Here is a 44532-nt window from a genome sequence, read left to right on the forward strand (position 1 = left end):
GAGAACTTCTTGATCTTGCGCTTCTGCACCCCGGCCAGGCCCACCAGCTCCAGGCACTCGTCAGCGCGGGACTGCGAGATCCCGGCCGCCTGCGCGATGGAGCGGATGTGCGCCCGGGCGGAGTGGCCGGGCATGTACCAGGTGGGTTCCAGCAGCGCGCCGGCGATGTGAGGGCGCTGGGCGCGGTAGGCGCTTAGGGGCTGGCCGTCGAAGGTGACCTCGCCCTTGCCTATCGTGTCCAGCCCCAGGATGCAGCGCATCGTTGAGGATTTGCCGGAACCGTTCGGCCCCAAGAAGCCTGTGACCTGCCCGTCGGGGACAGAAAAAGTGAGTCCATGGAGAACCTCCGTGGACCCATACTTTTTGGTTAGTTCTTTTACTGCGATCATGCTGCCAGTCTAACTAAAACCTATTTCACGTCTCGGGTCTTGTTGCTGTACAGCCCCAGCACCAGCAGGGCGACCATCCAGACGACCATCACAGCGAAGCCGAAGCCGGGGCTGACCATGTCGGTGTGGTCCGGGGCGTAGATCCAGGTTTGCATGTCCTGCACGCGGCTGCCCGGGGACAGGTGGTACAGGGTCTTCAGGAAGGGGATGCTGTCGCCAGCGCTGTACAGCAGCCCCTCGACCACCAGCATCCACACCAGCGGCAGCGCGATGGCACCCACTCGATTACGCAGCAGTGCGGCGATGCCGACGGCCATAACGGCGAAGGCGGGGGCGCCCACCGCGTATCCCCACAGCAGCAGCTGATCTTCGCCGGTGAAGTGCCCAGCCGGGAATACATTGAACACCGCCCAGCTGAGCGCCACGCCGAGGATGTAGTTCAGCTCCACGAACACCGCCGCCACCAGCGCGCGGGCCAGCAGCCAGGAACTCCGGTGCTTCTGAGTAAGGAAAGCGTGGGCCGTCATGTGGTTGCTGATGTCGCCGCCGGTCGTCGAGGCGCCGAAAATGATGGCGATCATCAGGAAGATCATTCCGCCGAAAAGCAGGTCGGGCCAGCCGCCATCCAATCGCGGGGAGTCATTGAAAAGCATGTAGAGCGTCGTCGGGCCGTAGATCGAACCCGTGAACAGGATCACGTAGATCCAGGTGCTGCGGAGGCTTAGCAGCTTCGTAACTTCGGAGGAGATTGCTTTGAGCATGGTTTGTCTCTTTTCTGTGCGGTGGGGGCTAGTTGCTGCGGTATTCCTGTTGGCCGGCGGTAGCGGCGAGGAAGCGCTGTTCCAGGTTGTCTGCGGTGGTTGCGAGCTTGGTCACCGCGAACTTTTCCTCCAGCGCCGTTGCCGCGATCGCCGCGCGCACCTCATGTTCTGGAATATCGTTGACGCCCACACGCAGCGTCCGCTCCCTATCCAGTTCGACCTGGAAGCCGCGGCTGCGCAGGCTGTCTGCCAGCAGAACCGCTTCCTTGCACTCGACCTCCACGTGGGCGCCGCCGGCGAGGAACTCTTCTAGGGTTTGCTCGCCGATGAGCTTGCCCTGGCCGATCAGTACCAGTCGGTCGGCGGTTTGCTGCATCTCGCTGAGCAGGTGGGAGCTAACCAACAGGCCGCGGCCGTCGTCGGCGAGTTGACGGATGATGCGGCGCATCCAGGACACACCCTCCGGGTCGAGGCCGTTGACCGGCTCGTCGAGGATCAGGTGCTGCGGGTTGCCAAGGAGGGCGGCGGCCAGGCCGAGGCGCTGCTTCATGCCCAGGGAGTAGCCGCCGACCTTCTTCTTGCCCGCGCTGGTGAGGCCCACCATGTCGAGGCATTCGTCCACGCGCTTGTCGGAGATGCCCGCACCCTTCGCGATGACGCGCAGGTGGTTGCGACCGCTGCGGGCAGGGGTGAACCAGGCGGCGTCCAGGACCGCGCCGGCGATGCTGGACTTGTTATCCAGGCCTGCGAAATCGCCGGCGTACCCCTTGCCGCTGAAGGTCACCTTGCCGGCGCTCGGCTTGTCGAGGCCGAGCATGCAGCGCATGGTGGTGGACTTGCCCGCGCCGTTGGGCCCGAGGAAGCCGGTCACCTGCCCGTCCGGGACGGTGAATGAAAGGTCGTTGACTACTGTTTTCTTGCCGTACCTCTTAGTGAGGTTTTCCACGATGATCATGGTTCCCATGCTGCCGCCCGGGGTGGTACTCCCACATCGGACGAGGGGTTGATCTTGCGTGTCCTACCTCAGTATGACGGCCCGCCCTCCTGCTCTTCGATCGCCTGGTGGTACTCGGCCAGCGCCTTGGTTTTGCGGACGTTGCGCTGGGCGAAGGTCTCGCGCCCCAGCGGCCCCTCGGCCTCGGTGATCACGCTGTGCCCGTCGCCGTGGGAGGTCCATACCTCGTGCCCGTCGGGGTGCAGGGCGACGTCCCAGCTGCCGGCGGTCTTGAGGTTGTGGTGCTTCGAGCAGAGTAGGTGCAGGTTCGCCGTGGAAGTCGGTCCACTGCCGTATCGCCTTACGTGGTCGTATTGGCACTTGTAGGCGGGAACCTCGCAGCCTGGGAAGCGACAGTGCAGGTCGCGCCCAGCGACGGCTGCCTTGATGCCCTCCGTCGGCGCATAGCCCTCGCACTCCGCGTAGCCCGGCGCAGACAGGTGCGTCACCCGCTGCAGCCAGGTCTTGGAAGCGGAGCGGTTCAGCCAGTGATCCTCCCCCAGCACCGCACCGTCGTTCGCCGGGTCGTGGTACAGGTTCAGAGTCACCGAAACCTCGGCCTTGTCGGTGATCAGCCGCAGCATCGCCTCCGGCTGCGAGCACTCGTACTTTTTGGCGGTGGCGCGCACGATCTTGTCGATCTCAATGCCCTCCATCCGCGGAACCCGCAGCGTGAAGATGGTGTACTCCGGGTCGCGGCAATCCACATTGAAGCTTGGCTCGGCCGCGGGTGCCTCATCCTTAGGTACGACGTTCCGATCGACCTCCCGCAAAATCTTCGAGATGCGGTTGTGGATAGTCCGCGGTGAGAACACGTGCTGGTCGGGACGTGAAGGCGTCAATTCGCAAAGTACCTTTTCCTCGACGGCCGAGCGATCGTCCGGCGCCACGGCGAAAAGATCCTGCGCCACCCGCAGCACGTGGCGGGCGGTGTAACACCCCTGGTCAAACAGCTCGACGAGGCGCGGATAGTCGCGCAAGACGAAAGCTGCCTCGGCCCAGGCCTCCGCGACCCCGGCGGAAACACCCAGACGCACGGCGAGGCGAGTGCAGAAATCGGGCACCAGATCCTCCCCGTCCGGGGCGCATGCCATTATCAGTTGGAATTGTTGTTGATTGAGCTGCCGCGCCGCGACGGTCAGCGGGTCCTGCGAACTGGCTATTCGAAACGATGGTGGTGAGGTAGTCACGGAGTTCCCCTAATCCAGCGGCGAGGTTGTGGTGCCCCCGCCAAACTTCCTACCCAAAGAATAGAACACACCATCAAACCAAGTCAATACCCCCGGCGAAACTTTTTTCCTTTTTATTGACGCCACCAGCCCTAACAGCGAAAACACCCGTAAAGCTAAGGTAGAGGTTCTAGAAAGTCTGTTCGAGTAAATCCTCGGAATTGACGAGGCGATACTTGAAGGCAAACAGCACCGCATGCACCCGATCGCGCGACTGGGTCTTCGTGAGCACCCGGCCGACGTGCGTCTTCACGGTGGGCAGCGAAATGTAGAGCTTGTCGGCGATCTCCTGGTTGCTGAAGCCCAGCGCGATGAGTTTCAGAATCTCCAGCTCGCGCGGGGTCAGCGGATCGGGAAGATCCAGCTCCACGGGCTCGCGACGCTGCGGGGTTTGCTCCATGCGGATGCTGCGCAACAGCCGTGCAGTGGCCTTCGGGCTGATCACGGCCGCCGAATCACCGACGGTGCGGACGGCGGAGATGAGGTCCTCGGGGTCAGTGTCCTTGAGCAGAAAGCCGCTGGCCCCGGCCTCCACTGCACCGAGGACGTAGTTGTCGTTATCGAAGGTAGTCAGCACGATCACGCGCGCACCGGAATCACCGGAAACCACCTGGCGGGTAGCCTCGATGCCATCCATGCGGGGCATCTGCACATCCATAAGGATGATGTCCACGGGCTGCGACTCTGCCAGCTCGCAGGCCTCCTGCCCGTCGGCGGCTTGCCACCGGACGGTGATATCGTCCTGCGAATCCAACACCAGGCCAAACCCTGCCCGTACCAGCTGCTGATCGTCGGCCAAACCTACGCTAATCACTTAATCCTCCTTCGCATAAGGCACCGTCGCGGTCACGTTCCACCCACCGGGGTACAACGCCGAGGCTCCCCACTTAGCCTCGCCACCGTGGATCGCCACGCGCTGGCGGATGCCAGTCAGGCCGCGGCCAGAGCCTTCGATCCGGTCATCACCCGGCGCGTTATCCACGCTAATGGTCACCTGGGCGGGCTCCCACTCCAGCCGCACCTGGGCCGGCACAGAACCAGCGTGCTTCAGCACGTTAGTCAGGGATTCCTGCACGATGCGGTACACACTGAGATCGCGGACCTCGTCCAACTGGCGCGGCTCGCCCGTGACGTGCAGCTCCACCTGCACCCCACTGCGCTTTGCATCCGCCACCAGGTCGGGCACGCCAGCCACCCCAGGGGTGACGGTGGTAGAACGCGGCGAGGGGGCGTCATCGTGAAGGACAGAGAGCAGCTCCCGCATCTGGGTCAAGGCCGAGCGACCGCGCGCGGCGATCGTGTCGAGGGCCTCGATGGCCTTGTCAGGATCCTTGCGACCTGCGTAGCGACCGCCGTCCGCCTGCGCGATGACGACAGTGAGGGAATGCGCAACGATGTCGTGCAGCTCCCGGGCGATGCGGTTGCGCTCGCTGACGGTGGCGAGCTCGGCGCGGGCGGCCAGCGCCTCCACTGCCTGGTCACGGCGCAACGAAAAGCGGCCAGCCAGCCACATCAGGGCGATGGTCACGGCGGTGAGCAGGGCGATTACTCCCCAGAACGTCCAGAACTCAGCGGTCCGAAAATCCTCACCGCCCCATGCAAAATCACCGTCTCTTCCCTTGCGCGCGTTGTAAATGGTCCCCCACGCCATCGCGTAGAAAGAGCCAAGCAACAGTAAAGTCAGCCACAGCTTGCGGCGCAGCATCAGCTTCGCGGAGATGAAATAAGCCTCATAGGCCACCACCAAGTAGCCAAGTGGCCACACTAGCAGCGCAGACGTCGCATAGGCATACATGCCAACTGCAGTGACTGCCACACCCCATTCAGGGCGAAAGCGTTGGAGGAGCAAGCCGATGAACCCCAAAACTAGACCTGTGCTGGCAACAACAACCTGCCAGGGGGCGATGTTCATGGCGGTGCCAAATGTGCTTCCGGCACCGAGAAAGAAGAACACCATGACCACAACAGCTACAAGCACCCACCAGGAGGCATCCCGCCACCACACCGGACGAGGAACTGCTTCATAAGACATGTATGAAGAGTCTAGTTACAGGCGCACCCTATCGCCGTAAACGAGCAGGCCATTAACGAAACGGGTGAGGAACGGCGGCGAGAAGTGGCTGGTTGCCTCCAGCAGCTTCGTCTTCCAACCGACCGGGAAATGCACCTTCGTGGGGCTGCGGCGCGGCGCGGTCACGGCCCTTACTACCTCTGCAGCCACGTCTTGTGGGGTTGTGGACGCCCCCAGCCGCCGCATGCCCGCCGTTTCCACATCGGCGATGAGCGCCGTCCGCGAGTACAGGGGCAAAACAGTGCGGACGCGAATGTTGTGCTTATCCCACTCGAAATCCAGCGCCTCGGAGATGCCACGGACGGCGAACTTGGTGGCAGAGTAGGTGGCCATATCCGGGGTGCCGTAGATGGAGGAGGCACTGCAGACGTTGACGACCACACCGTTGCCGGCGGCTTTGAGGTGTTCGAAGGCCGCCCGGCAGCCGTAGATCACGCCCTTGACGTTGACGTCAACGAGGGCGGAATCCTGCTGGAAGCTCCCGCGGTCGATGAAGTCGCCGCCGTAGAGAACGCCCGCGTTGTTGATGAGTGCATTGATTCCCCCGGCGCGGGCCGCGAAGTCGGTAACAGTGGCGGACCACTGGTCGGGGTCGGTGACGTCGAGGGTGCCGGGGATGATGTTGGGATGCTGAGCCCAGTCACGGACCTTGTCGCCGTCGAGGTCGTAGGCGCCGACGGTCCAGTCGGCCTCGGCGAAGGACTCAGCGATTGCGCGGCCGAAGCCTTGGGCCGCGCCAGTAACGAGTATTGATTTCACACCCCTAACTATTACAGTAGTTAGAGTACAGGAGGTAGATTATGGCTTATTTAATCATCGACCAATCCGGGAACCCATTAAGTCGCCCGAATGATGGAGATGTTGTATCCAATCCAGACACAGGGCAGGTCCTTACCGTCAGCTTCCTGAGGATAACCACGCCCAACGGGGACTATGAAGTTGATTTTCTTCCCGGAATTGTCGACCTCTACCAAGGAAGCAAGGATAGATCATCCTATTCCACAAATATTCAAGAGATAAGCGTCGAGAAAGGAACTCGACTTCACAAAATTGGCAGTATTGACCATATAGATGATGTAACCCTGACGCATTTAGGGGATAAATACCGAGTTCAGGCCGCGAAACTAGACGACACGAAACCAGATAGTTTAATCCTCTGCGAAGATGGTTTTATAAGAACTTTGCAAGATAGTTTTTCTGCTACCGACAGGCCTCAAGGAGTAATCCTCGTTCTCCACAAAGTAGACGAGTAGGCAGCCCCGACGCCCCCTACCCAGTTAGAACGCTTCACCCCATCAGCTTCTGCTGCAGGGCGCGATCCTTCTCCAGCACCGCGTCGCGCATGTTCTCCTGGTATTCGACCATTTTGTCCATCAGAGCCTTGTCAGCCACCGCAAGGGTGCGCACGGCCAGCAGTCCGGCGTTCTTCGCACCGTCGATGGAGACGGTGGCGGTCGGCACGCCGCCGGGCATCTGCACGATGGAGAGCAAGGAATCCAAGCCATCCAGATTGCCCAGGGCACGCGGGATGCCGATCACCGGCAGTGGGGTGGCCGCGGCGACCATGCCGGGCAGGTGGGCGGCACCGCCGGCGCAGGCGATGATCACCTTCACGCCGCGGGTGTGCGCGGTGCGGGCGTAGTCGAGCATGCGCTCCGGGGTGCGGTGCGCAGAGACCACTCCGACCTCGAAGGGGATGCCGAACTCGGCCAGCACCTCGGCGGCTGGCTCGACGGTGGGCCAGTCAGAGTCGGAGCCCATCACCAGGCCGACCAGCGGGGTGCGTGCGTTTTCAGTCATCAGTTAGTCCTCCCATTCGGCGGTTTCCAGGAACTTCGCAGCCAGGCGCGCCTGCTCGCGCGTGCGCGCCGGATCCTCCCCCAGCATATTGACGTGGCCGATCTTGCGGCGCGGGCGCCAATCCTTGCCGTACATGTGAATCTTTGCGTTCGGGAAGCGACGCCACACCACGTCCATGCGCTCGTGCATCGGCATCGCCGGATCCTCGGCCGCTCCCAGCACGTTTGCCATGACCACCACCGGCGCGGTCGGCTCGGTGGAGCCTAGCGGGCGGTCTAATACCGCGCGGACGTGTTGCTCGAACTGGCTGGTGGTGCAACCATCTTGAGTCCAGTGGCCGGTGTTGTGCGGGCGCATCGCCAGCTCGTTGACGATGATCTCCGGCTGGCCGTTCTCGTCGGTGGTCTCGAACAACTCCACCGCCAGCACACCCGTGACCCCCAGTTCGGTGGCGACGTCACGGGACAGCTGCTCGGCGGCAGCCAGGATCTCAGGCGTGGAGTTCGGGGCAGGTGCCACGGCCTCCACGCAGATTCCGTCCTCCTGCAGGGATTCCACTGCCGGCCACGCCTGCACCTCGCCGGACGGGGTGCGGGCCACCATGGCGGACAGCTCGCGCACCAGCGTGACCTTCTTCTCCGCCATCAGGGGGATCTCCTTGTCCAGCAGCTTCTCCACCAGCTCGCGGGCCTCGTCCACCGTGGCGGGGAACCACACGCCCTTGCCGTCGTAGCCACCGCGGCGGGCCTTTAGGCACACCTGGCCGCCCACGGCCTCGAAGAACCCGGCGATGTCCTCGGCGGACTCGATGGCGGCGAAGGCCGGCACGGGGGCACCCAGCTCGCGCAGCTTCTTGCGCATCACCAGCTTGTCCTGCGCGTGGATCAGCGCCGACGGCTGAGGCTGCACGTTCACACCCTCGTCGATGAGGGCATCCAGGAAGCGATTGGGCACGTGCTCGTGGTCGAAGGTCACCGCGTCGGAGTCGCGGGAGACCTCGCGGACGTGCTCCTCCAGCGCGTAGTCCCCCAGCACCACGTCGGCGGTCACCTGCGCGGCCGAGGAATCCGGCGCCCCGGCCAGCACGCGGCAGCTCAGACCCAGCTCGATCGCCGCCTGTTGTGTCATTCGCGCCAGCTGCCCGTCACCGATGATCGTCACCAGCGGCGCGCCCGGCGCGTGCGCGGTCTCGCGGGCTAATGACCAGTCGGCTGTGTTTTTCCCGTTGTTCTCACTCACGCCTTCTAACTATAGTTCCCCGGCCCGACACGCCTAAGCTGGCTCTTCAGCAGCCGCTCGAACTTGCGGGTATAGGGAACCGAGTACAGCACCAACGGCACCCGGGCGCCTGCCACGTACACCGCCACGTCTCCCCGGTGGGAGCGGCAATCCACCACGTTGGCCAGCGGGATCTGCCCGATCCGGCTGCGCAGGTGGCCGGTCGCGGTGATCAGCCGCCTGTCGGTCAGCAGCATGCGGGAGCGCGCGCGGAAGATCAGGTGGCGCACGCAGCGCCTCCAGCAGACCCACAGCCACGCAACCAGCAGGCCCCGGCGGAGCCAGAGGAAGGCTTCCACGGTGGGGGCGTCCAAAGCATTGGTGGCCAAGTACTGATCCAGAGCGCCGATGCCCATCCAGAACAAGCCCGTCCACAGCATCAGGCGCAGCACCGGGAAGAACATGGAGCGGCGCGCGGGGCTCAGCTCCGCTAAGACCTGCTCGCCGGGGTCGAAGGTGATTTTGCTCATGCGTAGCGCCCTCCGTAGTCGCCCGTGCCGTCGGCGCGCAGGTGCACGATCTCCCCGGCGCGGATCACGCGCGTGCCCTCGCTGGTACGGACCAGCAGCTCGCCGTCGTCGTCGATGTCGGTGGCCGCGCCCTCCACGACCTCGTCGCCGGGCAGGAAAGCGCGCACGGAGGTGCCGATGGTCGCGGAAGCCTGGCGGTAGCGCGGCAGTACGGTCTGGGCCGCCCCTCCTAGTCGACGCCACCTCTCCAGATTCGTCGCCAACTCCGCGAACACGGCCACCGCGACGTCCTCGCGGCTTGGGCAGGGCAGTCCCAAGCGGGCGCATTCCAGGTCGATGGAGCTGGCGTGGGCGACGGGCAGCTCGTCGGTCTGCAGGTCGTAATTGATGCCGAAGCCCAGGATGATCGCCGGGTGCGGATCCAGGTGCACGGCTTCCACCAAGATGCCCACCAGCTTGCGGCCGTCCAGCACACAGTCGTTGGGCCACTTCAGCTGGATGGGGATGTCCGCGGAGGCACGGATGCCCTCCACGATCGACAGGCCCGTCAGAAGTGGGAGCAGGCTGATACGGTCAACCGGCACGTCCGGCAGGCGCAGCAGTACGGAGCAGATCAGCTGGCTGCGGGCCGGGGCCTCGAAGGAGCGCCCCTTGCGGCCGCGCCCGGCGGTCTGTTCCTCGGCCATGAGTAGGGACATGTCGGGCAAGTCCTCCCCGCAGCGCACGCGGTCGGCCAAATCGGTGCTGGTGGAACCGGTGGTTTCCAGCACTTCGACGTGGCGGTAGCCCAGCGGAGCCAGGCGCTCGGCCAGGCGGCGGGGGTCTAGCGGCGTGCGCATGGGAGTACTGTCCTTTCTCTTCACATGCCTTCCCTCAGACACTCTAGCCCCACCAATCACGGCGCTGAAGTTTTTACACCGTATTATGGCGACCATGAGCTCTACCACCGACACTTCGACAACCGCCGGGAAGATCGCCGACCTCCGCGATCGACTGGCGGAGACCCACAAGCCGCAGGGGGACGAAATCCCGCGCGCTCGTCGCCGCGTGGACGCACTGCTGGATGCCGGTAGCTTCGTGGAGACCGACGCGCTGGCCCGCCACCGTTCTACCGCCTTTAAGGCCGACAAGTTCCGCCCCGCCACCGACGGCATCGTCGCCGGCTACGGCACCATCGACGGCCGCCCGGTGTGCGTTTTCTCGCAGGACGCCACCCTCTTCGACGGCCAGATCGGCGAGACCGCGGGCGAGAAGATCCTGAAGGTCATGGAGCTGGCCGTGAAGTCCGGCACCCCGCTGATCGGCATCTACGAGGGCGCCGGCGCCCGCCCGAACGAGGGCATCGCGGCCCTGGAGTTCTTCTCTCGCATCCACAACCTGCAGACGAAGCTGTCCGGCGTGGTTCCGCAGATCGCCCTGGTCGCCGGCCCCACCAGTGGCGCGCTGGTGCACTCGGTGGTTCTGTCCGACGTCGTCGTTGCGGTCAAGGGTGCCGGCGAACTGGTAGATGACGCCACAGACGGCACCGCCCACATCGTCGCCGAGGACGACGCCTCCGCACTGGGACTCGTCGCGGACATCCTGGGCTACCTTCCCAGCAACAACCGGGCACTCCCCCTGCCCGGGGAGGAGGCGGACGCCGAGGCGGAAACAGACGAGCTGGACAGCCTGATCCCCGACTCGGACGCGCAGGCCTACGACATGCACAAGGTGCTGGACCGCGTGGTGGACGCGGGCTCTGTACTGGAACTCCAGAAGCTCCATGCGCCGAACCTGATCACGGCACTGGTGCGCGTGGGCGGCCGGAGTGTGGGCGTCATCGCGAACCAGCCCGAACAACAAGCAGGGGCGATCGACGACGCGGCGGCTGAGAAGGCAGCGCGCTTCATCCGCTTCTGCGATGCCTTCAACATCCCACTGGTGACCTTCGTGGACTCGGCGGGCTACGCACCGGACGTGCTGTTCCGCCGCACCGCGAAGCTGATCGGAGTGACGGCAGCGGCGAGCGTCGGCAAGATCGCCGTGGTCACCCGCAAGGCCTTCGGCGACGCCTACCTTTCCCTGGGGGCGAAGCGCCTGGGCACCGACCTGGTGTACGCATGGCCGACCGCGCAGATCGCGCAGGACGACAGCTACCAGGCGGAGCCTTACTCCGCCGCGGAGCGAGGCCTGGTGGACGCGGTGATCCCGCCGCGCGAGACCCGCTCCCGCATCGTCGACGGCCTGCGCCTGGTGGAGCGCAAGGCCGAGGACGGCTACCCGCGCAAGCACGACAACCTGCCGTTCTAGGAGGAAGCGCGTGACTGACTTTCAAGTGATCAAGGGCAACCCGAACGAGGTAGAGACCCGGGCGCTGCAACTCATCATCGACGACCTAGCCAAGGAGGCCGAGGCGCTGCGCAACGCGAAGCCGGATACGCGCGGGCACTACGGCCGCGAGCTGCGTCACAACAGCCCGGGTGCGTTCCGCAACCCGCGGATGCCGCGGGGCTAGGGCATGCAGCTGACATTGGCCAGCACCTCGCCGGCGCGCGAGAAGGTGCTGAACGCCGCCGGGGTGTTCCCGCGCAAGGTCTCCCCTGGTGTGGACGAGGAAGCCGCCGTCGCGGAGCTGGTGAACCCCACCCCGGCGCAGTACGTGCAGCACCTGGCCACTGCGAAGGCGCGGGCGGTAGACGGCGAACTGGTGCTGGGCGGCGACAGCATGCTGCTGATCGACGGCGAGCTGCAGGGCAAGCCGCACACGCGCGAGGAGACGGTGCGGCGGTGGCGCCAGCAGCGCGGGAAGCGCGCAGAGCTAGTCACCGGGCATGCGCTTTTTGACGCCACCACGGGCCAGATCTACGAGGAAGCCGTGGCCACGCAGATCCAGTTCGCCGATGTCTCTGATCGGGCGATCGAGGCGTACGCCGCCACCGGCGAGCCGCTGAAATGTGCCGGCGCCTTCACCCTGGAAGCGCTCGGCGGCTGGTTCATCGAGAGCATCGACGGGCACCCGTCGGCCGTGATTGGCCTATCGCTCCCCGCCCTGCGGCGGGGGCTGGCCCACTTCGGCTACGACTTCTGCGACCTCTGGGGCTAGTTAGTCAGCCTTAACGGAGCGCTGCTCCGGGCCGACGTAGCTGGATAGCGGGCGGATCAGGGCGTTGTCCTCGTTTTGCTCCACGATGTGGGCGGTCCAGCCGACGACGCGGGCCATGACGAAGATCGGGGTGAAGAACGGGATGTCGATGCCCAGCATGTAGTAGGTCGGACCCGCCGGGAAATCCAGGTTCGGCTGGATGCCGGTGCGCTGGTCCATGGCCTTCTGCATGTTGTCGTACATCTCCACCCAGCGCTGGCCGTCGTGGTTGGCGGCGGTGCGGCGCATGGCGGCCTCCATGGTGGGCACGCGCGAGTCGCCCTTCTTGTACACGCGGTGACCGAAGCCCATGATCTTGTTCTTCGCGTCGCACTGGTCCAGCACCCACTGCTCGGCGGCTGCCGGGTCCTCGACGGCCAGGAAGTTGTGCATCACGGCCTCGTTCGCGCCACCGTGCAGCGGACCCTTGAGGGCGCCGATGGCGCCGGTGACTGCGGAGTAGACGTCGCTCATGGTGGAGCTGATCACGCGACCAGTGAAGGTGGAGGCGTTGAAGCCGTGCTCCGCGTACAGGGTGAGGGACTGGTCGAAGGCCTCGACGTCGTCGCGGTTGTTGGCGGGGCTGCCCTCCTCGTCGCCGAAGCACATGTAGAGGAAGTTCTCGGCGATGTCTCGGTCGCGGGACGGCGGGATGTAGTCCAGGTTCTTACGGCGGCGCAGGTCGTAGGCGATGATCGTCGGCAGCTTGGCCAGCAGCGTCAGCCCGGTGCGGCGCACCGCGTCGGGGCTGCGGTCATCCGCGTTGAGGTCCTCCGTGCCGAACACGCTCACCGCAGTGCGCAGCACGTCCATGGGGTGGGCGGTCTTCGGCAGGGAGTTGATGAGGTCCAGCATGCTGCGGTCGATGGGGCGCAGGGCGCGCTCGCGCTGGCGGAACTGCTCCAGCTCGCGGAAGTCCGGCAATTCGCCGTTCCAGAGCAGGTAGGCCACGTCCTCGAAGGTGCAGTGCTCGGCCAGCTCCTGGACGGGGTAGCCCCGGTAGGTCAGGGAGTTGGTCTCCGGGTTCACCTTCGAGACACCGGACGTGTCCACCACCACGCCGTTGAGGCCCTTGTTGATGTTCTTGTCGGTGCCGGTGACGTTGGAGGTCTTGCTGGACTGGGCGCGGGGCGTGGTGAAGTTGGTGCGTCCGCGGTCGAAGGGTGCGTTGGAAACCTTGATCGGCTTAGTCATGGTGAGTGGTCCTTTCGGGTTAGAAGATGCCGCCGGGGATCTGTGGTGCGCGTGCCAGCACGTCGTCGCTGACCACGAGGTTCAGCTGGCCGAGCTCGCCTGGGGCCAGGTCCGCGGTGGCCTCGGCGACGGCGAGGAATCGATCCTGTTCAGCCTCGTCCACCACGCCCTCGGCCAGGGTGCGGAACTTGTTGATGTAGTCGGCGCGGCCGAAGGGGCGGGCGCCCAGCGGGTGGGCGTCGGCCACGGCCAGCTCATCGACGATCTCGGTGCCGTCGCGCAGGGTGACTACTGCCTTGCAGCCGAAGGCCTTCTCGGCCGGGTCGGTGGAGTGGTAGCGGCGGGTCCACTCCGGATCCTCCACGGTGGAGATCTTGTGCCACAGCTCCACGGTCTCCGGGCGCTGGGCGCGCTCGGGGGCGTAGGAGCGCTCGTGGTGCCACTCGCCGTCTTCGAGGGCGACGGCGAAGATGTACATCACAGAGTGGTCCAGCGTCTCGCGCGAAGCCTTTGGATCGAACTTCTGCGGATCGTTCGAGCCGGTGCCGATCACATAGTGGGTGTGGTGGCTGGTGTGCAGCACAATGCTTTCCACCTGGCTGAGGTCCCCGATCTTGTCCCGCATGCGGCGGGCCAGGTCGATCGGCGCCTGGGACTGGTACTCCGCGGAGTGCTCCTTGGTGTAGGTATCCAGGATCGCCCGCTTGGGCTCTCCCGCCTCCGGCAGGGGTACGACGTAGTGGGCGTCCGGGCCGTCCAGCAGCCAGGCGATCACGCCGTCCTCGCCCTCCCAGATCGGGGCCGGGGCGCCCTCGCCGCGCATGGCGCGGTCCACGGCCTCCACCGCCATCTTCCCGGCGAAGGCGGGGGCATGGGCCTTCCAGGAGCTGATGAGCCCCTTGCGAGACTGGCGCGTGGCCGTGGTGGTGTGCAGCGCCTGGCCGACAGCCTGGTAGATCACCTGCGGGTCCAAGCGTAGCAGCGTGCCGATACCCGCGGCCGCGGACGGCCCCAGGTGTGCGACGTGGTCGATCTTGTGCTTGTGCAGGGAGATTCCCTTGACCAAGTCCACCTGGATCTCGTAGCCGGTGGCGATGCCGCGGATCAGGTCGCGCCCACCCAGCCCGCGCGCCTGCGCTACGGCCAGGATCGGCGGGATGTTGTCACCTGGGTGGGAGTACTCGGCGGCCAGGAAAGTGTCGTGAAAATCCAGCTCGCGCACCGCTACGCCGTTGGCCCAGGCGGCCCATTCGGGGGAGACGGTGGCGTCAGTACCAAAAACGGCGCTGGGCCCGGTGTGGCACAACGCCTGGGTGCGCGCCGAAGTTACTGGGCGGCGCAGGATGGAAGCGGCAGCGACGGCCGCGTTGTCGATAATGCGGTTGACCACCATGTCCGCGGTGTCTTGCGGCACCTCGACCGGGTCGGCGGCGACCTGCGCGACCTTCCATGCGAGGTGTTCTTCCTGCGGAAAGTCGTCGGCAGAGGGGTGGACGCGAACGTCGTGGTTAATCATCGCGGGGGTTAGATCCTTTCGGGAATTGAGTCTGTGATGCGCCTCACTCTAACGCCCCGCGACGGGTTATGTAGTTAAACAAATATTTTTTGACGCCAAAACGTCAGTGTTGCGCTGACGCGCTTAAGCGTGCTTTGCCTCCACGCGCTTGATGGCCTCCTCGGCAACCAGCTGCTGGATCCCCATGTCCAGCTCGGAGGTGAAGCCCACGCAGGAGCAGTTGATCTCACCCAGGACGTAGGTGTCCTCGCCGGTCTCGTCGTCATCGGCCAGCATGAAGTCGGCAGTCCAGATCAGCGGGATGTTGTCGCCACCCAGCTTCTCGGCGATGACCGGGCGGGCCGCGGCGAACATGTCCACCAGGTCCTGCCACTCCTCCGGCTTCTGGTAGGTGTACTTCGCACCGGAGAACAGGGTTGCGGAGAACGCATCGCCGCCCTCGGCCGGCTTCTTGTGAACCACGAACACCGGGTGCGGACCGACCAGCAGAATGCGGATCTCGCCCTCGACGATGCGCGGCATGAAGCGCATGTCCACCAGCATGCCGTTGTCGCCGACGATGTACTGGTCGCAGAAGTCCATGAACTCGCCCAGCTCGCGGACCTCCGTGTGGTTGTCGACTGCCTCGGTGCACTTCAGCTTCGTATCCAGGGGCAGAGCCGTGCCCGGCTCGATGGACTCGGCCAGCTGCTTGTCCTCCAGCTGCACGCGCCAGATGCCGGAGCCGGTGGAGCCGCGGTTCTGCTTCAGCACGCGCTCACCGTAGGACAGGGAGGTGGGGAAAGTCTTGTGGAAGGAGTCGACGTCGTAGTAGGCGGCGGTGTCGTCCGGCACCAGGTCGGTGTCGTTCAGCTTCACCAGCGCATCCTTCGCGCCGTAGGCCATCATCTCAGCCGGAGTGGACATGCCCACCAGGCCGGCCTCCTCGGTCAGCTTGGTCAGCATGTCGAAGTAGCCCTTTTCGCCGCCGGGGATGTGGCCCGGGTTGACGCGGGAGATGTAAGCGTCGTACTTAGCGGCAACGTCTTCGTAGATCTCGCTGGCCTTCTCCGGGTCGAAGTAGACAACCTCGCCGCCCCAGCCCTTCTCGCGGATGGCCTCGACGATGGGCATGGTGTCGCGGCGGTGGCCGTCCTCACCCTTGTCGTTTCCACCCTGAACCTCAAAGACAACAATGTTCTTGTGCACGGTTTCCCCTAGCTCTGGAAGTAAAAAATGCAGTGCGCGTGGCCACGTTTAGCCAACACCTTTAATTCTATGGCGAGCCAGCCCGGGCGGCAGTGTGAGAAAGGCTGGCAAGAAGGCGCTAGACTCTCAATCGATCGAAAGGCAGGTGTTTCATGGGAATCGAATTCGACCCCAGCCCTCAGCTCAAGCAGTACGCACAACCAAACAAGCTGGTCACGAACGCTTGGCTCGGCGCAAAACTGGGGACTCCCGGCCTCAAGGTCGTCGAGGTGGACGCAGATTCGCTTTTATACGATATTGGTCACATTCCCTCTGCCGTGCGCCTGAAGTGGTACGAAGACCTCTCGGATCCGGTGTGGCGCGACCTTATCGGACCAAAGGAGTTCGAGGAACTCATGGGGCGCCTGGGTATCTCCCGGGAGGACACGGTGGTGTTCTACGGCGATCACGCCAACCTGTGGGCCGTGTACGCGCTGTGGGTCTTCGAGCTTTTCGGCCACCCGGATGTGCGGATCCTGGACGGCGGGCGAGACGCCTGGATGCAAGAGGAACGCGAGATTTCCTATGCCGTCGACGAGGTTTCGCCGCGCCCCGTCTACTCAGTTCCCTCCCACCGAAACGACCACACCCACCGAATCTTCGTCGACGAGCTGCGCACGAAGTTCGACGGCACCCAGGTGATCGACCTGCGCAATGCCGAGGAGTACACCGGCGAAGTAACCCTGCCCGGCTACCCTATCCGCCGCAACGGGCACGTGCCGGGGGCCAAGAACCTGCGCGCCGACTCCTCGCTGCTGGCCAACTCGCGCTTCCGCCCCGCCGAGGCCATCGAGGCCATTCATGCCGAGCTGGAGCTGGACCCTCACCGTGAGACCGTTGTTTATTGCAACAACGGTGCCCGGGCCGCGCTCGAGTGGTTCGTGCTGCGCTTCCTCTTGGGGTGGGAAAATGTGCGGGTTTACGATGGCTCGTGGATCGAATGGGGAAACATGATGCGCGTGCCCATCGAACGCGCCTAACCGGGGCGTGTAGCCTCATTAACTAACCCCTAACTAATAACCCGAAAGGATTGTCCGTGACTTCCAGCACCGCCGCTGACTTGACGAAGGTACTGATCGCCAACCGTGGCGAGATCGCAGTGCGCGTCATCCGGGCTGCGCGCGACGAGGGCATCGCTACCGTCGCCGTGTACGCGGACCCGGATGCAGAGGCACCCTTCGTACGCATGGCCGACGAAGCGCTGGCTCTCGGCGGCCAGACCTCGGCGGAGACCTACCTGGACATCGAGAAGATCATCGGTGCTGCGCGCAAGTCCGGCGCCGACGCGATCCACCCGGGCTACGGCTTCCTGTCGGAGAACGCGGACTTCGCCCAGGCGGTCGTGGATGCGGGGCTGAACTGGATCGGCCCGCCGCCGGAGGCCATTCGCAAACTCGGCGATAAGGTCACTGCGCGAAACATTGCTCTTAGTGTTGACGCCCCTATGACTCCGGGCACTAAGGAACCTGTCGCGGATGCTGCAGAGGTCACCGCCTTTGCAGAGCGCCACGGACTTCCGATCGCCATCAAGGCCGCCTTCGGCGGTGGTGGGCGCGGCATGAAGGTCGCCTACACGATGGACGAGATCCCAGATCTCTTTGAGTCCGCAACCCGCGAGGCAATCACCGCCTTCGGCCGTGGCGAGTGCTTCGTGGAGCGCTACCTGGACCGCGCCCGCCACGTGGAGGCGCAGGTCGTGGCCGATAAGCACGGCAACGTCGTCGTCGCCTCCACCCGCGACTGCTCCGCCCAGCGGCGCTTCCAGAAGCTCATCGAGGAGGCCCCCGCGCCGTTCTTGAGCGACGAGCAGAACGAACGCATCTACTCCTCCGCCAAGGCCATCTGCCGCGAGGCCGGCTACTACGGTGCGGGCACTGTGGAGTACCTGGTGGGCTCCGACGGGCTGATCAGCTTCCTGGAGGTCAACACCCGCCTGCAGGTGGAGCACCCCGTCACCGAGCAGGTTACCGGCTGGGACCTGGTGCGCGAGCAGTTCCGCATCGCCCGCGGCGAAGAGCTATCCCGCACCGAGGATCCGGAAATTGTCGGCCACTCCATCGAGTTCCGCATCAACGGCGAGGACCCGACGAACAACTTCATGCCGGCCCCGGGCCGCATCCAGACCTACCGCGAGCCCGCCGGTCCCGGCGTGCGCATGGACTCCGGCATCGAAACCGGCGCGGTGGTCGGCGGCCAGTTCGACTCCATGCTGGCCAAGCTCATCGTCACCGGCGCCGACCGCACTGAGGCGATCCAACGTTCCCTGCGGGCACTGGAAGAGTACGAGGTCGAGGGCATCCCGACGGTTATCCCCTTCCACCAGGCCGCGCTAACCGACCCGGCCTTCGTCGCCGAAGACGGCAACTACCGCGTGTACACCCGGTGGATCGAAGAGGAATGGGACAACCAGCTGCCCGCCTACGAGGAGCCGCTCGCGGCCGCCGCCGAGGGCGAGCTGCCGAAGGAGAAGCTGGTCGTGGAGGTCGACGGGCGCCGCGTAGAGGTGCTGGTGCCGGGCGAGATCCTGGCGGGCCGCGGCTCGGTAAGCCGCGCAAAGAAGCGCCGCGCGAATGCCGCGGACATCGCCATCACCGGCGACACGGTGGCCGCCCCGATGCAGGGCACCGTGATCAAGGTGGAGGTCGCGGAAGGCGACGAAGTGGCCGAGGGCGACGTGCTGCTGGTGCTCGAGGCAATGAAGATGGAGAACGCCGTCAAGGCGCACAAGTCCGGTGTGGTGCAGTCCTTGAGCGTCGGAGGCGGCGATGGCGTCACAAAGAACCAGGCACTTATGGAGCTGAAGGACGACAGCTCCGCTGAGAACGAATAGACAAGACAGGAAACGCACCCCCCCCATGACTGAAACTACCGCTGAGCAGGCTAACAGCTTCGAAAGGAAGACGCCGAAGGGCATGATCTTCCTCGGCCTTGGACTGCTGATCGTCGCCGTAATCACCGCTATCGTTTCGCTGGTGGGTGTGAAGGACTTCGGCAAGGGCTACGACGTACAGGCCGGCAAGGAGTACTACCTACTGGCCGACGCGGACGCCCTGACCGCGAAGGAGTGCACCCTGGTCGATAAGGAGGGCAAGCAGCTCGTCGACCGTATCGAGGCCGCGGATCTAAAGTTCAGCCAGGATGACCTGGAGATCTCCGACGTGTCCCTGCCCTTGACGAAGAACAAGGGCGTGTACACCTCGATCAAGTTCACCGAGGACATCGAGGGCGCCAAGTACACCTGCGACCAGGGCAACATCTACATCTCCAAGTACTCCTCCGGCACCCTGCAGGCACTGCGGTGGGTGACGATGCTGTGCGGCGCTGCGGGCGTAGCGATTCTGATTCTGGCGGCGTTTGCGAACCAGCGTAAGCGGGCCGCTGATGATGCAGATAGCGCAGCGGACACAGAGGACGCAGAGGACGCAGAGGACACAGAGGACACAGAAGACTGAGTGGTAGAAAACCTTACGAACCAGCTGACCGGGACCTTGGCTAAGTGGAAAAGCTCCAAGCGGGGCTACGTATTGGCGCTCGACCAGGGGACCACGTCTACCCGCTGCATCATTTTTGACGCGCACGGCAAGATCATCAGCTCCAGCCACATGGAGCACCAGCAGATCTTCCCGCGCCCCGGTTGGGTGGAACACGACCCGGAGGAGATCCGGCGCAACACCCGGCGCGTGATGGCGGACGCGGCGGCCTCCCGCGACATCCCGGTGGAAGAGTTCGCAGCGGTGGGCATCACCAACCAGCGCGAAACCACCGTCGTGTGGGACCGCGCCACCGGCAAGCCCATCTACAACGCCATCGTGTGGCAGGACACACGCACCGACAAGATCGTGAGCTCCTTGAGCGAGGAGCAGAAGACCATGATCTTCGAGCGCACCGGCCTGAACGCCTCCACCTACTTCGCCGGGCCGAAGATCCAGTGGATCCTGGACAACGTCGATGGCGCCCGCGAGAAGGCGGAGCGCGGGGAGTTGGCCTTCGGCACCATCGATTCGTGGCTGATCTGGGAGCTCACCCGCCGCTCGCACAAGAAGTCCAAGGCGGGGCGCAGCGACCATGCCCGGCACGTTACGGACGTCACCAATGCCTCGCGCACCATGCTGATGGATCTGCGAACCCAGACGTGGGATCCGGAGCTGTGCGAGCTGTTCGGCGTGCCGGAATCCATGCTGCCGGAGATCGTCAGCTCCTCCGAGGTCGTCGGGAAGGTCCGCCGCAGCGGGCCGGTGCAAGGCGTGCCGATCGCTGGCATCCTGGGCGACCAGCAGGCCGCAGCCTTCGGCCAGGTGTGCTTTAACCAGGGCGAGGCGAAGAACACCTACGGCACTGGCAACTTCCTGCTGATGAACACCGGCACCGAGCCGCAGTGGTCCGAGCACGGGCTGATCACCACCGTCGCCTACCGGCTGGGCAATCAGCCCGCCGTGTACGCGCTGGAGGGCTCCATCGCCGTCACCGGCTCCCTAGTGCAGTGGCTGCGCGACAACCTTGGGTTCTTCGACACCGCCGACGACATCGAGCCGCTGGCTCGCAGCGTGGACGATAACGGCGGTTGCTACATCGTGCCGGCCTTCAGCGGGCTGCTGGCGCCGCACTGGCGCCCTGAGGCGCGTGGCATCATCGCGGGGCTGACCCGCTACGTGACGAAGGCGCACATCGCCCGGGCCGCACTGGAGGCCACGGCCTTCCAGACCCGCGAGGTCGTTGAGGCCATGAACGCGGACTCGCAGGTGGATCTGAAGAACCTGCGCGTCGACGGTGGCATGGTGGTCAACTCGCTGCTGATGCAGTTCCAGGCCGACCAGCTGGAGGTGCCAGTGACGGTGCCGGAGGTCTCGGAGACCACCGCCCTCGGAGCGGCCTACGCCGCCGGCCTGGCCGTGGGCTTCTACCGGGACCTCGACGAGCTGGTTTCCCTCTGGCAGGAGGAAAAGACCTACTTCCCCAAGGGCGACCCGGAGGAGCGCAAGATCGCCTACGACAAGTGGAAGCGCGCCGTGGAGCGGACGTTCAACTGGACCGAGGATTAGGCTCCGGGTGCTACCTTTAGAGGTATGAACGAACCGTCCCGCCGTGAAATCCGCATCTCCGATGTCGACCGTAGCGACGCTATCAGCGCGCTCGGTGAGCACTTCGCCGACGGTCGGCTCACCATGTCCGAGTACGAGGAGCGCGTGCAGCAGGCCACCACGTCCCGCTCCGAGCGCGAGCTCGCGCAGTTATTCACCGACCTCCCACCGCTGGAGGCTTCGCGCGAGCTCGTTCCCTACTACTCCGCCCACGAGGTCGATCGCCAATACCGCAGCGGCAGGAACGTGCGTCTGGGCTTGCTGCTCAGCACCGTGATCGGCAGCAGCGCCCTGGCCATGCTCTTCAATGGCGTGTGGGCGAATTCCGCCATCCTGCTGCTACTAATCCCGCTGGTTTTCGTGCTGCTTTACGTCATGAAGGTCGGCCCGAGAGCCTGGTACGAGCCCAGCCCGGAGCAGTTGGAGCGCCAGCGCTTCCGGGAGCTGAAGATGCAGCAGCGCGCCCAGCAGGCGCAGTGGAAATTCGAGCGCAAGCAGCGCACCCACCAGCTGACCAGCAGCGCGATGAAGTTCGCGCAGAAGCGCCTTAACGGAACTGGTCAATAACCCCGGCGAACAGGCGGATGCCGATACCGAGGGCGCGCTCGTCGAACACGATGTCCGGCTGGTGCAGGTCGGGCCTCTCCCCCTTGCCAGTCCACGCGCCCAGGCGCGCCATGGAGCCCGGCACGTGCTCCAGGTACCAGCTGAAGTCCTCGCCGCCGGTGGATTGCGGGGCCTCCTTCAGCGCGTTCGGATCCACGTCCTTGACGGCCTGCGCGAGTGCGGCGGTGGAAACATCGTCGTTCATCACCGGCGGCACGCCCTTGGTGTAGCGCAGCTCGAGCTCGGCCCCGGTGGGTGCCACCAGGTGCTCTAGGAGTTCTCGCAAGGTTTCTTCGCCACGACGCCACACTCCAACCTCCGCGGTGCGGAACGTACCGAGCAGGCGGACCTCCTGCGGAATTGCGTTGAACGTGGAGCCGCCGTTGATCGCGCCGAAGGTCAGCACCGTGCCGGTGCGTGGGTCGACGGTGCGGGACAGCAGCCCCGGCAACTGCGAGGCGATGAGGCCTGCGGTGTACACCAGATCCGCCGCCAGGTGCGGACGGGAGGTGTGGCCGCCGTGGCCGCGCAGGATGATCTCCACCACGTCGCTGGCGGAGGTGATCGCACCGGTGCGCACGCCGATCTCGCCGGTGCGCAGCTTCGGCTCGCAGTGGACGGCAAAGATGCGGGATACGCCGTTCAGCGCCCCGGCTTCAATGACGTCCACCGCGCCGCCGTCCATGACTTCCTCGGCGGGCTGGAAGATAAAGCGAACCTGAACCCCCAGGGCATCCTCCCCGTGGGCGTCAACAAAGTCGGCGAGGGCGACGGCCAGCCCCAGCACGATCGTGGTGTGGATGTCGTGACCGCAGGCGTGCATGACCCCCGGCACCTCGGATGCGTAATCGAGGCCTGTGACCTCCTGCAACGGCAGCGCGTCGATGTCACCGCGGAAGGCGATGCGGGGCGCGCCGACGGGGCCGATGTCGGCGATCAGGCCTGTGGAGGGCAGAGCCACGGGCTGCAGCCCGGCGCGCTCGAGCTCGGCGGCGAGGAAGCGGGTGGTCTCCGTCTCCATGTGCGACAGCTCGGGGTTGCGGTGCAGGTGACGGCGCCAGTCGATGACCCGATGTGCGTTGTCCCGCGTCCAGTTCTGCACAAACTGGGCGACGGAATGGGTGCTGCTTTCCTGCGCGCGTTCCTGTGTGCCGTCTTGCACTTGAATACTCACGTCCCTCTCACTTTTACTGACCCGTCTAGTCTAGCGCCTGCGGTATTCTTGGTTGGCATGACTGCTTCCCCAAATCCCTATGAACTGGCCGCAGAGGCTGCGGCGGCGCTGAAGGAGCGCACGGGCCTCGATTCCTATGACTGTGCCGTGGTGCTCGGCTCGGGGTGGCGCCCCGCCGCCGACGTGCTGTGCGAAGGCGCGGAAGATCTGCAGGAGTTCCCGATGTCGGAGCTGCCGGGCTTCCTGGCTCCCACCGCGCAGGGCCACGGCGGCACGGTGCGCAGCGCCCGCATCGGCGGCCGCAACGTGCTGGTGCTGCTGGGTCGCACCCACGCCTACGAGGGCCACGAGCTGTGGCGCACCGCCCATGCGGTTCGCACCGCCGCGGCCGCGGGCGTGCAGACGATCGTGCTGACCAACGCCGCGGGCGGCCTGACCGAGGGCATGACCGTGGGCGAGCCGGTGCTGATCGCCGATCACATCAACTTCACCGCCAAGACACCCCTGACGGGCGCGAACTTCGTGAACCTTGTGGATGCTTACAGCCCCGAGCTGCGTGCCAAGGTGCAGAAGCTGCGCCCCGGCATGCGCGAGGCCGTGTACGCGATGATGCCCGGCCCGCAGTACGAAACCCCGGCAGAGATCCACATGCTGCGCACCCTGGGCGCGGGCCTGGTGGGCATGTCCACGGTCTACGAGACGATCGCCGCGCGCGAGGCGGACGTGGATGTGCTAGGAATCTCGCTGGTCACGAACCTGGCGGCGGGGGTTACCGGCGAGGCTCTGAACCACGAGGAGGTTCTGCAGGCGGGCAAGGAAGCCGCCAACGACATGGGCAAGCTGCTCGGCGAGCTGGTGAACAACCTATGAGCCAGTTGAAGTTCGGCACCGCCGGCCTGCGCGCCAAGATCGGCCCCGGGCCAGACGAGATGAACGTCGGCACCGCCACCCGCGCCACAGCCGGTGTGGCTGCGTGGCTCAAGGAGCGAAAGCGCCCCTTGCGCGCCGACGGAGTTTTTCGTGCGGCTGTGGGATATGACGCTCGCTACGCCTCCCACGCCCTAGCCCGCGCGACGGCGGAAACCTTCGCCGGCGCAGGCTTCGACGTGACCCTCATCGCGGAGCCCTCCCCCACCCCAGTGTTGGCGTGGCTGGTGCGCTCCCGGCGCATGGACGTGGGCGTGCAAATCACCGCCTCGCACAACCCGGCACAGGACAACGGCTACAAGCTGTACCTGGACGGCGGAGCACAGCTGGTCTCCCCCGCCGACCGGCAGATCGAGGAGCACATTGCCGCCCAGCCCACCGACGCGGCGAAGATCCCCCGTTCCGAGGCGAAGTCTGTAGACCTGTCCGTGGTCTCCGGCTACGTCACCGAGCTGGGCACCCTGGTGGCCACCGGCCGCCAGGCGGAGCTGGCGCCGCGGCGGAAGCTGAAGATCCTCTACACCCCCATGCACGGCGTGGGCGGCAACGCCCTGGAGTGGGCCTTGCGCGAGAACGGCTTCGGCAACGTGCACGCGGTGGCCTCGCAACGCTGGCCGGACCCGACCTTCCCGACAGTGGACTTCCCCAATCCGGAGGAGCCGGGTGCCACCGACGCGCTGCTGGAGGAAGCCCGCGCCATCGACGCGGACCTGCTGATCGCGCTGGACCCGGATGCGGACCGCTGCATGCTGGGGTTGAAGCGCGCGGATGGCGAATACCACATGCTGCGCGGGGACGAGGCCGGCCCCTTGCTGGCGCGCCGGGTGCTGGCGGGCGTGGGGGCGTCCACAAAGAAAAAGCCTGTAGTGGCGACAACGGTGGTCAGTTCGCAGCTGCTGGGGCGCATGGCGCGCGCCGAGGGCTGGGACTACGTGGAGACGCTGACTGGCTTTAAGAACCTGGCGCGCGCTGCCGACGGTCGGCCGGGTGAGCTGGCTTTTGCCTACGAGGAGGCGATCGGCACCGCGCCCGCGCCGCACATCGTGGCGGATAAGGATGGCATTGCGACGGCGCTGATCGCGGCGGCGTGGGCGGCCGAGACGGATCTGGCTGCCGAGCTGGACGACATCGAGGCCACCTATGGGGTGTTCAGGACCGCGCAGGTCAGCGCACGTTTCGACAGTGCGGAGCAAGCGCAGGAGCTGATCGCGCGCTGGGCGGACAACCCACCGGCAGAGCTCGCGGGTGCGGCCATGCAGGCCGGGCCGATCGAGGATTCCGCGGGCAACCGCACCGACGGCGTGCGGCTGGTGGGCACTTCCGGGGACATGGGGCTGCGCGTGGTCGCCCGCGCGTCCGGCACCGAGCCGAAGGCGAAGTTCTACCTGGAGGTCAGCGCGGTGCCAGGGGCGGATGCACAGGCCGTGGAGGCGCTGCTGGAGCGCCTAAAGGTCGATGTTTCGGGGGCCGTATAGGCGGTCGCCGGCATCGCCCAGGCCGGGGACGATGTACGCGTCCTCGTTCAGGCTGGGGTCGATGGTGGCGGTGAAGAGTCGGCGCACGCTCACGTTGGCCTCCACCAGCGCATCCACGCCCGGCTGGGCGGAGACCATGCACACGCAGGTGATGTCGTTGGCGCCGCGATCCTCCAGCAGGCGGATGGCGTGCAGCAGCGAGCCGCCGGTGGCGAGCATCGGGTCGACCAGGAACACCGGCTGGTCGCTGAGGTCGTCCGGCAGCGCCTCCAGGTAGGGCACGGGCTCGTGGGTGGTTTCGTCACGGGCCATGCCAATGAAGCCGACTTGTGCGTCGGGGATCATGGACAGCGCCGGATCGATCATGCCCAGGCCCGCGCGGATGACGGGCACGATGATCGGGGGCTTTTCCAGCCGCGTGCCCGTGGTGGTGGCGACGGGGGTTTCGAGCTCGAAGTGTTCGACCACCAGGTCCGCCGAGGCCTCGTAGATCAGCATGGCCCCCAGGTCGGACAAAGCGGCGCGGAACTGTGCATTGTCGCTGTTCTTGTCACGCATGATGCTGAGCCGGGAGGCGACGAGCGGATGATTAACCACCTGAATTTCCATGGTTCCCCACTCTAGTTGATTCGCGATTGAACCTTTCGGGCTGCGGCGGAGTCTAAAGAAACTGCAGAGTGTTTTTGGGGGAGGGTTTCATGCTTTCAGGGGATGCGCTAGCGGCCGATTCGGAACTGGTGGGGCAGCTAAAGGGGCGCACGCAGGACGTGAGTACGGCGCTCCAGGAAAAGGTCGCGCCACTGCACGGCGCAGTGGGTATGGTGGCGCCGCCGGCGCTCAAGGATTTTCTGCGGGCGCTGTCGACGGCGCGGGAAGCCCACGATGGGTTGTTGCGGGATGCGGAAAGCTACTTTAATGACGCCACGTTTGCGCTGGGGAGCGTGCATCGCGGACTAGACAGGCACGAGGGCGAGTACTCCCACGCCTTCAGCGGGTTGAGGGAGGTCTGAGGTGCTAGACATAGCGAGCCTGGTGGCGCCACTGGCCGCGGCGATCCCCTCGCCCTTTAGTCCCGGCCTCAGCGCCAGCGTCTCTGGGGTAAGGGGCCTGCAGGATCTGGGGAACCTGGCGGCCTCCGCCCTGCAGGGACGGGCGGGCGATAACGTGCACGGCTCCCTGGACTCGGTGGCCAAGGCAGTTTCCCAGGCCTTAGGTGCAGGCGGTGCACTGGACAAGCTGGCGGGGCAGGCCGCCCAGGCCGTAGAGCGGGCAATCGGGGATTTGAGCGTCATCTTCGACGACTGCGTGCGGGAAGTCGGCCAGGCGGTGGCCACCAGCGGCATGGCCGGCCCGCTGGGCTTGGTTAATGGCCTCGGCGCGGCGATGCCGGTGGTGTTGCGACACGTCGGGCGGGCGGAAGATCGCATGCACACTCTAGAGGAGGAGCTGCGCGGGTTGACCCTGGACGTGCACGAGGTGAAGAAGGAACAGATCCCCGAGCGGTTGCCTGCCAGGAATCCGGACACGGCAGAGGTTGCGGCGCCGGCGTCACAAGATAGCAACAGCGCGCCGGGCGCACCGACGGACCAGGCACACAAGGCGGTAGCCGCGGCGAAGACGGCCCTGGGCACCCCGTATCAGTGGGGCGGGACGGTGCCGGGCAAGGGGCTGGATTGCAGCGGCCTGGTGCAGTGGGCCTACCAGCAGGCCGGGGTGGATCTGCCGCGCACGGCGAGCGCGCAGGCGGTCGGGCCGCAGATTCCGCGCGCGGAAGTGCAGGCGGGAGACCTGGCCGTGTGGGACGGGCACGTGGCGATGATCGTCGACGGCGGGAACATGATCGAAGCCGGCGATCCAGTGCAGATCAGCCCCATCAGGCAAGACAATATCGGAATGCCGTTCAAGGGCTTCTACCGGCCGACGGCGGCGTAGGCGAATAGGCATCGGCAAACAGAGGAGGAAAACATGCCACTCATCAACGGACGATCCCACGGCAGCGGGTTGGCGCGCATCGTGAGCACTCCCCCGCCGCGCGAGTATCTGGCCGCACAGTTCCTGGGCGAAATGCCGGAAACCGTGCCCGCGGTGCTCACGGCGGAGCTGCGCAACCGGCGGGCTGACCAGACGCAGGACTAAACACCGACGTAGTCAGACCGACCTAGTAGAATGCCAGCCATGGCAGCAGAAAATGGCTTGAGGACATTCGGCAACGGCATCGTTGCCGTGGAGTTAGAGATCACCAGCGGCACCTGGTACACCCTGTGGGCCCCGAACTGGCTGGTCAAGGGTGAGCGCTGGCAGGGCTTCCTGGGCGATGACGACGATCTTTTCGTCTTCGACTCCCCCGCCAAGCTCCTGGCTTTCCTCGAGGACGGCGGGCGCAACGAGCTGGCCGAGCACCCCAAGTGGGCGCAGTTCAAGTCCGACTTGGTCACAAATGTGGTGCCCACCCGCACCGGCAAGATCAGCCTGGTCGAGGTGCCCCGCAAGCTGGCTCAGCGCCCGGGCTATGAATCCACCTCCGCGGTCGCCCGCGGTTTCGATCTGCTGCGTTCCATGGGCAATGTCCTGGGGCTGAAGAGCGTGAACAACTGGTTCCACTCCTACTCCATCCTGGATAACGTGCGCCGCGGGCCGGACCACTACCAGTCGCAGAACGGCCTGGAAGAGTGGTCGGGCGTTGGCCGCACCGTGCTGGATCGGTGGAAGGGCATGCTCGATGACGTCGAAGTGCACCTGACCGAGCCTGAGGTCGACGAAGCGAAGGTGAAGGACGCACAGAAGCGCATCGACGAGGCTCAGGAGGCCCGCGAGAAGCGCCAGAAGGAAAAGGAGGCCGAGGCGGCGGCTGCGGCCAAGGCCACCGAGGGCAAGGACGTCGATCCCTACGACAAGACCATCTGGGCCGACGCCGGCATCGATCCGATCCGTATCAGCCTGAACGGCCAGTACGTCTACACTCTGCGCTGCTACGTCGGCGACAAGCCGCGCTTCCTCGGCCGCCACGGGGAGATCAACACCTTCCCGAACTCTCGTGCCCTCGTGCGCTGGATTATTGACGCCCACGATCACGACCTCGAAGAGCTGGATACTTGGGGCGACCTGGTCAGCGCCGCCAACGCCGGCGAGCTGGAGGTCACGGTGCACGACTCGAACCAGTACTCCTTCGCTGGCCTGCACGACGACATTTCGGAGTCCCTCGACGCCGTGGATACCGACCAGCTGGGCCGCGCCTACGAGCTGCTGGCGGACGCCGCGGACTGGGCGGGCGACGACGGCGTGAACAAGATCCTGCTGAGCTACCCGAAGCTGCAGAACTACCTGGCTTACATGCTGGGCTCCCCGTCGGACGCACAGCCATCCGCCCCCTTCGACGAGGAGGCGAAGGGCTGGAAGGCCCTGGAGGAAGGCCTGATTAAGCGCTTCACCCGCTTCTAGAAATTAGATGGCTGGCCCTGGCCAGCCCCAGGGCATCTTCGCCTGGCTGTTGTATTTGAAAAGCGCAAATACACCAAGAGAGACGGCCGCCAACGAAAGGGCGATTGCAAAATAAACGCCGATTTCTGCACTCCCTTGGAAGACCTCCTCGAAAACCAGGCCTTCTTCCCGCAGTCGAGCACCCTCTTCCCTCTCCATGGCCTTCAATGCTCGCTGGATCTTCATGATCGACCAGATCGCCCAGCCTAGACCCACCAGGCCCGCGCCGATGAACATGGAAGAGGCCACACGCGGCTTCACCGCCTGCCACAACATGACGGCACCCACAATCAGTAGCGACAGGGCTGCGACATTGGCTGGTACGCCGACTCCGGCACTGCTGAATTTCGAATCAACAACGTCAGCACCTTCCGGAGCGCCTGTGACGACAACCCTGCCCCAGCCGTTCACATTTAGCCTCATAATCCCTTCATCGTGATTAAACCTCAGCTCCGTCCATCCGAGAAAGCTCGCAGTGAACATAAGCAAGGCTAAAGCTGTGGCGCCGCCGGAGACGAGCAGCATCCATGTGCCGGGACGGTAGCCGTATCCAAACTGAGGGTTTCCACCCATCGCGCCGTAGGGATTGGGATTGTTCATGGATCAATCACTTCCGGTCATTCACGGGCAGCTACTAACAAAAGAGCTCGTCTGGGCTTACCATGACGAGCTCTCTTGCGATGTAGAAAGGTTCTTACTGCCCCGGCTGGTTAAACGGGTTCTGGTTACCTGGCTGGCCGAACTGACCCTGCTGATTCGGCTGGTTCTGTGGCTGTCCTGGCTGACCGAACTGACCCTGCTGGTTCGGCTGGTTCGGCTGGCCGAACTGCTGAGGCTGACCCGGCTGGCCGAACTGGTTCGGAGCGTTGTTTCCGTTACCCGGAACGTTCAGCAGCGGGCCGAACTTCACGATCGCCAGCACGCCGAGCGCGATGATCGCCAGGGCGATGATGATTGCCAGGAAGACCGCGAACTTCGGGCCGCCGTCCAAGGTGATGCCAGATGCGAACCCATAATTACTGCTGGCGGACTGAGCTTCCTCCAGTTTGTCCTTTGCCTCTTTGTAGGGACCATTGAAATCAACGATTGTCCAGATGGCCCAGATCAGATGCACCGCACCACCGGCGATACCCAGGTAGACGGCCACACGCGGCTGGATCTTCAGCCACAACATAACCGCCGCGGCGATCAGCAAGCCCAAGGTCAAGAGCATGAAGAGCACGCCCAGGCCGGTGTTACCGAAATCCTCGGCGAAATCCTTCTTATCGGCATTGTCACTCACCGAGAGCATGCCCCAGCCGTTCACGCCAGCGGTGTACTCATCTCCACTAATTTTGGTCGTAAGACCGACCCACTTGAAGAAGCTGAAGAACAGCACCAGCAGCGCTGCGATGCCAGCCACGCCTGCAGCCAGCTGGTTCCACGCCAGCGACTGCAGCCCCTGCTTCATTGCCTGACCGGCCTGCCCCGGCTGATTCGGCTGGCCGGGCTGCCCCGGCTGGCCAAACTGGTTCTGCTGTTGCGGCTGCGGCTGGTTCGGCTGCTGCGAGTACGGATTCTGGCCACCGGGGTTCGGTCCCGGCTGGCCATAAGGGTTCTGGTTGCTCATGGCGAATGCTCTCAATCTTTTCTGCGAATAATTCCTATCTAGGATTCGCCTAATTATTACAGCTTGCTACTGATTAAGCGACCGGAATGGCATTATCGATCAACAACGAAGAATTGGTCGAACGTCACGTTGCTGGCCACCTCGCCGTGTTCGTAGACCTTTAGGTCCTTCTGATTGATCTCGATGCGAGTTCCGCCCCCGACGGGCACGCTGTAGCTGCCGCGGCTCGGGTCTGCGTAGGACATGTCCACGTCCTTCTCGATCGAGTGGCCACCGACATAGCTTCGGTAGTAATAGTCACCGTGCTCCCCGACCTTGCACACCACTACGTAATCGCCGTCGCCATAGGCCGCGTACAGCCACTGGTCGTCAGCATTGCAGTGCGCGGGGCTGCCCTCCCAGCCATAGCTGCTCAGCCTATATTCTGGGCTGGAAGATCCACTGCCTCGCGGCTCCTCCGGGGTTGGCTCGTCCTCTGGGGTTGGCTCCGCTTCGCTGGTCTTGGTCTTCTTACGTGTGGTGGTCGTGGCGGGGCTCTCGCTGCTCTTTTTGGACGCCACCGTCTCCGCCGCTACCGGCGATTCCTCACCGTCGCCGCTGTCTTTCCCCATAACTGCCGTGGCCGTCAGCACGCCCGCGACCAGCAGCGCCACCACGGAGATTGCAACGATGGAATACACCCACGGAGAGGTCTTATTCTGCTGCGGAGCCTGCTGCGCAGGATAGTTGGGGTTCCAGTTATTCCAGTTGTTATTACTCATGTGATGTTCCGACCCTAGCGGTCGAGAATATTCATGTTCAGCAGCTTCGGGCCGCTATTGCCCACGCCGAAGAACAATAGGCCCTTCAACTTGCCATTGTTGTCCTCCACGGAGACGAGGTAGAAGTCCTCGTAGCGGTCAACGCTCTCCTCGGTCAAGACAAACCGGGCGAAATCGTTGCTCTTGGTGACTTCTCTGGGCTGGAGAGCCAGGGCGTCAAACTCCTTATTCATGCCCTCGTATCCGCCGTCGTCCAGGTCGAAGTAATCCGAGGCATCGGACATGAATTCCTTGCCGACGTGATCGTCCATCCACATCTGGGTCTCGCCCTTCTTACGCAGATCCAGGAACTCCTGGGAAAGGTTCTTCACCTCTCGCTCGTCTCCGAAGAACCAGCTCACACCCTTGTAGGCCCCAAACAACACCAGGACTGCGAGAAGGGGGACAATAGCCGCCACGGTCAGCGCCAGCTTCGAGGAACGGGCGAACTCGCGCTTCAGCTTGGACGGCTGCTTGGGCTGCTGCGGCTGTTGCTGTGGTTGCTGCGGCTGACCGGGCTGCTGGAACTGTTGGAACTGCTGGGGCTGTGCCTGCCCCTGCGCCGGCACCTGCATCTCACCCAGGTCACGCAGCGCGGCAATGTCGATCTCGGGGGCATTCGGATCGTCCAGGCGGGCATCGTACATGCCGCGCTTCGTCGGATCCGCAATCACCTGGCGCGCCACCTGCAGCTCGTCCTCCCCGCCCGGGTTGGAAGCATTACCCGTGCTCAGGCGCTTATCGATGTCCTTTGCGATGTCCTGAGTGCTCGTGCTCCGGTCAATCCCAAGTGACTCGTACAGGTTGTAATGCGCCACGGCTTCGGTCAGCTCCCATCCTTAAAATGTCGTTATACAGGCATTTAGCTTAACTTAAATCCCGCAGCTCGTGGTTGAAAGAATCCAATTCGCCCCCGCCGGCCATCTCCAGTGTCAACTGCTCCAGAGTGACCTCGGAATAATCCGCGTCCAGGGTTTGCTCGCCCATGTTCAGCAGCACAAAGTGGCTGCCCACCAGATACGCATGGTGGGGATTGTGGGTAATCAGCACCACACCTACCCCACCTTCGGCGGCAGACTTGATGAAGCGCAGCACCATGCCGGATTGTTTGACGCCCAGCGCTGCGGTTGGCTCGTCCAGAATGATCACTCGCGCGCCGAAGTACACAGCCCGCGCAATGGCCACGACCTGCCTCTGGCCACCGGAAAGGTTGGCGATGGGCACCTCGACATCGTCCAGGTGCACTCCCATCTTCTCCAGCTCCTCGGACGCGATGCGGCGCATCTCGTCGGCACGCAGCAGGCCGAAACGCCCGGTGAGCTCTTGGCCCAAGAAGAAGTTCCGCCACACGGACATCTGTCCGACCACGGCCAGGTCCTGGTACACGGTGGCGATGCCCTTATCCAGGGCATCCTTCGGGCCGTTGAAGTTGACTTCCTCGCCGTCGACCAGAACCTCGCCACTGGTGTGCTTGTGGCGGCCGGCAAGGATCTTGATGAGGGTGGACTTGCCCGCACCATTGTCGCCCAGGATGCAGGTCACCTTGCCGGGGTAGATATCCAGGTCAATGTCCTTCAGCACGTGGACATCGCCATAGTCCTTGTCCACATTGCGGAGGCTGATAATCGGGGTGGCGTCATTAGAAGAAGACATTTAGCTGCGACCTCCCGAAGTGAACTTGGAGACAGAGTTGTTGGTGAGCACCGCAAACAGCAGCATGGCCCCCAGGAAGAACTTGAACCAATCCGGGTTCCAACCTGCGTAGACGATGCCCTGGTTCGTCATACCGAAGATCAGCGCGCCGATGGCCGTACCGATGGCGGTGCCGCGTCCACCTGTGAGGGCACAGCCGCCAATGACCGCGGCGATGATGTAGAGGAACTCGTTGCCCACACCCTGGCCAGCCTGGATGGAATCGAAGGCGAAGAGATTGTGCATGCCCACGAACCAGGCGGCGAAGCCGACGAACATAAACAGGATCACCTTCACGCGGCGTACCGGCACACCGGTGGCGCGGGCGGCTTCGGCATCGCCGCCGACGGCGAAGATCCAGTTGCCGAAGCGCGTCTTGAACAGCAGCACGCTGGCCAGGGCCACAAAGAGGAGCCACCAGAAGACGATGGTCTTGACCTCCACGCCGAAAATGTTGATCGAGGAGGCGAAGACGGCCTTGGCGGATTCGAAACCCTCCATGTCGGCGATCGACGGGGTGGCGACCTGGCCGGTGACCAGCTTCGTGACGGCCAGGTTGATGCCCTGCAGCATCAGGAACGCGGCCAGGGTGATCAGGAACGACGGGATGCCCGTGCGCATCACCATCATTCCGTTGAAGGCACCGATGGCCAGGGCGATCAGCAGGGAGAGGAATACGCCCACCCAGGAGTTCAGCCAGAAGTTGTAGTTCAGCATTGTGGCGGCCAGTGCGGCGGTGGTGACGGCCACGCCGGAGGATAGGTCGAACTCATCGCCGATCATCAGCAGGCCGACGGCCAGGGAGATGATGCCCATAGTGGAGCTGGCGTACAGCACCGTAGAGAACGCATCGAGGGAGCGGAACGACGGGGCGACGATCATGAACAGTGTGAAGATCAGGACCGCGCCGAGCACCGAGGTGAACTCGGGACGCTTAAGGATACTCATCGCTTTCATCGCAGCCCTTCCTTGGCCGCGTCCGCGATGGTGTCCACGTTGGACTTATCTACGAACGACGGGCCGGTCAGCACCGGCTGGCCGCCGCCCACGGTGGAGCCGTTGCGCTTGGCCAGCCAGAGCGCGTCGATGGCCATGTAGCCCTGCAAGTAAGGCTGCTGGTCCACGGCCCACTCGATGGTGCCATTCTTGATTGCGGCGACGAGCTCCGCGTTGGTGTCGAAGGTGGAGATCTTCGCCTTGGAACCGGCCTGCTCCTTGGCCTGCACGGCCGTCAGCGCGACGGGGGCGACCAGACCCATGACCCAGTCGATGTCCTTCTGCTGCGCCAGCTTGGCCTGCACTGTGGACTGCACGCTGGTCAGATCCATGCCGTTGACGTAGAGGTTCTCCACAGAACCGCCGCCGAGGCCCTTCTTGATGCCCGCACAGCGGGACTCCTGGCTAGGGTTGCCCTGCTCGTGGATGACGCACAGCACCTTCTTGGCGCCGTCCTTCGACAGGCGCTCGCCGGCGCGCTCGCCGGCGACGGATTCGTCCTGGCCGAAGAAGGCGCTGACGTCGTACTTCTTGTAGTGCTCCATGCCGGAGTTCAGGCCGACCACGGGAATGTCCGCCTTCGCCGCGCGCTTCGCCGCCGGGCCCAGAGCCTCCGGGGTGGGCATGGTCAGGGCCAGGCCATCGACGTTGGAATCGATGGCATTCTGCACCAGGTTCGCCTGGTCAGGCGCCTGCGGGGAGGAGCTGTAGCGGAGCTCCAGGTTGTTCTTCTTGGCAGCATCCTCCGCGCCTGCGCGGACGAGATCCCAGAAGGTATCGCCCGGCGCGCCGTGGCTCACCATCGCCACGGTGTAGCGCGGAGTATCCACTCCCCCGCCGCCGTCGCCGGACGCACCGCCGCGCGGTCGGCCACCGGTCTCCGAGCACGCGGCAAGCGCCGCGCCCGTGCAGATAATCACCAGCATCGCCACCGCGCGGCGGAGGTTGAACTTAATTCCCCAAGAATTCGCCATGCAGAGCATTTTGCCAGTTCACAGGGGCAAAACCCAACCCTAAGCGGGACAACTTAAAGCATTCAGATGCGTCTAGCTGGAGGTTTGGTCGCCTGCTTCGCCATCGCTTTCCTCATCGTCCAGGCTGAGGCCCAGCTCCTCCAGTTCGGCCTTGAGGTTCTCCATGGACAGCTCAATATCCTGCTGGCCCGCGCCCGCTGCAACACCCGCGCCGTGCGGCTGGCCGTGGCCATGCAAGCGCTGCATGCCGTTGGAAAACTCGGTGCCCTCCGCGTCGCCTGCGTCCAGAGCCTCGTCCGGCAGGCTGTTGCCGACCTCGGCGTAGGCCGGGTAGATCACGTTGCGCTCGAGGTCTTCGCGCAGCCCCTCGTCGCAGTACGCCACCTGCAGTGCGTTGCTCGTAAGCTCCAGCAGCTGCCACAGCTCCAGGTCGCAGTGCTCGGCCAGCAGCTCGAATTCGCGGGTCATCGTGGTGCCGGAAACCAGGCGGTTGTCCGTGTTCACGGTGCAGAAGAAGCCCATCTCGTACAGCAGGCCAAACGGGTGCTCCGCCACGTCATCGCAGATACCCGTCTGCGTATTAGAGGTCGGGCAGATCTCCAGGGCGATGCGCTGGTCGCGCATGAAGCGGGCGACCGGACCCAGCTCGATGCCGCTCATGGTGGCATTAAAGTCCTCGTACACACGCACACCGTGACCGATACGCCGGGCACCCTGCGCTAGGGCGTCACGAAGAGAGTCCACACCGGCAGCCTCACCAGCGTGAATGGTGAAAGGAACGAGGTTCTTGCGCAGCAGGTCGAACGCAGCGGCGTGCTTCGAAGGCGGGAAGCCATCCTCGGCGCCGGCGATGTCGAAGCCCACCACGTAACCCTCGCCCGGGGTGTGCTCGCCGTAGTTGTCCACCGTGAGCTGGGCGATCTCTTCGGAACGTTCAGCGTGGCGCATGGCGCACAGGATCAAACGCACGTGAATGCGCCCGCCGCGCTCGGCGACCAACCGCTCGCCCTCCTTCACACCCTGCACCGTGGCTTCGACGACCTGCTGCAGGGAAAGGCCATCGGCCTGATGTTGCTCAGGGGCGTAGCGCAGCTCGGCGTAGCAAACGTTATCGGCGGCCAAGTCCTCGACGGCCTCGCGAGTAATGCGCACCAGCCCCTCGGCGGTCTGCATAACGGCGGTGGTGTGATCGAAGGTGGTGAGGTAGGTCGGCAGGTCGCCGGAGTTCGCCGCCTCGTAGAACCACTTCTCCAGCTCTACCGGGTCGGTGGTGGGCAGCTCGTAGCCGATCTTCTCGGCGAGCTCGACCAGGGTGGCGGGACGGACGCCACCGTCGAGGTGGTCGTGGAGCTCTACTTTGGGAAGGGACGCGATGATGTCAGAGTCAATCATGTCTAAAGATCCTAGCTGCATCCGCGTCCCACGCTCGCAGCTGGCCGCTAGCGCTTGAAGATCTTGGTGACCAATCCGCCAACGACCACGCCCGCGGCTGCGCCGATGCCAAGCAGACCGGCACGGTTGGCGTCGGCACTACCCGCACGCACCTCCTGGCGCACGCGAATAACGGCGGCCGGCGGTGCATCCGGGCGCAGGTTAGCCAAGGATTCCGGCGTGGTCGCAGCCCACGCGGAGCAGTACAGCAGGATGCGCCAGATGAAGTACATCAGCACCATCACACCGATCACCGGACCGAAGGCCGCGCCGGCGGGGTTGGATAGCGCGTTGGAGAAGAAGATGGTGGCGAACTGCTTGAAGATCTCAAACAGGATCGCGCCGATAACAGCGGCCTTCACCGCGGACTTGCGAGGCACCTTGGTGCGCGGCAGGTAGAGGATCATCCAGAAGAACACGCAGAAGTTAGCGATCAGCGCCACCAGCAGGGCCACGCCGAAGGTGATGTAGCGGATGCCCGGCACGTCTGCCAGCCCGACTGCATCCAGCAGCTGGGTGGTCAGGCCGGAGTTGCCGATGGTGGTGATGGCGAAGGCAGCGATCAGGGAGACCAGCAGGCCGACCAGGCCAATCAGGTCCTTTACCTTGCCGGAGACGAAACCGGAAGGCGTACCGTCGACCTTCCACATCGCGGAAACACCCAGGCGCAGGTGGGCGATCCAGCCCAGTCCGGTCCACAGGGCCAACAGAAGACCGATGGAGAATACGGACTTCCTCTGTTCGATGGACTGCTCGATGATGGTCTGCAGCACATCTCCCATGCTGCCGTCGCCCATGTTGGCGACCCTGTCCATGACGTCGTTCAGCAGCCTCTCGTTGCCCGCCAGGATCATGGCCAGCACGGCCAAGGTCAGCATCATCAGGGGGAAGATCGTCATCACCGAGAAGTAGGTGATGCCGGCGGCGAACTGGTTACCGCCCTGCTCGGAGTACCGATCCTGCATCCGCAGCACGTGGTCCAGCCACGGCCACTTGTCGCGGTACTTATCCAGCGGGCCTGGATCGTCCTTGCGGGATCGCTCCACGCCATAGTTATCCAGCTTGCTCTTATCAGGATCGGTGGTCGCCAAAGGGACGGCCCTTCCTTCCGGTCGTCTCGTCTTGAAAGTTCTTCACATTAGTAAAGCACGGCGGGGGCTGCCGTGCTTTACTGTTTCGCGTTGCTTGTTCCGCGTTATTGCTTCGCTACTGCCTTACTTCCGCCAGGAAGCCCACGCGCTCGTAGACCTGCTCGATGGTCTTCGCCGCGATCTCGCGGGCGCGGTCCGCACCATTTGCGAGGATGCGGTTCAGCTCGGCGGGGTCGGCCATGTACTCGTCGTAGCGCTGGCGCAGCGGGGTGCAAAACGCCTCCAACACTTCGGCTGTGTCCTTCTTCAGGTCGCCGTAGCCAGAGCCGGCCTTCTGGTAGCCCTCCACCAGTTCGTCGATGCTCTTATCCCCCAGCGCGGACTGGATGACCAGCAGGTTCGATACGCCCGGCTTGTTTTCCTTGTCGTAGCGGATCTCGCCGTCGTTATCGGTCACTGCCGAGCGGATGCGCTTGGCGGAGACCTTCGGGTCGTCCAGCAGGTTAATCAGACCCTTGGGGTTGTCCGTGGACTTCGACATCTTGGCCGTCGGGTTCTGCAGGTCGTAGATCTTGGCCGCGCCCTCGGGGATGAATCCCTCGGGCACCACGAAGGTCTTCTTGTAGCGGGAGTTGAAGCGCTCCGCCAGGTTGCGGGTGAGCTCCAGGTGCTGGCGCTGATCTTCGCCGACCGGCACCAGGTGCGGGCGGTACAGCAGAATGTCCGCGGCCATGAGCATCGGGTAAGCGTACAGGCCGGAGGTGGTGTTGTCGCCGCCCTGCTTGGCGGACTTGTCCTTAAACTGCGTCATGCGGCGCGCCTCGCCGTCACCGGTGATGCACATCAGCACCCACGCCAGCTGTGCATGCTCCGGCACGTGGGACTGCACGTACAGGGTGGAGCGCTCCGGATCGATGCCCAGTGCCAGCAGCTGCGCCACGCCCGCGAGGGTGCGCTTGCGCAGATCCTTGGGGCTGTAGCCGGGCACGGTGATGGCGTGCTGGTCGGGGATGAAGTAAAAGGTCTCGTAGTCTTCCTGCAACTGGATAAACTGCTTGACTGCTCCCAAGTAGTTGCCCAGGTGGTAGGAATCGCTGGTCGGCTGCAGGCCGGAGACGACGCGCTGTTTCTTCGCAGGTTGGTTCATATTATGTAACCTTACTCGTCGCTGTTGCGGGGTTCTTCGGGCGGGTTTTGTGACGCCCGCTCGTCCCCGTATTCGTACTCTCCCCGATCGACCAATTCGAACCGGTGTTTCCTCTTGCGCTTCTTCTGCCCGGATTTGTCCTTAGGTGTCCTCGGGGCCTTCGGGGCGCCAACGCTGCGCCGGCGCATCTCACGGCGCTGCACCCCGGCTTTGTTGAGCGCCCACATGGTCAGCCGCCCGGCGGGGTCGCGGACGTATTCGCGCTCCTGGTATTCGAAGACAGGCAGGGAAATGCGGTAGAAGATCGCCAGCAAGCGCAGGCCGAAGGCGAAGATCAGGCAAATGACGATGACCAGCTGGGTGCCGATGGTCTCGTCCAGGTTGAAGTGCAGCATGCCCATATACATCACCGCTACGAGGATGGCGATGGAGGCGTAGAGCTCCTCGCTAAACACCAGCGGCACCCGGTCGCATAAAACGTCGCGCAGCACGCCGCCAAACACGCCGGTCACCACGGAGGATACGACGACGATCAGGGGGTGGTAGCCCAGCTCCAGCGCCACCTGGGCACCCAGCAGGGCGAAGGTGGAAAGGCCCACCGCGTCGAGCACCAGGAAGATGGTGCGGAAGTAGTCCATCAAGAAGCTGGCCAGCACCGTCACCAGCGCGGCGCCCAGCACGATAGCCAGGAAGATCGGCTCGTCCACCCAGCGCAGCGGGTAGTGGCCGAACAATAGGTCACGCACCGTGCCGCCGCCGAAGGCGGTCACGGAGGCGATGAGCATGACGCCGAACATGTCCATCCGCTGACGTCCCGCAGCCAAGGCCGCCGTCATTGATTCGGCGGTGAGCCCCAGGACGTAGAGGACGGTCAGCATGCGTACTCCACCAGCACCGGCGAGTGGTCGGACCAGCGTTGGTCGTAGGCCGCGGCCTTATCCACCCAGACATTGTTGGCGGTCAGCGCGCGTTCCAGCATGCCGCGGGTGGCCACCTGTAGGTCGATGCGCCAGCCCGCGTCTGTATCGAAGGCCTGGCCGCGATAGGTCCACCAGGAGTAAGGCCCGGCCTGGTCGGGCAGCACCCGGCGCATCACGTCGAAGTACTGCGGATCTTCCACCGCGCCGGCGGCCAGGCGGGCGCTGGCGAGGTCCCCCGGCGCGTAGTCCACTGCCCCGAAGAAGTCCCCGGCCACGCCTGCGGGGTTGCCGTTGCGGCCGGAATCTTCGGCGTCTGCGACCTGGGTGGCATCGTCCGGGAAGGTGCCTAATAGGGAATCCATGAATGCCCGCTCGTCGGGCAGGAAGCCGGACTTCTTGCGGTTGGTCTTCCAATTCTTCAGGTCCTCGCGGCGGTGGCAGATGTTCCAGTCTCCACCGACTACCAGCTCGGGGTGTCCGGCCTGCTCGGCCTGTGCCGCCCGGTTCTGCAGGTACTCACCGAAGGAATCCAGGAAGCGGTACTTCTCGTCCTGCTTCTCCGTCCCCGCCGAGCCGCTGGGCAGGTACAGGGAGGCCACGCGCACCGGCAGATCCCCGGCGTCCACCGTGGCCTCGATGTAGCGGCCGGAGTCGGCGAACTCCTCGCTTCCTGGACCGTCACCGAAGCCGATCTGCACGTCCCGCAGGGGCAAACGCGACAGGATGGCCACCCCGGCCCGCCCCTTGGCGGCGGCCGGCGCCTGAGCCAGGTGCCACTCCCCCAGGACGGGTTCCAGGGCAGCACGCGTCTGCTTCTCGTCCGCGCGCACCTCCTGCATAAGCACTACGTCCGCTGGCGTGGCCTCCAGCCACGGCAGGATCCCCCGGTTGTCCTCATGGCGCACCTTCGCTGCCGCCCGAATTCCATTGACGTTAACCGTCGCAATAGTCAGTGACTTCATGAGTCCCTACCCTACTAACCCAGACAACTAACCCTTACTATTCCTTAAAGCTTTAGAACCTACGCCCGGGCGGCTGCGAGCTGACGGCGTCGTAAATAATAGGCAGGAATCCACAGCAGAGCGCCACAGGCGGCCATCGCCGCACCAGCGAGCGCAGGGGTGGAATAACCATAGCCAGCGGCGATGACGGCACCGCCGACCGCCGCTCCCGCCGCATTAGCCATGTTCAACGCAGAGTGGTTCAGCGCCGCGGCGAGGGTCTGCGCCTCGCCCGCAACGTCCATCAGGCGGGTCTGCAGGTTCGGTACCAGGGTGGAGCCCAACAGGCCGATCACGCCGAAGTTGATGATGCCCGCCACCGCATTGTGGGACAGGAAGTAAAAGGCGGAAAGGACGACGATCAGGGACAGCAAGGTGCTGAGGATCGCGTACTCCAAGTTCCGGTCGGCCAGCACACCGCCGATATACGTGCCGATGACCATGCCGATGCCGTAGACCATCAGCGGAATCCAGATGAGGTTGGCATTGAAGCCCGCGTTCTCCGTCAGGGTCCAGGAGATATAGGTGTAAACCGCGAACATGCCACCGAAGCCGACGGTGCCGATGGCGAGGGTCATGAGAACCTGCGAGTTCACCAATGCGCCGAGCTCCGTCAGCGGCTTGGTGCGCGGCATCAACGTCATGTGCGGCACGGTGAACCACAGGGCGACGAAGGTGACCACGCCGATGGCCGCGACCATCGCGAAGGCCGCGTTCCACCCGAAGGTGGAGCCCAGCCACTGCGCGATCGGCACGCCAATGACGGTGGCGATGGAAAGCCCCATGCCCGTCAACGCCACGGCCTTACCGCGCTTGCCGTTTGGCGCCATGGACGCGGCGATCAGCGCCGTGACGGAGAAGTACGCGCCGTGCGGGAAGCCCGCGATGAAGCGGGAGAGCATCAGGATCCCATAGGAGTGCGCGAAGACACTCAGGCCGTTGCCGACCACGAAGGCGCCCATCAGCAGCAGCGCCAGGCGCCGGCGCGGGATCGAACCCGTGAGCGTGGTGATCAGCGGGGCGCCGACGACCACGCCCAGCGCGTAGGCGGAAATCACGTGGCCGGCCTGGTCCTCCGAGATGGCGAAGTCCTCCGCGATGAGGTTCAGCAAACCCATCGCCACAAACTCCGTGGTGCCGATGCCGAAACCGCCCAGAGCCATCGCCACCATGGCGATGTAACGGTGGCGGGTGGAGATCTCCGTCTGGCGCGGAACCGGGCGGCGGGAGGGCAACTTTGTAAGTTTCGTTTCGCTCACGGGCATCGCTCGCTTTCATTAGTTGTAGGGACGGGTAAAAGGGCAGGTTGATAGGCGGGTTGACGGGGCTGCGGGAAGTGCGGCGGGTGGGTCGCAAAAGCGCGGCGGGTAGGCGTCAATAAAAATTTTTAAGCTTTAAAACCGAACAGGCCACGCGGTGGGCAATAACCCCGTACCATTCACAGGTTTGTTATTTGCCGTATTCTTGGATCGTAAACCACTAAAAGACCAACTGACTAACTAGAGGCTGGGAGACGAACGCCACATGGCAAAGATCATCTACACCCGCACCGACGAAGCCCCACTCTTGGCGACGTATTCTTTGAAGCCGATTGTGGAGGCTTTTGCTTCGACCTCTGGAGTGGATGTGGAGACCCGCGATATTTCGCTGGCCGCCCGCATCCTGGCCGCGTTCTCCGACGTGCTGCCCGAGGAGCAGAAGGTTGACGACGCTCTGGCTGAGCTCGGCGAGCTGGCCAAGACCCCGGATGCGAACATCATTAAGCTGCCGAACATCTCTGCATCTATCCCGCAGCTGCAGGCAGCCATCGCGGAGCTGCAGAAGGCGGGCTACGACCTGCCGGATTACCCGTCCGAGCCGAAGACCGACGAGGAGCGCGACGCGCAGGCCCGCTACGACTCCGTGAAGGGCTCCGCCGTTAACCCGGTGCTGCGCGAGGGCAACTCCGACCGACGCGCGCCGAAGGCCGTGAAGAACTTCGCCCGCAAGCACCCGCACTCCATGGGCAAGTGGTCGCCGGATTCCAAGACGAACGTCGCCACGATGGAGGCCGACGACTTCCGCCACAACGAGCAGTCGGTCATTATGGACGGCGATGACACGCTGCGCATCCAGCTGGTCAAGCCGAACGGTGAGACGCAGGTGCTGAAGGAAGAGCTGCCGGTACTGGACAAGGAGATTGTTGACGCCACGGTGATGCGCGCCGAGGCTCTCAGCACTTTCTTCCGGGCTCAGGTGGCTCGCGCGAAGGCGGAGGGCGTGCTGTTCTCCGTACACCTGAAGGCCACGATGATGAAGGTCTCCGACCCGATCATGTTCGGCCACGCAGTGCGCGCATACTTCCACGACGTGTTCGAGCAGTACGGCGACCAGCTGCTGCCGGCAGGCCTGAACGGCGAGAACGGCCTGGGCGCCATCCTGGACGCACTGGATGCGGGCAAGGTAGACAACGCAGCCGAGATCCGCGAGGCCTTCGACAAGGCCCTGGCCGACGGCCCGGACCTGGCGATGGTGAACTCCGACAAGGGCATCACCAACCTGCACGTGCCCTCCGACGTGATTGTGGATGCTTCCATGCCGGCGATGATCCGCACCTCCGGCCAGATGTGGAACAAGAACGACGAGACCGAGGATGCGCTGGCAGTTCTGCCGGATTCCTCCTACGCGGGCATCTACCAGGTCGTTATCGACGACTGCCGCAAGAACGGCGCCTTCGACCCGACCACGATGGGCACTGTGCCGAACGTGGGCCTGATGGCGCAGAAGGCCGAGGAGTACGGCTCCCACGACAAGACCTTCCGCATTGAGGCCGAGGGCCGCGTGCAGGTGCTGAATGGCGCCGGCGACGTGCTGATGGAGCACGAGGTTGCCGAGGGCGACATCTGGCGTGCGTGCCAGGCCAAGGACATCCCGCTGCAGGACTGGGTGAAGCTGGCCGTGAAGCGCGCCCGCGCTACCGGCGCCCCGGCTGTGTTCTGGCTGGATCCGGAGCGCGCGCACGACCGGAACGTGCAGAAGCAGGTGGAGACCTACCTGAAGGATCACGACACCGAGGGCCTGGACATCCGCATCCTGCCGCCGGAGGAGGCAATGCAGCTGTCCATCGACCGCATCCGCGCTGGCGAGGATACGATTTCCGTCACCGGCAACGTGCTGCGCGACTACCTGACGGACCTGTTCCCGATCATGGAGCTGGGCACTTCCGCGAAGATGCTTTCCGTGGTTCCGCTGATCGCCGGCGGTGGCCTGTTCGAGACCGGTGCGGGTGGTTCCGCGCCGAAGCACGTGGCCCAGCTGGTGGAGGAGAACCACCTGCGTTGGGATTCCCTGGGTGAGTTCCTGGCGCTGGCGGAGTCTCTGCGCAAGCTGCAGGAGACGGACGATAACCCGCGCACCCCGATCCTGGGCGATGCTCTGGATGCTGCCACCGAGTCCGTGCTGAACGAGTCGAAGTCCCCGTCCCGCAAGGTCGGCGAGATCGACAACCGCGGCTCCCACTTCTACCTGGCGAAGTTCTGGGCTCGCGAGCTGGCTGACCAGACTCGCGATGCTGAGCTGGCGGAGATCTTTAAGCCTGTTGCGGACGCCCTCGAGGCCAACGAGGAGAAGATCTCCCAAGAGCTGCTGGATATTCAGGGTCACGAGGTGGACCTGGGCGGTTACTACTGGCCGAACGATGAGAAGACGAACGCTGTGATGCGCCCGTCCTCGACGTTCAATGAGATCATCGACGGCCTGAACACCAACAAGTAGCCGCCGGGCTGGCTCACCGGGCTCCGGCTCCAGCCCTCTGGCTCTCGGCGCGAGCCCACCGGATCTCGGCCCGTAATAGCCCCGGCGCCGGCACTTTGTGAACTGCTCCCCATTAGTTGGACTGAGAAATCAGTTACCGACTAGTGGGGAGTAGTTTTCATTGAGAGCACGAAGTTCGCTGAGTGAGCATCAGCGTGAGCAGCTGGTGGAGTGTTTCGAGCAAGGCATGGGCTGTGCTGCCGCTGCCAATGCTCTTGGTGTCTCCAAGTATGCCGCCCGTATGCTCTGTCGTCGGTTTAAGCTGCATGGCAGGCTATGTCTTGTGGAGAAA

General features: G+C 64.4%; 45 protein-coding genes (1 of these 45 cut by a window edge). 16 read left to right on the forward strand and 29 right to left on the reverse strand.

Annotation, left to right across the window (positions count from 1 at the left end):
• From HMPREF3166_RS04390 to HMPREF3166_RS04420, 7 genes are all read right to left on the reverse strand, one after another.
• Window positions 1-389, reverse strand: partial view of an ATP-binding cassette domain-containing protein gene (locus HMPREF3166_RS04390; RefSeq protein WP_070487829.1) — the 5' portion only. It extends 544 nt beyond the left edge of the window; the window shows 389 of its 933 coding nt (coding positions 1-389); its start codon is at window positions 387-389; its stop codon lies off the left edge, out of view.
• 20 nt (window positions 390-409) lie between these two features.
• Window positions 410-1150 (reverse strand): ABC transporter permease, encoded by a 741-nt coding sequence (locus tag HMPREF3166_RS04395; protein ID WP_070487830.1) that lies wholly within the window; start codon window positions 1148-1150, stop codon window positions 410-412.
• Between the two features lie 28 nt (window positions 1151-1178).
• Window positions 1179-2114: an ABC transporter ATP-binding protein gene (locus HMPREF3166_RS04400; RefSeq protein WP_035004349.1), complete on the reverse strand. Its 936-nt coding sequence runs from the start codon at window positions 2112-2114 to the stop codon at window positions 1179-1181.
• Between the two features lie 59 nt (window positions 2115-2173).
• Window positions 2174-3334 (reverse strand): HNH endonuclease signature motif containing protein, encoded by a 1161-nt coding sequence (locus HMPREF3166_RS04405; protein WP_070487831.1) that lies wholly within the window; start codon window positions 3332-3334, stop codon window positions 2174-2176.
• Between the two features lie 169 nt (window positions 3335-3503).
• Window positions 3504-4187 (reverse strand): response regulator, encoded by a 684-nt coding sequence (locus tag HMPREF3166_RS04410; protein ID WP_070487832.1) that lies wholly within the window; start codon window positions 4185-4187, stop codon window positions 3504-3506.
• Window positions 4188-5405 carry a sensor histidine kinase gene (locus HMPREF3166_RS04415; protein WP_070487834.1) on the reverse strand — a complete coding sequence of 406 codons (1218 nt, stop codon included), beginning with the start codon at window positions 5403-5405 and terminating at the stop codon, window positions 4188-4190.
• A 15-nt stretch (window positions 5406-5420) separates the two neighbouring features.
• A complete protein-coding gene (locus tag HMPREF3166_RS04420; protein ID WP_070487836.1) occupies window positions 5421-6203 on the reverse strand; it encodes an SDR family oxidoreductase in 783 nt (260 codons plus the stop codon).
• Between the two features lie 41 nt (window positions 6204-6244).
• On the opposite strand from HMPREF3166_RS04420, the gene HMPREF3166_RS10105 reads away from it, so the two are divergent.
• The gene (locus HMPREF3166_RS10105; RefSeq protein WP_141741128.1) at window positions 6245-6697 is read left to right on the forward strand and encodes a hypothetical protein; all 453 of its coding nucleotides are present in this window, start codon (window positions 6245-6247) and stop codon (window positions 6695-6697) included.
• A gap of 34 nt (window positions 6698-6731) precedes the next feature.
• On the opposite strand, the gene purE is transcribed toward HMPREF3166_RS10105, so the two are convergent.
• From purE to HMPREF3166_RS04440, 4 genes are read right to left on the reverse strand one after another with little or no spacing between them, the layout of a single operon-like run.
• Entirely contained in the window at window positions 6732-7244 is a 513-nt protein-coding gene (gene purE / locus HMPREF3166_RS04425) for a 5-(carboxyamino)imidazole ribonucleotide mutase (protein WP_070487838.1), read from the reverse strand.
• 3 nt (window positions 7245-7247) lie between these two features.
• A complete protein-coding gene (locus HMPREF3166_RS04430) occupies window positions 7248-8483 on the reverse strand; it encodes a 5-(carboxyamino)imidazole ribonucleotide synthase (RefSeq protein ID WP_070487840.1) in 1236 nt (411 codons plus the stop codon).
• Between the two features lie 5 nt (window positions 8484-8488).
• Window positions 8489-8992, reverse strand: coding sequence for a hypothetical protein (locus HMPREF3166_RS04435; protein WP_070487841.1), 504 nt, complete (start codon window positions 8990-8992; stop codon window positions 8489-8491).
• A complete protein-coding gene (locus HMPREF3166_RS04440) occupies window positions 8989-9831 on the reverse strand; it encodes a biotin--[acetyl-CoA-carboxylase] ligase (RefSeq protein WP_070487843.1) in 843 nt (280 codons plus the stop codon). The genes HMPREF3166_RS04435 and HMPREF3166_RS04440 overlap by 4 nt, the downstream gene beginning before the upstream one ends.
• Before the next feature lie 85 nt (window positions 9832-9916).
• On the opposite strand from HMPREF3166_RS04440, the gene HMPREF3166_RS04445 reads away from it, so the two are divergent.
• The 3 genes from HMPREF3166_RS04445 to HMPREF3166_RS04455 are packed head-to-tail and all read left to right on the forward strand — an operon-like array spanning window position 9917 to window position 12074.
• Window positions 9917-11281, forward strand: coding sequence for an acyl-CoA carboxylase subunit beta (locus tag HMPREF3166_RS04445; protein ID WP_035004370.1), 1365 nt, complete (start codon window positions 9917-9919; stop codon window positions 11279-11281).
• A gap of 10 nt (window positions 11282-11291) precedes the next feature.
• Window positions 11292-11486: a hypothetical protein gene (locus HMPREF3166_RS04450; RefSeq protein ID WP_035004372.1), complete on the forward strand. Its 195-nt coding sequence runs from the start codon at window positions 11292-11294 to the stop codon at window positions 11484-11486.
• A gap of 3 nt (window positions 11487-11489) precedes the next feature.
• A complete protein-coding gene (locus HMPREF3166_RS04455) occupies window positions 11490-12074 on the forward strand; it encodes a Maf family protein (RefSeq protein ID WP_035004374.1) in 585 nt (194 codons plus the stop codon).
• Here HMPREF3166_RS04455 and HMPREF3166_RS04460 read toward each other — a convergent pair whose 3' ends face one another.
• The 3 genes from HMPREF3166_RS04460 to HMPREF3166_RS04470 all read right to left on the reverse strand — a co-directional run bounded on the left by HMPREF3166_RS04460 (window position 12075) and on the right by HMPREF3166_RS04470 (window position 16011).
• On the reverse strand, window positions 12075-13307 hold the full coding sequence (locus HMPREF3166_RS04460) for a bifunctional 2-methylcitrate synthase/citrate synthase (protein WP_070487845.1): 1233 nt from the start codon (window positions 13305-13307) through the stop codon (window positions 12075-12077).
• Between the two features lie 19 nt (window positions 13308-13326).
• On the reverse strand, window positions 13327-14823 hold the full coding sequence (gene prpD / locus HMPREF3166_RS04465; RefSeq protein ID WP_049049807.1) for a 2-methylcitrate dehydratase PrpD: 1497 nt from the start codon (window positions 14821-14823) through the stop codon (window positions 13327-13329).
• Between the two features lie 123 nt (window positions 14824-14946).
• Entirely contained in the window at window positions 14947-16011 is a 1065-nt protein-coding gene (locus HMPREF3166_RS04470) for a Cj0069 family protein (protein ID WP_070487847.1), read from the reverse strand.
• A gap of 152 nt (window positions 16012-16163) precedes the next feature.
• Here HMPREF3166_RS04470 and HMPREF3166_RS04475 point away from each other — a divergent pair, with 152 nt between their 5' ends.
• From HMPREF3166_RS04475 to HMPREF3166_RS04495, 5 genes are read left to right on the forward strand one after another with little or no spacing between them, the layout of a single operon-like run.
• The gene (locus HMPREF3166_RS04475) at window positions 16164-17030 is read left to right on the forward strand and encodes a sulfurtransferase (RefSeq protein ID WP_035004384.1); all 867 of its coding nucleotides are present in this window, start codon (window positions 16164-16166) and stop codon (window positions 17028-17030) included.
• Between the two features lie 56 nt (window positions 17031-17086).
• Complete coding sequence (locus HMPREF3166_RS04480; protein ID WP_035004415.1) at window positions 17087-18880, forward strand: acetyl/propionyl/methylcrotonyl-CoA carboxylase subunit alpha; 1794 nt, start codon at window positions 17087-17089, stop codon at window positions 18878-18880.
• Window positions 18881-18905: 25 nt separating this feature from the next.
• Window positions 18906-19502, forward strand: coding sequence for a hypothetical protein (locus tag HMPREF3166_RS04485; RefSeq protein WP_070487849.1), 597 nt, complete (start codon window positions 18906-18908; stop codon window positions 19500-19502).
• Window positions 19503-21089: a glycerol kinase GlpK gene (gene glpK / locus HMPREF3166_RS04490; RefSeq protein WP_035004386.1), complete on the forward strand. Its 1587-nt coding sequence runs from the start codon at window positions 19503-19505 to the stop codon at window positions 21087-21089.
• Between the two features lie 24 nt (window positions 21090-21113).
• The gene (locus tag HMPREF3166_RS04495; protein ID WP_051901660.1) at window positions 21114-21695 is read left to right on the forward strand and encodes a DUF1707 SHOCT-like domain-containing protein; all 582 of its coding nucleotides are present in this window, start codon (window positions 21114-21116) and stop codon (window positions 21693-21695) included.
• Here the strand turns inward: HMPREF3166_RS04495 and HMPREF3166_RS04500 are convergent.
• A complete protein-coding gene (locus HMPREF3166_RS04500) occupies window positions 21676-22908 on the reverse strand; it encodes an amidohydrolase (RefSeq protein WP_035004388.1) in 1233 nt (410 codons plus the stop codon). The two genes, HMPREF3166_RS04495 and HMPREF3166_RS04500, sit on opposite strands and share 20 nt — an antisense overlap.
• Window positions 22909-22965: 57 nt before the next feature.
• Between HMPREF3166_RS04500 and HMPREF3166_RS04505 the strand changes: the two genes are divergently transcribed.
• On the forward strand, window positions 22966-23778 hold the full coding sequence (locus tag HMPREF3166_RS04505; RefSeq protein WP_070487851.1) for a purine-nucleoside phosphorylase: 813 nt from the start codon (window positions 22966-22968) through the stop codon (window positions 23776-23778).
• The gene (locus HMPREF3166_RS04510; protein ID WP_070487852.1) at window positions 23775-25310 is read left to right on the forward strand and encodes a phospho-sugar mutase; all 1536 of its coding nucleotides are present in this window, start codon (window positions 23775-23777) and stop codon (window positions 25308-25310) included. Before HMPREF3166_RS04505 ends, HMPREF3166_RS04510 begins: the two co-directional genes overlap by 4 nt.
• Here the strand turns inward: HMPREF3166_RS04510 and upp are convergent.
• Window positions 25281-25919 carry a uracil phosphoribosyltransferase gene (gene upp / locus HMPREF3166_RS04515; RefSeq protein WP_070487854.1) on the reverse strand — a complete coding sequence of 213 codons (639 nt, stop codon included), beginning with the start codon at window positions 25917-25919 and terminating at the stop codon, window positions 25281-25283. The genes HMPREF3166_RS04510 and upp overlap by 30 nt on opposite strands.
• Window positions 25920-26008: 89 nt before the next feature.
• On the opposite strand from upp, the gene HMPREF3166_RS04520 reads away from it, so the two are divergent.
• The 4 genes from HMPREF3166_RS04520 to HMPREF3166_RS04530 are packed head-to-tail and all read left to right on the forward strand — an operon-like array spanning window position 26009 to window position 28748.
• A complete protein-coding gene (locus HMPREF3166_RS04520) occupies window positions 26009-26320 on the forward strand; it encodes a hypothetical protein (protein WP_070487877.1) in 312 nt (103 codons plus the stop codon).
• 1 nt (window position 26321) lies between these two features.
• Entirely contained in the window at window positions 26322-27242 is a 921-nt protein-coding gene (locus tag HMPREF3166_RS04525; protein ID WP_070487856.1) for a C40 family peptidase, read from the forward strand.
• A gap of 33 nt (window positions 27243-27275) precedes the next feature.
• Window positions 27276-27446, forward strand: a complete 171-nt coding sequence (locus tag HMPREF3166_RS10190) for a hypothetical protein (RefSeq protein ID WP_005291698.1) — start codon at window positions 27276-27278, stop codon at window positions 27444-27446.
• 39 nt (window positions 27447-27485) lie between these two features.
• Entirely contained in the window at window positions 27486-28748 is a 1263-nt protein-coding gene (locus HMPREF3166_RS04530) for a hypothetical protein (protein ID WP_070487858.1), read from the forward strand.
• 3 nt (window positions 28749-28751) lie between these two features.
• Here the strand turns inward: HMPREF3166_RS04530 and HMPREF3166_RS04535 are convergent, their stop codons facing one another.
• From HMPREF3166_RS04535 to HMPREF3166_RS04595, 13 genes are all read right to left on the reverse strand, one after another.
• The gene (locus HMPREF3166_RS04535) at window positions 28752-29387 is read right to left on the reverse strand and encodes a hypothetical protein (RefSeq protein ID WP_035004395.1); all 636 of its coding nucleotides are present in this window, start codon (window positions 29385-29387) and stop codon (window positions 28752-28754) included.
• A 94-nt stretch (window positions 29388-29481) separates the two neighbouring features.
• Complete coding sequence (locus HMPREF3166_RS04540) at window positions 29482-30396, reverse strand: hypothetical protein (RefSeq protein WP_070487860.1); 915 nt, start codon at window positions 30394-30396, stop codon at window positions 29482-29484.
• A 92-nt stretch (window positions 30397-30488) separates the two neighbouring features.
• Window positions 30489-31157 carry a hypothetical protein gene (locus HMPREF3166_RS04545; protein ID WP_070487862.1) on the reverse strand — a complete coding sequence of 223 codons (669 nt, stop codon included), beginning with the start codon at window positions 31155-31157 and terminating at the stop codon, window positions 30489-30491.
• A 14-nt stretch (window positions 31158-31171) separates the two neighbouring features.
• A complete protein-coding gene (locus HMPREF3166_RS04550; RefSeq protein ID WP_035004398.1) occupies window positions 31172-32014 on the reverse strand; it encodes a J domain-containing protein in 843 nt (280 codons plus the stop codon).
• 49 nt (window positions 32015-32063) lie between these two features.
• Window positions 32064-32849, reverse strand: coding sequence for an ATP-binding cassette domain-containing protein (locus HMPREF3166_RS04555; protein ID WP_070487864.1), 786 nt, complete (start codon window positions 32847-32849; stop codon window positions 32064-32066).
• Complete coding sequence (locus HMPREF3166_RS04560; protein WP_035004401.1) at window positions 32850-33845, reverse strand: ABC transporter permease; 996 nt, start codon at window positions 33843-33845, stop codon at window positions 32850-32852.
• On the reverse strand, window positions 33842-34867 hold the full coding sequence (locus HMPREF3166_RS04565) for a sugar ABC transporter substrate-binding protein (RefSeq protein ID WP_049049793.1): 1026 nt from the start codon (window positions 34865-34867) through the stop codon (window positions 33842-33844). The genes HMPREF3166_RS04560 and HMPREF3166_RS04565 overlap by 4 nt, the downstream gene beginning before the upstream one ends.
• A gap of 63 nt (window positions 34868-34930) precedes the next feature.
• Entirely contained in the window at window positions 34931-36250 is a 1320-nt protein-coding gene (locus tag HMPREF3166_RS04570) for an adenosine deaminase (protein ID WP_070487865.1), read from the reverse strand.
• Between the two features lie 47 nt (window positions 36251-36297).
• The gene (locus tag HMPREF3166_RS04575; RefSeq protein WP_049049791.1) at window positions 36298-37380 is read right to left on the reverse strand and encodes a YhjD/YihY/BrkB family envelope integrity protein; all 1083 of its coding nucleotides are present in this window, start codon (window positions 37378-37380) and stop codon (window positions 36298-36300) included.
• Window positions 37381-37495: 115 nt separating this feature from the next.
• Complete coding sequence (gene trpS, locus HMPREF3166_RS04580; RefSeq protein ID WP_035004405.1) at window positions 37496-38527, reverse strand: tryptophan--tRNA ligase; 1032 nt, start codon at window positions 38525-38527, stop codon at window positions 37496-37498.
• 11 nt (window positions 38528-38538) lie between these two features.
• Window positions 38539-39405 carry a trimeric intracellular cation channel family protein gene (locus HMPREF3166_RS04585; protein WP_035009794.1) on the reverse strand — a complete coding sequence of 289 codons (867 nt, stop codon included), beginning with the start codon at window positions 39403-39405 and terminating at the stop codon, window positions 38539-38541.
• Entirely contained in the window at window positions 39399-40409 is a 1011-nt protein-coding gene (locus HMPREF3166_RS04590; RefSeq protein ID WP_070487867.1) for an exodeoxyribonuclease III, read from the reverse strand. The genes HMPREF3166_RS04585 and HMPREF3166_RS04590 overlap by 7 nt, the downstream gene beginning before the upstream one ends.
• Before the next feature lie 59 nt (window positions 40410-40468).
• Window positions 40469-41713: an MFS transporter gene (locus HMPREF3166_RS04595; protein WP_210383917.1), complete on the reverse strand. Its 1245-nt coding sequence runs from the start codon at window positions 41711-41713 to the stop codon at window positions 40469-40471.
• A 259-nt stretch (window positions 41714-41972) separates the two neighbouring features.
• On the opposite strand from HMPREF3166_RS04595, the gene HMPREF3166_RS04600 reads away from it, so the two are divergent.
• Window positions 41973-44201: an NADP-dependent isocitrate dehydrogenase gene (locus HMPREF3166_RS04600; protein ID WP_070487869.1), complete on the forward strand. Its 2229-nt coding sequence runs from the start codon at window positions 41973-41975 to the stop codon at window positions 44199-44201.
• The last annotated feature ends 331 nt before the right edge of the window (window positions 44202-44532 follow it).

This window comes from Corynebacterium sp. HMSC08A12, assembly GCF_001807485.1.
GTDB lineage: Bacteria > Actinomycetota > Actinomycetes > Mycobacteriales > Mycobacteriaceae > Corynebacterium > Corynebacterium evansiae.

Excerpts from the sequence above, each read along its gene's own strand:
- HMPREF3166_RS04395 (WP_070487830.1), bottom strand. The coding sequence starts at position 1,150 with ATGCTCAAAGCAATCTCCTCCGAAGTTACGAAGCTGCTAAGCCTCCGC.
- HMPREF3166_RS04400 (WP_035004349.1), bottom strand. The coding sequence starts at position 2,114 with ATGGGAACCATGATCATCGTGGAAAACCTCACTAAGAGGTACGGCAAG.
- HMPREF3166_RS04415 (WP_070487834.1), bottom strand. The coding sequence starts at position 5,405 with ATGTCTTATGAAGCAGTTCCTCGTCCGGTGTGGTGGCGGGATGCCTCC.
- HMPREF3166_RS10105 (WP_141741128.1), top strand. The coding sequence starts at position 6,245 with ATGGCTTATTTAATCATCGACCAATCCGGGAACCCATTAAGTCGCCCG.
- purE (WP_070487838.1), bottom strand. The coding sequence starts at position 7,244 with ATGACTGAAAACGCACGCACCCCGCTGGTCGGCCTGGTGATGGGCTCC.
- HMPREF3166_RS04435 (WP_070487841.1), bottom strand. The coding sequence starts at position 8,992 with ATGAGCAAAATCACCTTCGACCCCGGCGAGCAGGTCTTAGCGGAGCTG.
- HMPREF3166_RS04440 (WP_070487843.1), bottom strand. The coding sequence starts at position 9,831 with ATGCGCACGCCGCTAGACCCCCGCCGCCTGGCCGAGCGCCTGGCTCCG.
- HMPREF3166_RS04445 (WP_035004370.1), top strand. The coding sequence starts at position 9,917 with ATGGCGACCATGAGCTCTACCACCGACACTTCGACAACCGCCGGGAAG.
- HMPREF3166_RS04455 (WP_035004374.1), top strand. The coding sequence starts at position 11,490 with ATGCAGCTGACATTGGCCAGCACCTCGCCGGCGCGCGAGAAGGTGCTG.
- HMPREF3166_RS04460 (WP_070487845.1), bottom strand. The coding sequence starts at position 13,307 with ATGACTAAGCCGATCAAGGTTTCCAACGCACCCTTCGACCGCGGACGC.
- prpD (WP_049049807.1), bottom strand. The coding sequence starts at position 14,823 with ATGATTAACCACGACGTTCGCGTCCACCCCTCTGCCGACGACTTTCCG.
- HMPREF3166_RS04475 (WP_035004384.1), top strand. The coding sequence starts at position 16,164 with ATGGGAATCGAATTCGACCCCAGCCCTCAGCTCAAGCAGTACGCACAA.
- HMPREF3166_RS04485 (WP_070487849.1), top strand. The coding sequence starts at position 18,906 with ATGACTGAAACTACCGCTGAGCAGGCTAACAGCTTCGAAAGGAAGACG.
- HMPREF3166_RS04495 (WP_051901660.1), top strand. The coding sequence starts at position 21,114 with ATGAACGAACCGTCCCGCCGTGAAATCCGCATCTCCGATGTCGACCGT.
- HMPREF3166_RS04505 (WP_070487851.1), top strand. The coding sequence starts at position 22,966 with ATGACTGCTTCCCCAAATCCCTATGAACTGGCCGCAGAGGCTGCGGCG.
- HMPREF3166_RS04510 (WP_070487852.1), top strand. The coding sequence starts at position 23,775 with ATGAGCCAGTTGAAGTTCGGCACCGCCGGCCTGCGCGCCAAGATCGGC.
- upp (WP_070487854.1), bottom strand. The coding sequence starts at position 25,919 with ATGGAAATTCAGGTGGTTAATCATCCGCTCGTCGCCTCCCGGCTCAGC.
- HMPREF3166_RS04520 (WP_070487877.1), top strand. The coding sequence starts at position 26,009 with ATGCTTTCAGGGGATGCGCTAGCGGCCGATTCGGAACTGGTGGGGCAG.
- HMPREF3166_RS10190 (WP_005291698.1), top strand. The coding sequence starts at position 27,276 with ATGCCACTCATCAACGGACGATCCCACGGCAGCGGGTTGGCGCGCATC.
- HMPREF3166_RS04530 (WP_070487858.1), top strand. The coding sequence starts at position 27,486 with ATGGCAGCAGAAAATGGCTTGAGGACATTCGGCAACGGCATCGTTGCC.
- HMPREF3166_RS04535 (WP_035004395.1), bottom strand. The coding sequence starts at position 29,387 with ATGAACAATCCCAATCCCTACGGCGCGATGGGTGGAAACCCTCAGTTT.
- HMPREF3166_RS04540 (WP_070487860.1), bottom strand. The coding sequence starts at position 30,396 with ATGAGCAACCAGAACCCTTATGGCCAGCCGGGACCGAACCCCGGTGGC.
- HMPREF3166_RS04545 (WP_070487862.1), bottom strand. The coding sequence starts at position 31,157 with ATGAGTAATAACAACTGGAATAACTGGAACCCCAACTATCCTGCGCAG.
- HMPREF3166_RS04555 (WP_070487864.1), bottom strand. The coding sequence starts at position 32,849 with ATGTCTTCTTCTAATGACGCCACCCCGATTATCAGCCTCCGCAATGTG.
- HMPREF3166_RS04560 (WP_035004401.1), bottom strand. The coding sequence starts at position 33,845 with ATGAAAGCGATGAGTATCCTTAAGCGTCCCGAGTTCACCTCGGTGCTC.
- HMPREF3166_RS04565 (WP_049049793.1), bottom strand. The coding sequence starts at position 34,867 with ATGCTCTGCATGGCGAATTCTTGGGGAATTAAGTTCAACCTCCGCCGC.
- HMPREF3166_RS04570 (WP_070487865.1), bottom strand. The coding sequence starts at position 36,250 with ATGATTGACTCTGACATCATCGCGTCCCTTCCCAAAGTAGAGCTCCAC.
- trpS (WP_035004405.1), bottom strand. The coding sequence starts at position 38,527 with ATGAACCAACCTGCGAAGAAACAGCGCGTCGTCTCCGGCCTGCAGCCG.
- HMPREF3166_RS04585 (WP_035009794.1), bottom strand. The coding sequence starts at position 39,405 with ATGCTGACCGTCCTCTACGTCCTGGGGCTCACCGCCGAATCAATGACG.
- HMPREF3166_RS04590 (WP_070487867.1), bottom strand. The coding sequence starts at position 40,409 with ATGAAGTCACTGACTATTGCGACGGTTAACGTCAATGGAATTCGGGCG.
- HMPREF3166_RS04595 (WP_210383917.1), bottom strand. The coding sequence starts at position 41,713 with ATGCCCGTGAGCGAAACGAAACTTACAAAGTTGCCCTCCCGCCGCCCG.
- HMPREF3166_RS04600 (WP_070487869.1), top strand. The coding sequence starts at position 41,973 with ATGGCAAAGATCATCTACACCCGCACCGACGAAGCCCCACTCTTGGCG.